The organism is Variovorax glacialis (assembly GCF_051216375.1).
GTDB lineage: Bacteria > Pseudomonadota > Gammaproteobacteria > Burkholderiales > Burkholderiaceae_C > Variovorax.
Map to the genome: position 1 here is coordinate 1 of NZ_JBPJZT010000026.1, position 50,048 is coordinate 50,048.

General features: G+C 61.9%; 43 protein-coding genes and 7 pseudogenes. 22 read left to right on the forward strand and 28 right to left on the reverse strand.

Annotated features, from left to right (window positions below):
* Window positions 1–718: 718 nt before the first annotated feature.
* From ACSFBL_RS32905 to ACSFBL_RS32925, 5 genes are all read right to left on the reverse strand, one after another.
* Window positions 719–2,758 (reverse strand): hypothetical protein, encoded by a 2,040-nt coding sequence (locus ACSFBL_RS32905; RefSeq protein WP_435520020.1) that lies wholly within the window; start codon window positions 2,756–2,758, stop codon window positions 719–721.
* A gap of 323 nt (window positions 2,759–3,081) precedes the next feature.
* A complete protein-coding gene (locus ACSFBL_RS32910; protein ID WP_435520021.1) occupies window positions 3,082–3,423 on the reverse strand; it encodes a transposase in 342 nt (113 codons plus the stop codon).
* Window positions 3,344–3,817: a hypothetical protein gene (locus ACSFBL_RS32915; RefSeq protein ID WP_435520062.1), complete on the reverse strand. Its 474-nt coding sequence runs from the start codon at window positions 3,815–3,817 to the stop codon at window positions 3,344–3,346. The genes ACSFBL_RS32910 and ACSFBL_RS32915 overlap by 80 nt, the downstream gene beginning before the upstream one ends.
* A gap of 44 nt (window positions 3,818–3,861) precedes the next feature.
* A complete protein-coding gene (locus ACSFBL_RS32920; protein WP_435520022.1) occupies window positions 3,862–4,194 on the reverse strand; it encodes a transposase in 333 nt (110 codons plus the stop codon).
* 611 nt (window positions 4,195–4,805) lie between these two features.
* Complete coding sequence (locus ACSFBL_RS32925; RefSeq protein WP_435520023.1) at window positions 4,806–6,764, reverse strand: hypothetical protein; 1,959 nt, start codon at window positions 6,762–6,764, stop codon at window positions 4,806–4,808.
* A gap of 198 nt (window positions 6,765–6,962) precedes the next feature.
* Between ACSFBL_RS32925 and ACSFBL_RS32930 the strand changes: the two genes are divergently transcribed.
* Window positions 6,963–7,292 (forward strand): hypothetical protein, encoded by a 330-nt coding sequence (locus ACSFBL_RS32930; protein ID WP_435520024.1) that lies wholly within the window; start codon window positions 6,963–6,965, stop codon window positions 7,290–7,292.
* A 192-nt stretch (window positions 7,293–7,484) separates the two neighbouring features.
* On the opposite strand, the gene ACSFBL_RS32935 is transcribed toward ACSFBL_RS32930, so the two are convergent.
* The 3 genes from ACSFBL_RS32935 to ACSFBL_RS32945 all read right to left on the reverse strand — a co-directional run bounded on the left by ACSFBL_RS32935 (window position 7,485) and on the right by ACSFBL_RS32945 (window position 9,183).
* On the reverse strand, window positions 7,485–7,928 hold the full coding sequence (locus tag ACSFBL_RS32935) for an alpha/beta fold hydrolase (protein WP_435520025.1): 444 nt from the start codon (window positions 7,926–7,928) through the stop codon (window positions 7,485–7,487).
* 2 nt (window positions 7,929–7,930) lie between these two features.
* Window positions 7,931–8,350: an alpha/beta fold hydrolase gene (locus ACSFBL_RS32940; RefSeq protein WP_435520026.1), complete on the reverse strand. Its 420-nt coding sequence runs from the start codon at window positions 8,348–8,350 to the stop codon at window positions 7,931–7,933.
* Between the two features lie 107 nt (window positions 8,351–8,457).
* Window positions 8,458–9,183: a glycosyltransferase family 2 protein gene (locus ACSFBL_RS32945; RefSeq protein WP_435520027.1), complete on the reverse strand. Its 726-nt coding sequence runs from the start codon at window positions 9,181–9,183 to the stop codon at window positions 8,458–8,460.
* 198 nt (window positions 9,184–9,381) lie between these two features.
* Here ACSFBL_RS32945 and ACSFBL_RS32950 point away from each other — a divergent pair, with 198 nt between their 5' ends.
* Window positions 9,382–10,869 carry an MFS transporter gene (locus ACSFBL_RS32950; RefSeq protein WP_435520028.1) on the forward strand — a complete coding sequence of 496 codons (1,488 nt, stop codon included), beginning with the start codon at window positions 9,382–9,384 and terminating at the stop codon, window positions 10,867–10,869.
* A 245-nt stretch (window positions 10,870–11,114) separates the two neighbouring features.
* Here the strand turns inward: ACSFBL_RS32950 and ACSFBL_RS32955 are convergent.
* A pseudogene (locus tag ACSFBL_RS32955) lies at window positions 11,115–11,735 on the reverse strand (IS6 family transposase).
* A gap of 590 nt (window positions 11,736–12,325) precedes the next feature.
* On the opposite strand from ACSFBL_RS32955, the gene ACSFBL_RS32960 reads away from it, so the two are divergent.
* Window positions 12,326–13,813: a phospholipase D family protein gene (locus tag ACSFBL_RS32960; RefSeq protein ID WP_435520029.1), complete on the forward strand. Its 1,488-nt coding sequence runs from the start codon at window positions 12,326–12,328 to the stop codon at window positions 13,811–13,813.
* Between the two features lie 275 nt (window positions 13,814–14,088).
* Window positions 14,089–14,186, forward strand: a pseudogene (locus ACSFBL_RS32965) (IS6 family transposase); the annotation flags it as partial.
* Window positions 14,187–14,214: 28 nt separating this feature from the next.
* On the opposite strand, the pseudogene ACSFBL_RS32970 reads toward ACSFBL_RS32965, so the two are convergent.
* The 3 genes and pseudogenes from ACSFBL_RS32970 to ACSFBL_RS32980 all read right to left on the reverse strand — a co-directional run.
* Window positions 14,215–14,319, reverse strand: a pseudogene (locus tag ACSFBL_RS32970) (DDE-type integrase/transposase/recombinase); the annotation flags it as partial.
* Window positions 14,271–14,489: a hypothetical protein gene (locus ACSFBL_RS32975; protein ID WP_435520030.1), complete on the reverse strand. Its 219-nt coding sequence runs from the start codon at window positions 14,487–14,489 to the stop codon at window positions 14,271–14,273. The pseudogene ACSFBL_RS32970 and the gene ACSFBL_RS32975, both read right to left, overlap by 49 nt.
* A gap of 146 nt (window positions 14,490–14,635) precedes the next feature.
* The gene (locus ACSFBL_RS32980) at window positions 14,636–14,914 is read right to left on the reverse strand and encodes a hypothetical protein (RefSeq protein WP_435520031.1); all 279 of its coding nucleotides are present in this window, start codon (window positions 14,912–14,914) and stop codon (window positions 14,636–14,638) included.
* Window positions 14,915–15,213: 299 nt separating this feature from the next.
* Here ACSFBL_RS32980 and ACSFBL_RS32985 point away from each other — a divergent pair, with 299 nt between their 5' ends.
* The 4 genes from ACSFBL_RS32985 to ACSFBL_RS33000 all read left to right on the forward strand — a co-directional run bounded on the left by ACSFBL_RS32985 (window position 15,214) and on the right by ACSFBL_RS33000 (window position 18,176).
* Window positions 15,214–15,753 (forward strand): hypothetical protein, encoded by a 540-nt coding sequence (locus tag ACSFBL_RS32985; protein WP_435520032.1) that lies wholly within the window; start codon window positions 15,214–15,216, stop codon window positions 15,751–15,753.
* A 232-nt stretch (window positions 15,754–15,985) separates the two neighbouring features.
* Complete coding sequence (locus ACSFBL_RS32990) at window positions 15,986–16,717, forward strand: epoxide hydrolase N-terminal domain-containing protein (RefSeq protein WP_435520033.1); 732 nt, start codon at window positions 15,986–15,988, stop codon at window positions 16,715–16,717.
* 74 nt (window positions 16,718–16,791) lie between these two features.
* The gene (locus ACSFBL_RS32995) at window positions 16,792–17,166 is read left to right on the forward strand and encodes a hypothetical protein (RefSeq protein WP_435520034.1); all 375 of its coding nucleotides are present in this window, start codon (window positions 16,792–16,794) and stop codon (window positions 17,164–17,166) included.
* A 509-nt stretch (window positions 17,167–17,675) separates the two neighbouring features.
* Window positions 17,676–18,176 (forward strand): YciE/YciF ferroxidase family protein, encoded by a 501-nt coding sequence (locus tag ACSFBL_RS33000; protein WP_435520035.1) that lies wholly within the window; start codon window positions 17,676–17,678, stop codon window positions 18,174–18,176.
* A gap of 213 nt (window positions 18,177–18,389) precedes the next feature.
* Here ACSFBL_RS33000 and ACSFBL_RS33005 read toward each other — a convergent pair whose 3' ends face one another.
* Window positions 18,390–18,659 carry a GlsB/YeaQ/YmgE family stress response membrane protein gene (locus ACSFBL_RS33005; RefSeq protein WP_435520036.1) on the reverse strand — a complete coding sequence of 90 codons (270 nt, stop codon included), beginning with the start codon at window positions 18,657–18,659 and terminating at the stop codon, window positions 18,390–18,392.
* A gap of 337 nt (window positions 18,660–18,996) precedes the next feature.
* Here ACSFBL_RS33005 and ACSFBL_RS33010 point away from each other — a divergent pair.
* The 6 genes and pseudogenes from ACSFBL_RS33010 to ACSFBL_RS33035 all read left to right on the forward strand — a co-directional run bounded on the left by ACSFBL_RS33010 (window position 18,997) and on the right by ACSFBL_RS33035 (window position 26,137).
* Window positions 18,997–20,045: pseudogene (locus tag ACSFBL_RS33010) on the forward strand (IS30 family transposase).
* A gap of 15 nt (window positions 20,046–20,060) precedes the next feature.
* On the forward strand, window positions 20,061–21,452 hold the full coding sequence (locus ACSFBL_RS33015) for a CHASE3 domain-containing protein (RefSeq protein WP_435520037.1): 1,392 nt from the start codon (window positions 20,061–20,063) through the stop codon (window positions 21,450–21,452).
* A gap of 485 nt (window positions 21,453–21,937) precedes the next feature.
* Entirely contained in the window at window positions 21,938–22,330 is a 393-nt protein-coding gene (locus ACSFBL_RS33020; protein WP_435520038.1) for a hypothetical protein, read from the forward strand.
* Window positions 22,331–22,716: 386 nt separating this feature from the next.
* The gene (locus ACSFBL_RS33025; protein WP_435520039.1) at window positions 22,717–23,481 is read left to right on the forward strand and encodes a hypothetical protein; all 765 of its coding nucleotides are present in this window, start codon (window positions 22,717–22,719) and stop codon (window positions 23,479–23,481) included.
* 1,176 nt (window positions 23,482–24,657) lie between these two features.
* The gene (locus ACSFBL_RS33030; RefSeq protein WP_435520040.1) at window positions 24,658–25,620 is read left to right on the forward strand and encodes a hypothetical protein; all 963 of its coding nucleotides are present in this window, start codon (window positions 24,658–24,660) and stop codon (window positions 25,618–25,620) included.
* Window positions 25,621–25,891: 271 nt separating this feature from the next.
* Window positions 25,892–26,137, forward strand: a complete 246-nt coding sequence (locus ACSFBL_RS33035) for a hypothetical protein (RefSeq protein WP_435520041.1) — start codon at window positions 25,892–25,894, stop codon at window positions 26,135–26,137.
* Between the two features lie 63 nt (window positions 26,138–26,200).
* Here ACSFBL_RS33035 and ACSFBL_RS33040 read toward each other — a convergent pair whose 3' ends face one another.
* The 5 genes from ACSFBL_RS33040 to ACSFBL_RS33060 form a co-directional block, all read right to left on the reverse strand.
* Window positions 26,201–27,238 (reverse strand): alpha/beta fold hydrolase, encoded by a 1,038-nt coding sequence (locus tag ACSFBL_RS33040; protein WP_435520042.1) that lies wholly within the window; start codon window positions 27,236–27,238, stop codon window positions 26,201–26,203.
* Between the two features lie 134 nt (window positions 27,239–27,372).
* On the reverse strand, window positions 27,373–27,525 hold the full coding sequence (locus tag ACSFBL_RS33045; RefSeq protein WP_435520043.1) for a hypothetical protein: 153 nt from the start codon (window positions 27,523–27,525) through the stop codon (window positions 27,373–27,375).
* A gap of 169 nt (window positions 27,526–27,694) precedes the next feature.
* Window positions 27,695–27,901 carry a hypothetical protein gene (locus tag ACSFBL_RS33050; RefSeq protein ID WP_435520044.1) on the reverse strand — a complete coding sequence of 69 codons (207 nt, stop codon included), beginning with the start codon at window positions 27,899–27,901 and terminating at the stop codon, window positions 27,695–27,697.
* A gap of 771 nt (window positions 27,902–28,672) precedes the next feature.
* Window positions 28,673–29,287, reverse strand: a complete 615-nt coding sequence (locus tag ACSFBL_RS33055) for a LuxR C-terminal-related transcriptional regulator (protein WP_435520045.1) — start codon at window positions 29,285–29,287, stop codon at window positions 28,673–28,675.
* A gap of 109 nt (window positions 29,288–29,396) precedes the next feature.
* The gene (locus tag ACSFBL_RS33060; RefSeq protein WP_435520046.1) at window positions 29,397–29,741 is read right to left on the reverse strand and encodes a hypothetical protein; all 345 of its coding nucleotides are present in this window, start codon (window positions 29,739–29,741) and stop codon (window positions 29,397–29,399) included.
* A gap of 172 nt (window positions 29,742–29,913) precedes the next feature.
* Here ACSFBL_RS33060 and ACSFBL_RS33065 point away from each other — a divergent pair.
* Window positions 29,914–30,734, forward strand: a pseudogene (locus ACSFBL_RS33065) (IS256 family transposase); the annotation flags it as partial.
* Between the two features lie 7 nt (window positions 30,735–30,741).
* Here ACSFBL_RS33065 and ACSFBL_RS33070 read toward each other — a convergent pair.
* From ACSFBL_RS33070 to ACSFBL_RS33080, 3 genes are all read right to left on the reverse strand, one after another.
* On the reverse strand, window positions 30,742–31,971 hold the full coding sequence (locus ACSFBL_RS33070; RefSeq protein ID WP_435520047.1) for an ATP-binding protein: 1,230 nt from the start codon (window positions 31,969–31,971) through the stop codon (window positions 30,742–30,744).
* A gap of 267 nt (window positions 31,972–32,238) precedes the next feature.
* Window positions 32,239–32,949 carry a PDC sensor domain-containing protein gene (locus tag ACSFBL_RS33075; protein WP_435520048.1) on the reverse strand — a complete coding sequence of 237 codons (711 nt, stop codon included), beginning with the start codon at window positions 32,947–32,949 and terminating at the stop codon, window positions 32,239–32,241.
* Window positions 32,950–33,768: 819 nt separating this feature from the next.
* Window positions 33,769–34,206, reverse strand: a complete 438-nt coding sequence (locus tag ACSFBL_RS33080) for a hypothetical protein (RefSeq protein WP_435520049.1) — start codon at window positions 34,204–34,206, stop codon at window positions 33,769–33,771.
* A 1,526-nt stretch (window positions 34,207–35,732) separates the two neighbouring features.
* Between ACSFBL_RS33080 and ACSFBL_RS33085 the strand changes: the two genes are divergently transcribed.
* From ACSFBL_RS33085 to ACSFBL_RS33095, 3 genes and pseudogenes are all read left to right on the forward strand, one after another.
* On the forward strand, window positions 35,733–36,080 hold the full coding sequence (locus ACSFBL_RS33085) for a YciI family protein (protein ID WP_435520050.1): 348 nt from the start codon (window positions 35,733–35,735) through the stop codon (window positions 36,078–36,080).
* Between the two features lie 84 nt (window positions 36,081–36,164).
* Window positions 36,165–36,539 (forward strand): annotated as a pseudogene (locus ACSFBL_RS33090) (transposase); the annotation flags it as partial.
* A gap of 1,897 nt (window positions 36,540–38,436) precedes the next feature.
* The gene (locus ACSFBL_RS33095; RefSeq protein WP_435520051.1) at window positions 38,437–38,622 is read left to right on the forward strand and encodes a hypothetical protein; all 186 of its coding nucleotides are present in this window, start codon (window positions 38,437–38,439) and stop codon (window positions 38,620–38,622) included.
* A gap of 27 nt (window positions 38,623–38,649) precedes the next feature.
* Here the strand turns inward: ACSFBL_RS33095 and ACSFBL_RS33100 are convergent, their stop codons facing one another.
* Both ACSFBL_RS33100 and ACSFBL_RS33105 read right to left on the reverse strand, forming a co-directional pair.
* The gene (locus tag ACSFBL_RS33100) at window positions 38,650–38,973 is read right to left on the reverse strand and encodes a type II toxin-antitoxin system RelE/ParE family toxin (RefSeq protein ID WP_435520060.1); all 324 of its coding nucleotides are present in this window, start codon (window positions 38,971–38,973) and stop codon (window positions 38,650–38,652) included.
* Window positions 38,973–39,254, reverse strand: coding sequence for a YlcI/YnfO family protein (locus ACSFBL_RS33105; protein ID WP_435520052.1), 282 nt, complete (start codon window positions 39,252–39,254; stop codon window positions 38,973–38,975). The genes ACSFBL_RS33100 and ACSFBL_RS33105 overlap by 1 nt, the downstream gene beginning before the upstream one ends.
* A gap of 689 nt (window positions 39,255–39,943) precedes the next feature.
* Between ACSFBL_RS33105 and istA the strand changes: the two genes are divergently transcribed.
* From istA to ACSFBL_RS33125, 4 genes are all read left to right on the forward strand, one after another.
* Window positions 39,944–41,212, forward strand: a complete 1,269-nt coding sequence (gene istA / locus ACSFBL_RS33110; RefSeq protein WP_435520053.1) for an IS21 family transposase — start codon at window positions 39,944–39,946, stop codon at window positions 41,210–41,212.
* Entirely contained in the window at window positions 41,212–42,030 is an 819-nt protein-coding gene (gene istB, locus ACSFBL_RS33115; protein ID WP_435520054.1) for an IS21-like element helper ATPase IstB, read from the forward strand. Before istA ends, istB begins: the two co-directional genes overlap by 1 nt.
* 382 nt (window positions 42,031–42,412) lie before the next feature.
* Window positions 42,413–43,912 carry an ATPase domain-containing protein gene (locus tag ACSFBL_RS33120; RefSeq protein WP_435520061.1) on the forward strand — a complete coding sequence of 500 codons (1,500 nt, stop codon included), beginning with the start codon at window positions 42,413–42,415 and terminating at the stop codon, window positions 43,910–43,912.
* 4 nt (window positions 43,913–43,916) lie between these two features.
* Window positions 43,917–45,611, forward strand: a complete 1,695-nt coding sequence (locus ACSFBL_RS33125) for a response regulator (RefSeq protein ID WP_435520055.1) — start codon at window positions 43,917–43,919, stop codon at window positions 45,609–45,611.
* A 259-nt stretch (window positions 45,612–45,870) separates the two neighbouring features.
* Here ACSFBL_RS33125 and ACSFBL_RS33130 read toward each other — a convergent pair.
* The 5 genes and pseudogenes from ACSFBL_RS33130 to ACSFBL_RS33150 form a co-directional block, all read right to left on the reverse strand.
* Window positions 45,871–46,458 (reverse strand): annotated as a pseudogene (locus tag ACSFBL_RS33130) (type 1 glutamine amidotransferase domain-containing protein).
* A 382-nt stretch (window positions 46,459–46,840) separates the two neighbouring features.
* On the reverse strand, window positions 46,841–47,665 hold the full coding sequence (locus ACSFBL_RS33135) for a transglutaminase-like domain-containing protein (protein ID WP_435520056.1): 825 nt from the start codon (window positions 47,663–47,665) through the stop codon (window positions 46,841–46,843).
* 75 nt (window positions 47,666–47,740) lie between these two features.
* Window positions 47,741–48,853, reverse strand: a complete 1,113-nt coding sequence (locus tag ACSFBL_RS33140) for a zinc-binding metallopeptidase family protein (protein ID WP_435520057.1) — start codon at window positions 48,851–48,853, stop codon at window positions 47,741–47,743.
* A gap of 105 nt (window positions 48,854–48,958) precedes the next feature.
* The gene (locus tag ACSFBL_RS33145) at window positions 48,959–49,108 is read right to left on the reverse strand and encodes a CsbD family protein (protein WP_435520058.1); all 150 of its coding nucleotides are present in this window, start codon (window positions 49,106–49,108) and stop codon (window positions 48,959–48,961) included.
* A gap of 736 nt (window positions 49,109–49,844) precedes the next feature.
* The coding region (locus ACSFBL_RS33150) for an IS3 family transposase (RefSeq protein WP_435520059.1) at window positions 49,845–50,048 on the reverse strand (204 nt) is incomplete at its 5' end.

The following is a 50,048-nucleotide window of genomic DNA, read 5'->3' on the forward strand; positions in this document are numbered from 1 at the left end:
ATCGGCTCCCTTCTCAGCGAGCTCGGCCAATGCCATAGTTGGGTTGGTCATCGTGATTTCCTTTGAGGACAGGTTTGGTGGGTCGCACCTCAAACTTATCCGGACTTCACGATGACCGCCCCGAAGAGAGCGGCCGCTGCACGGCAAGGCGCTTCGGGCTACGCCCTACGCGCCTTGCCGTGCAGCGAGTGATCGAAGACTTACACCACGTCCCGGGACATCAACCCCGCAAGGGCCAAGCGGCACGTATCCTGACCCTGTCGCTTCAGGTCGGCGACGTAGCAGGCAAGGCCTTCGGTCCGAATATGTATCGTCCATTCGGCGGGAGCGAGCGGGCCGCCTGGATCGGCTTGCCCGTTCGGGTAAAGATTCATTGTTTCCTCTTGCGCCGCAAAAGATCGCTGTGTGGGCGGGCATAGTCGCAGCAAGTTCGCACCGTTTGGGACCGAGGTGGTGCGGGATTAGCAAAGTGCTCTGGCTGAATCAGTGGTCAGCGTCGGCAAACCCGGTCGCAGGGCGCCGATGCTCTATGTGGTTCTAAAAGCTTCGAGCTGCCGGTCGGCCGCTCCTCTTGGCTTGCCTGATAGCAGACCTTCGCGACGTTCCATTGGGCAGGCCAGCTGGAACGCTGAAGCGCTTGCATACCAAGAGTGCGGCCGGTGTCCTCCATAGTTGTCCACCTATGTCACGAGGGCTCGGCGTCTTTGCGGCGCCGCGCTCAGGGCACGTTGGCCGTCGTGATCTGGAACGGCTTGCCGGGCAATGCCAGGCTGCCACCGTATTCGACCTGGACGCCGCCGGTCGACGTCACCGGGCAACCATTCGGTTTCGGGCAGGCGCCGCCTTCGGAGAAGGTCACCGGCCCGTAGCGGAAGTTCTTGATCGACTTGTCCGCATAGTCCGCGACGCTCAGCACATAGCCTGCGTTGGCGAAGTTGTCCGAATCCTCGACCGCGACCGGGTCCTTCAGGCGCTGATCCTGGAAGGTCCGGACGATGCTGCCGCTGTTGCCGTCCCCAGCAAAGCGCACCCAGGAGATCTTCCGGTCGCCGCGCGACGCCACGATGACCTGCTGGTTGATGGACTCGATGCTCGCACCCGGCTCGCCCTTGGACGTGGCGAGCGAGGTCGGGTTGCGGCCGATGCCGCCCACGGTGCCGACTTCCGCAATGGCGCTGGCAGCGGGCAAAGCGACCGCGCCGCCCGGCGCGTACCCGCCGAGGCTGTAGATGTGCAGCGTGCCGTCCTGCGTGGCGATCCACGCGCGCTGCGCGTTGCCCGATACCGTGGTCTTGACCGCCGTCGGCTGCGCAGCGAGGGCAACGGTCTTGATGACCGTGGGTGCCTGCGAAGGCTGCTGCGTGAAGGTGTACGGCCATTGGCCGTCCGCTTGGCCCAGGTTGCCGGTGCTGCTCACGTTCGAGCTGAAGTACGTGCCGTTGAAGTAGCTGAACAGCGGCTTTAGGTCGATGAAGGCGGCCTTCTGTTCCGACTTGGAGGTCACCACGGCGACGCCACCCTTGGCGTAGCGGCCGTAGTTTTCACCACCGCTGGCGAACTTCTGCCAATTGTTGGAAAGCGGGCTGTTGTCCAGGCCCATGAAGTTGCCGCCGACCTGGACGGTCCCGAACTGGTCCATGCCGGTCGTGACGGCGATATCGGTCGGCGCCGTCATGCCGGGCAGGTCGACGTAGCCGAGGATCTTCATGAAGGCGATGTTGCCCATGTTGGGCAGGCCCGGGTAGGTGCCCATCCATTCGTGCCACCAGTCGTAGTACGCGCGCTTGCCGTTGGTGCCGTTGTTGTACGGATCGCAGCCATCGCACAGGCCGGCCAGCGCGATCACCGCGACCTGACCCATCGAAGCGCTGGTGTCCCAGACGGTGACTAGCGCGAATTCGCTGTCGTTGGTCATGGCGATGCCGGTCGGCACCTTGTTGGCGGGGAGCTTGACGGTCGTGTCGTTGCTCGCGGTGTTGCTCCCGACGGTGCCGATCACGCCGTTCTGGAACGCGACCAGCGCCTGCGCACAGAAGCCCGGACGGCCGGCGCAGCGCGCCATCGCGACCGGATCGCTGCTGATCGTGCCCGCGGCCTTGTAGGCCATGGCGTTGAGACTGTCGAGTCCGCCGCCGTTCGCCGCCGTCACCGTCCAGCTCAGCTGGGGCGATTGCGCGAAGACGTTGTACATGTAGCCGGTGACCTGGAAGTCAGTGACACCGATACCGCCCTTGCCGGCGGCTGCGCCCGGGTTGTCCGGTACGAACAGCGCGTTGGCCTGGTTGGTCGAATAGGCGCCCGCGTTGCCCGACGGCGGGCCGCCCACTTGCCAGAAGAACTGGTAGTCAGGCGATGTCAGTCTCGTGTCGGCACGCTTGTACAGCAGTGGCAACCCGGCGTCGGCGACGCCATAGGCCGCGGCGCTGGGACCGAAGCGATAGTCGATGCCCGCCTCCTTACTGAGCTGAGCGGCCATGCTCCCGTTCTGCTGGCTGGGCCCGACGGCCCCGTCGACAACGGCCGCGTCTTCTGTGCCCGTTTCGCAGACGCGCGGGGCCGGTACGCCAGGATCTCCGAAGACGTCCTGATGACACATCGTCGCCATGTTTGGCGGCACCGAGCGGCTGACCCAGTTGGTGCCGCTGCCGAAGCGAACCATCGTGTCAGTCGAGACGGTGAAGACTTCGCCTTCGACGGCCAACTGAGTGACCTTTTGGGTGCCGGCCGCCTTGGTCGCCGCGCTGGGCGCAATGCCCAAACCGCCGCCATTCCCTGAGCCACCGCCCCCGCAGCCAGCCAGCGTGCTTGATGCAATAACAAGCAAAAGCAAATTTTTATCTACGGTTTTCAAACAAAAGGCCTCAAATATTAAAAGATGCTGGATTTAAAGTGCGAGGGGTCCTACGGGGCAAGTTCCCTTGCAATTCCTTTCGCGGTGTTAATTACCGAGCGACCCGCCTTACATTCGTCTTAAACGGTGACCAATTTCCCGCAAATGGCGGAGCGAGAAAAAGCGCGACCTGCCGCGCGCGACTGAAATCGGCTGCGGTCGACGGCGACTTTGATGCGTGCGTTCCTGCGTCAGTTCGGGCGCAAAACTCGCAGCCGTAGCAACTCGATGCTTGCTCGCCCGTACATCTGGCGTTTGAGGTACTTCAAGCGGTTGACATGCCCCTTCGTCTGGCCGTCGCTCCATGGCAGCATGAAGGCCGCCCGCACGGCTGCCAGGTCGTCGCGCAAGCTCTTCGCGAAACTTCGCATCTCGGGCGCGCCGTACTTCGACAAACGCTCGAGCCAACGATCGAACTCCCGAAGACGCCGCCGGTGCATGAGTCCGAGGAACTCACGCGCAAGGCTGCGGACCTCGGCGACCCACCGGTTCGATCTTGCACAGCGCCTGCACGAACCGCTCGTGGTCGACATGCTTGGGCCCGTTGACTGCAAGCTTTTTCCATCCCACCAGCCAGCCGAACGCGCGCCGAGCCGACGGACAGGGCAAGGTGCGCACAGGAGCGTGGGCGGACGTGGGCTTCCCCTGAGGAGACAGTAGCCGCGCGACGCAGCCGTGCACAGTGGCGCGACAGCCGGTATAGCCGCGCTGCCGGACCTCCTGCCAGATCCGGCTCGGACAGTGACAGCCTTGGGCAATCCGCTCCTCGATATAGCGCTGGTGGGCATCCAACGGCGTTGGACCTCGCGCCCTGGGTGCGCGCTCCGGAAAAGCGCTACTGGTGACGAACTTGCGCACTGTTCGATAGTCGATCGACAGCTCGCGCGCGATGCCCTTCACGGTGCCGCCCTGGGCGCGCAGCGCCATCACCTTCTCGTACAACGCCAGGCGTGCGGCACGCCGGTCATCGCTCAGGCGCTGCCATCCGCGAAGTACAGGGCCTCGCGGCAATCCCGGGCGCCCCAGTCCACACCGCCAACGGGGACCTGCTGCGCGCCGTGGCGCAGTCGCGGCCCCAGTCGATGCAGCATTCTTTCGACGTTGTCGCGCAGATTGCTCAGCAGGTGCCAGCGGTCAGAGACATGGGTGGCTGCCGGGAGTGCAATGTCTGCAGCCTCGGAGTAGGCCCCGGCCCGATCCCGGGCGACGACCCGAATTGATGGATTGGCGCGCATCCAGGCCGCCACTGCAGTCGCCTCACGGCCGGCGAATACCTCGATCGGCTCGCGCCGCTCCAGATCCACGACGATGGTCCCGTAGTGATGACCCTTGGCATCGCCCAGTCGTCGATGCCCACGATTCGAGGGAGGTGCTTGCGTCGGGTCACAGCCGATCGGCGCAGCTCCCGCAACACGGTGCCAGCACTGGCGCTCAGGCCCAACTCGGCGGCGAGCCGCGTGGCCGCCTCGCCACCCAGGGCATGACCCAGTACATGCAAGGCCCGAGCATGTGATCGGGTGCGACGTTGATGCCGGCAAGCCAACGCGTGGATATCCTCGGCGAATGTTCGACGCGGACAGTCCGCCTTCAGGCACTTGAAGCGCCGCGTTTCGACAGAGAGCACAACCTGCTCGTCAAGGACGGGGCGCTCCGCGAGCTGGCGACAGTAGCTTTCGTGCAGACGACCGCTCCGCACCGGCAGGTCGGACATGGTGCGGCGCGCACGGTACTGCGCGCCTGCACCACCAGATACCCTCCCCGATTGATGCAGCCGACGACGCGCTTGCCCACCCGAGCGAGAACGCGATCGTTACACCGATACCACTGGCCATGTTGCCCAGAGATGAGGTCGACCGGAGACGCAATCAAGCCCTCCGACTTGGGCGTCACACAAAGTGCGGAAGACCCGCAAAACTCACGGTCTGATCCGACTGATCCGCGTCGCCCAATTCCCCAAGGCGGTGCGCGTGCCGCCGCAACTGCCAAAGGGCGCGGCGACGTAGGCAGCGAGCGAGCAAGTCTGCCCGATGTACTCCGAGGCAAACCAGATTTCGTCTCCATCCACTGCGGCGGCACCGTAGTCGCCCCATCGAGCGCTTCGTGCTCCGGACGGATATGCCTCGTATCCCGAGAAGCCATCTTCGGGTCCGCCACCGCGCGCAGCGAGCCGGATGTGCCCCTCGTGACCGTTCGCGCCCAGGTGGATGTAGGCGGCTGACGGGAAATGGTCTGTCCCCGTCAGCGTGAACGCGATTACCCCGCGACCGCTTGGCAGCGCGGCGATCGCAGGAAAGCTCAAGCTATGCTGCGCCATGCCGATCTGGCCCTCATGCTCAACAATGCCGATCACCGAGCCGTGCTGTGCAAAGGGCCTGATCGCGTAGTACGCAATGCCGGCCCGTTCTTCGCCTTGCACATTGACCGCGGTTCCAAGGGCCCCGTACAGCCTGCCCCCGATATACAAAACCTGTTGCATGCGCGAGTCGCCGCTGTCCATTGATTCCGGCAGCAAAGCCTGGGGCGGTGGTTCCACAGCGTCGGCGAACAAGTTTCGCCAGCATCCAACACCCGTCGGCGTCGCGAGCGTGCGATCGTTGATGCACTCCCCAAGCGGCGCGGGTCCCGCTTTCTGTGTCGACGCTGGTGGCACGCCATAGCTGCGGACCTGGACCGTGCTCTGCACAAGAGTGACATCCGGCGAGGACGTCTCAAGCGATCGGGTGTTGCCCAATGCCCATATGCGCAAGCGATCAGCATTGCCTGTTTCACTGAACACGGCCTCCGAACTGAGGAAGTATGCGGTTCCGCGGTTCGCAATGGCGAAGTCGCCGGCTGGCGAGACGGCGGGCCAAAGGGCGAACCCTGGATGGCCCTCGAGCAGATGATCTTTCGTATCGATGTGCACGAGGGACAAATTCGATGCGCCGTCGGCAAGTTCCCGCTTTGATACTGCGTAGATCTGAGCCGCGTTGAAATCTCCTCGCAACGTAAACTCGTTGGTGGTGAGGTAAATGCCATATCGATCGGCGCCGATGTGGGGGAAGTCGCCGACGCAGGGGCAATTCGCGTTGGCAGGGGTGCTGCCGGTGCCATCGTTCTGGACGGCAATGCGATATATCACCCATACATCTCGCGGGTCGGCGGTCGAACTGACGGCTAGATCGAGGTGATTGGGCCCAGTCGGGACGCCCGTTGCAGGATCGACATCAACAGCGTGCACCAGATGAAAAAAGCGCCTTGTCTGCGGGTCGTAATAGCAGCTCGGGTCCGACAACTGGGGACCGAATCGACCGGTGTTGTGATCGATGGGTGGCGGGTAGCCATGAAAGGTGTTCAGGTCAACTACACCCGTCAGCGGCTGCCCTTCTCGATCAAAGACGCGCGACACGTCATTGACGGACTCGAGCACAAAACCGTTGCCCACGCACAGGCCTTGGTCGGGAGGTTCGAAGGCAATCCGATTGCCATTGTTGGCGAGTTGCTGATCAGAAAAGCTCAGGCCATCGAAGCCAGTCAAGCGTCTCTCTTCACGGGGCCCATCCTCGCCAAATATTGATTCACCGCGCCCGCGTCGTCGCGCGATCGAGCGATTGATCAGACGTTCGCGCGCCCTTTTTGAGAAGGTACCTGGCGCGATGGCATCTTTTGACGCACCAGCAGCGGCAGGCTCATCCCGCAGATCGGGCACGCTGGTGAAGGTCGGCACAAAAGCGACAGACGGCTGCCCTTCCAGCCCCTCTGGCTCGCTCCTCATGTGTGCGTAGCCAGCTATCTGCACGGTCTGCAGCGTCGGCGCTGCATCCGCTCCCGCTATTGTGAAGCCGCAGCACACGCTCAAGACCAGGAACCTTATCCATCGTGATTGCGAAAGCATCAAGGGCCTCCCGGGTGTTGTTCAAAGTCAGCTTGAAGCGCAGGTGACGTCGCGGGCAACAGTCTCGCCGAAGTTTCCTCAGACTGGTTGCAAATCTCGCACGCAAGAACTACTCATACCAGAACTCTTCTCGGTCAACGTGTTCTTTAAGGACAAGATCCTCAACCCGTTATGGTCACGGGCGGGCGTCCGATCGAGATGATCTACACGCGGCAAGGCACGCCCGATTGGGGCCCGCGATGGAAGCATGCGGCCGTAAAGAACTATCTGCGCTCCTTCGCGATCGGCGTGCATGGCTCGTGCATGAGCGCCGCGGCAACTACCTCGGCCTGGATCCGAGCCACCGCGACAACCAGGCCGATGCTGCGCATGATCATCAGGGACAGTTCAACCTTTGTCGGCTGCGCCGTTGTCCAGGCTTTCGCAGAGAGCGTGGTCGCTGAATGCGCGGCACTCGGCGATGGCTACGGCAGCGAAGATGAGACGGCAGGCGACCAGATACGCGCGAACCTTCTGAGCCAAGACTAGCCGGTGAGCGTGCGTTTCAACGACTGTCGACGGGCGTCTTGCGCGAGCACGCTAAGAGCGAATGAAACACTCCCCCGCATTTTATGGTCATCACCAGCTTCCGGCTTTCACTCTCGCCGGATATATGGGTGGGGAGCAGAACCGTCAGTTGCCTTGAATTGGCCTGGGCATCACCTTGGGCGGAGTCGCCCATCAGCGCTGCGCGTGAAACGCCGCCCGCAACTCGGCACTGAAGAGTTCGGGTTGCTCCCACGCCGCGAAGTGGCCACCCTTGTCCACCTGGTGGTAGTAGCTCAGCGTTGGGTAGGCACGCTGTGCCCAACTCTGCGGCGGGCGGTAGACGTCTTCGGGAAACACGGTAATGGCCACCGGCACCTTGATGTCGGTCGTCTTCTGCGCGGCCGAGCCGATCGCGCTGCGCCCGGCGTTCTCCCAATACAGGCGCGACGACGAGACCGCACTGTTGGTGAGCCAGTACAGTGTGATGTCGTCCAGCACCTCGTCTTTCGTGAGCGCCTGCTGCGGGTCGCGCCCGAAGCTCCATTGCGCGAAGCCGGGGTGGCCGAGCAGCCAGGCCGCCAGACCTGCAGGCGAGTCGGTCACGCCATAGCCGAGTGTCTGAGGCCGTGCGCCCATGATCACACCGTAGGCCGCGGCGCCCTTTGTGTAGAAGCCGCGCAGCCATCGAACACCGCGCGTTCTTCGTCCGACAGCCCCGCGGGCGCCGGCGCACCGGTGGCCAGTGCGGCACTCGCTTCGGGCGGCACCACGGCGGGCAAGTTGAGGTGGATGCCGCGCAAACCCTGCGGAGCCTGGCGCGCGAGCGCGCTTGAAATCGGCGCGCCCCAGTCGCCGCCTTGCGCCACGTAGTTTTGGTAACCCAGGCGCTTCATCAGCACGTCCCACGCACGCGCCACGTGCTCCGGATCCCAACCTTTGCCTTGCGGCTTGCCCGAGAAACCATAGCCGGGAATCGACGGGATGACGACGTCGAACGCGTCTTCGGCCTTGCCCGAGTGCGCGCTCGGGTTGGTGAGCGGATCCACGACCTTCGTCATTTCCAGGATCGAGTCGGGCCACAAAAGCTGCATGGCAAAGAAGGTCCGACGGCCTCAAGAATCTTCAAACCGTTGAGCGACAACTCGGGCTTGCGATCATCGATATCTCATGCAGCCTTGCTCAGGATGGAGGCGGCCGGCGATACGCAAAGTTCCGGCACGCCTTGCAGCCGTGCGGCGATCGCACTCAGAAGTGCATCGGCGAAGCCGCCGACGGCGCGCGCTTCGCGACGGGCGCTGGTCACTACGCGCGGCGCAGCGCTCCAGGCGATGCGTGCACCCGTGGCTTGGAGGGCGGCGACGAACGCGACATCCTCGCTGCACGCCAGATGCTTGAAGCCTCCGGCGCGGCGGTAAGCCTCTGCCGAAACGCCAAGGTTGGCCCCGTGGACATGCTGATGCCCATCGCGGTCGGCGTAGGTTTCGAGGAAATGCGCGCGCAGCAGATCGGCATGAACACCGTGCGGCGACCAGTCATTGACACCGACCGATCCACAGACGGCATCGGCTTTCTGCGCCAGCTGCTCGATCAGCCACGAGCTGGAGACCAGCGTATCGGCATCCGTGAAGGCAAGCCATCGCGCACCATGCGCAAGCAGCGCCTCGGCACCCACTGCGCGCGCAGCCCCGACATTGCGCACCTTGACGCTGACGGTGCGCGCGCCGGCCTGCGCGGCCAGGACGCCGGTGGCGTCGGTGCAACTGTCTAAAACGACCAGCACGTCGACCCGCTCTCCCTTCAGATCTGGATGTCTTGCCGCCTCGGTCGCCGCGTGCACCGAGTCCCGGATCAAGCGCTCCTCGTTGTGCGCAGGTATGACGATACCCAACATGTTATTTCTCTTCTTGAACTGAAGAAGAGACGAAACTAGCCGGCCCTTGGGATGCCGACGTGGTCATGCGCGCTTCCTTCTTGTAGGCGGCACGCCAATTCACCTGGGTCGTTCCTCGGTCGTAACAAAGCGGACCAATCGACCAATGGGATGGTGTCGCGCGCTCGGTACGGATACCCTGCAACGAGGGACCAAGGCATGATCAATCTCAGCCCCCAATCAGAAGTTTCGCCGGCAGAACTGGAGGCCGGCAAGCGCTCCCTCGTCTGGGATGCCGCGTGGGGAAGTGTGACCGGTGCGTGGTCCGGCGGGGTGGTACTGGTTGCGTTTGCGCTCAGCATTGGTGCCGGCCCGATCACGATCGGCTTGCTTGCCGCCATCCCCTTCGCGGCTCAGGCGGCGCAGCTGCCCACGATATTTCTGGTGGAGTGGCTGCGGCAACGCAAAAGAATCAGTGTGACGGCGCTCACGAGCGCGCGGCTGATAATCCTCCTGCTAGCGTTTTTGCCTTTCGCTCCGGCGGGTTCCAGGTTGGCAGTGCTGGTCGGCGCGCAACTCTTGATCGGCTTGTTGGGAGCGGTCACCGCTTGCTCAGTCAATTCTTGGTTTCACCAACTTCTGCCTGTGCATAGCCTGGGAAAGTTTTTCGGAAAACGTCTATTCGCTGCGAGCTTGATGGCCTGCCTCAGCACACTGGCTGTAGGCTTCCTGGTGGACCATCCACCTTGGAATGACGCTAACTATGCCTATGCGGTGGCGTTCGCTGGTGCAGGGCTCGCTGGCTTGGTCAGTTCATGCTTTCTAGCGCGCACGCCGGAGCCGGTAATGCCCTTGAGCGCTCCACTGATCCCGCTGAGAACAATGCTTGGCGAGCCCCTGCGGGACCTGAATTTTCGGAGCCTTCTGTTTGTCATTGGTAGCTGGAACCTGGCGAGTAATTTGGTGGCGCCCTTTCTAACCGTCTATCTGCTGCAGCAACTTGGCTACGGCCTGAGCACTGTCACCGCCTTGTGGGTTACGAGCCAGCTCGCCAACGCGGTCGCGCTTTATCTTTGGGGCAAGTTGTCAGATCGGTTGTCGAACAAGGCCATCCTCGCGGTCGCGTTGCCCGCCTTCTTCGTCGGCACGCTGGGCCTAGTGTTCGCCAACCTTGGAAGTTCAGCCCGCTTCGAATTGCTCCTGCTGTACCTATTGCACATTTTGATGGGGCTCGCCTCCGGTGGTATCAGTCTTGCCATCGGGAATCTGGGACTTAAGCTGGCGCCCCAGCACAAAGGCACCTCTTATCTGGCGGTGATAGGCTTGGTGTCCGCTCTAGCCGGAGGCATCGCGCCCATCGCAGGCGGCGCGATCGCACAATTGTTTAGCGCCAGCGAACTCACGGTCGTGCTGCGCTGGATGTCGCCGTCGCGCACCAACGAAGTCGCCCTGCTGGGATTTGCGCATTGGGAGTTTTTGTTCGCAGTGTCCGCCGTGATGGGCCTTTACGTGATGCACGCCCTGTCTCGCGTGCAGGAGGGCCACGAGATCAGCGAGAGGGTGGTTATCCAGGAACTTGCCCTGGAAGCGCTGCGCACAGTCAACCATCTGTCGTCGTTGGGAGGAGTGCTGGGAGGCGTGTTTTCATTCGCCAAGATTTCCCAGTGGCGCCGGGACAGTCGGCTTGCGCGCAGGGATGTGCGTTAGATAAATTAGCCAATGCCCCGTACACCCTCGCCGTTCAGAGCGGGAATAAAAGGGCGCTGGCCGAACGCTGTACTCGTCGGACGGCGCGCCTGATAATTACCTGAGAGCCGGCGCTCTTCATCGACACCACGCCATGTCCCCCACCCGCTGCAACTCCGCTCGCATCTCGGCCGTGGCCTGCTCAGATGTCGCGTAACTTTGCGAGATGCCGAGAGACGCCAGTCTTGCCGTGACTGCGGGAGCGTTCACCGCCTGTTACAGTGCATGATCTTATGAGCGGCAATGAGAATGCGCGTGCGAAAGGACTTGAATCCGAGCATCGGCCGCACGATGCGCTTGATGGCCCGGTGGTCCTGCTCCACGATGTTGCTCAAGTATTTGCTCTGACGCAGCTCAATGTCTGCCCCAGCGTCTTCGAAGATGCTCTGGATTGCAGCCGTGTTGGCGCCGCTCTTGTCAATGGTGATCTTTTCTGGACACCGTGCAGACCAATGGCTCGCTCCAGAAATTGCCGAGCAGCTGCCAGATCTCGCTTGCCACGCAGAAGAAAATCGATGGTGCGACCCTCACGGTCGACCGCACGATACAGAGACTTCCATTGGCCCGCGACCTTGATGTAGGTTTCGTCCATACGCCAGCTCATCCCCGCCGGTCGCTTGCGTCGCCGAAACGCCGCGGCCATCACCGGCAGGATCTTGATCGACCACCGATGAACCGTGGCGTGATCGACGCAGACACCGCGCTCCTGCATCATTTCCATCAATATGCCGCAGGCTCAGGGGGTAGGCTGCCTACCTGCGCACGCAGGTGAGCATCACTTCCAACGGGTAGTGCTTCAGTTTGATCACCTTACGCAGCGCATCGATCGCGTCTTCGTCCCGTCCTCAGTCTCCCATCAGCTTACCAGCACCGGTTTGCTGCGACAGAACCGCGAAAAGTGCCGTCGAGAGCCGCTGCCAGGTCACTGCGCGATCTGCGCGTCGCCGAAGTCTGCAAGTCGACATGAAGATCGAAGGCGGCACGGTCATCCCCTACCGCGACAAGGTTTCCCCGACGTTCAAGTACGAAGCCTAACGTCCGCAAAGCGGCGATGATCCCCTTGGGTGCTCAACGTTTCGTCAGTTTAGGAGCAATCCGTGGTCGCCCCTCGTCGTTGAGCAATTGCCCGGTGACCTGCGCGAGCAGTGAGCGCCATTGTCGTACCAGCGCTTCTGCCGCTTCTTCAGAATGCGACTCCTGATCGGCGAGGCTGAGGCGTTGTGCGAATTCGCGCCTACTGCCCGCATGGGCAGGCTACAACGCGTCCTTGGAGGGCTAGCATCCAAGTAGCGCGGCGCCGCACGCTGCTGTTCCCATGAAGACCTTCCACGCTGATCCGCCTCCAAATCCCCGGGCGAGGCTGTTGCTTGTCGCTGTAGTGTTGTCGCTCGCAGCATGCGCGGACTTGCCTACGCGCATGCCTGAGGAGATGCCGCCCGCGAGCCACGCGATTGCCAACGGAGCTGGTACGCCGCTCGCAAGGATCGCCGCCGAAGCGCTGCCCGATCCTTCGAGCTCGGGGTTCAGGTTGCTGCCCCTGGCCGCAGCGGCGTATGAAACCCGCATCGAGCTTGCGCGACAGGCACAGCGCACGCTGGATGTGCAGAGCTTCGTCTTCAACGGGGATCGAACGGGCGCGTACCTGCTGGGCGCCTTGCGCGACGCGGCCGCACGGGGCGTGCGGGTTCGGCTCTTGATCGACGACCTGCACAGCGACTCGGCCGAGCCAATGTTGAGCGATTTCGCCGCTTTTGATCGGGTTGAGGTGCGCCTAATTAATCCTTTCGTGCGCGCACGCGGCTCGCGTGGCAGCAAGCTGTTCAGCTCGCTCGACCAACTGTCGCGCGTCAACCACCGCATGCACAACAAGCTCTTCGCCGCAGACAACGCCATTGCCGTCTTTGGCGGGCGCAACATCGGCGATGAGTACTTCATGCGGGCGGCCAGCGGCGGCAACTTCGTCGACCTCGATCTGCTCGCGGCCGGCCAGGTGGTGCGCGATCTCTCGGCCTCCTTCGACGACTACTGGAACAGTGAGCATGCTTGGCCTATCGACCTGATCGTGCGGCCCGAGTCGACGCTGGCCGAGCGCCGGCTGCGCTTTGACGCCCGACTGGCAGTGGTTCAAGAACCGCCGCCCGATCTGGGCGTGCCCGCGCGCCTTGCGCAATACGCCACCGTTCCAAAGGAGTTGCGTACCCGCAAATTGAGCCTGCAGGCCGTGCCGGCGAAAGTGCTGGCTGACCCGGTCGACAAGCTTGCCGGAGCGCGCGTCGACGACCGCGCCGGCACGGTTCGAGCCGGTGCTGGTGAGGCTATGGGTAATGCGCGCAGCGAAGTCTTTGTCGTCTCTCCCTATTTCGTTCCGGGTGAAGTCGGCATGCGCGTGACCGAGGAAAACAGTCGGCGCGGCGTCCGTCTGCGGCTCCTCACAAACTCGTTGGCCGCCACCGATGAACCGGCCGTCCACGCCGGCTACATGGCCTATCGCAAGGAGATGGTGACGATCGGCGCCGAGGTTTACGAACTCAGTCCGTCGCTCGCGCGTGAACGAGGGCGACTCGGCCGCTTTGGCGAGAGCACCGGTGTGCTGCATGCCAAGGTGATTGTGATTGACCAGGCCCGTCTGTTCGTCGGCTCGATGAACCTTGACGGGCGCTCGGAGCGCTACAACACCGAACTCGGTGTGCTGATTGACAGCCCGGAGCTGGCCCGCGACTTCTTGTCCATGATGGATTTCGAATCTAGCACCTACCGACTTCGCCTCGGTCCCGACGGCGAACTTCGCTGGGTGCTTGGCGGCGGCGAAGCGGAGATCGTCCTGGACCAGGAGCCGGAGGTCGGCGTCTTGCGCAAGCTGCTTGCGCGCGTTCTCGGTGCGCTGCTGCCGCAAAATTGGCTCTGAGTGAGGTGGGTTCGCACCCGAACTTGGCTCTGGTCTTCCGGGGGCTCTGGTGCAAAATTTCCGCGCGGCCGAGCGGCTTTGTGAGCGTGTTACGCGGTCAAGTTGAAAGCACCGCGTTCCAGATCGCGGGCGCGGCTTGGCCCGCAGTATGCAGCCGACCAAGATTGAACTCGCCTTCGCATGCGATGCAGTTCGACGTCGGCGCTCGTCACGGCCGCGATTGAAGACTTTGAAGCCAAGCATGGGGTTGATGCGCGACTTCACGCCTCTATCGACTCGACGGCTACGCCGCGTCGCATCGCGCGGTGCGGGAGTTGCCAGTGACAATCGGCTGCGATCGCCGCGCTCCTTGAACAACATGGTCGAGCAGGACGCGTGATGCTCACCGGAGGTCGACCTTGAGTCTTTAGCGCCTTGCGAAAGAACGCCTTGGCCGCCTTCCCATTGCGGTTGGCGCTCAGGCGAAAGTCAACTGTTTGGCCTTCTTGACCGACAACACGATAGAGTTACGCGCCAGATCGACCGCCTTGCCGGCGGAGCGATTCCAGCATTTCTTGAACTTGGGCACAAAACGCTGGACCGCGGGCATGATCGTCATTTGGGCCAAGGTCAGGCCACGCTCGGCCGAGGTCGCGAAGGCCCAGCTTGAACCGCAGGTACGAGCGACGCACAGCACGATGACCTACGCTCGAAGTGCCGGCCCTTAAGCTCGTCCATGCTTTGAAGCCTCCGCGCCATTGGTTCGCCTTCAGTTCAAAGGCCACAGCCTACGCGCGACGTGATTCGCACCAGAACCCCCTGAACAGCCAGGGGCAGGGGCGCCTATTTCTTCAGCGGCTCGCCAGCGGTTCCGCTCTTCGTCATGGCGGCACCGTCCTTCTTCAACAAGTCGGAGCACATGGCATCCTTCTTCATCTGAGCGTCGTCCTTTTTCGCGCCGGCCGGAGACATTGCCATGTGCTCCTTGCACTGTTGCATGGTCATGACCATGGTGCTGCCGCTGTCCTTGCTGTCCTTTTTCATCGCGTCTTGAGCGGAGGCGCTGCCTCCTACCGACAGAACCATGCCGATGCCGAAAAGCGTTGTTGTGAAAACTTTCATAGCGCGTCTCCTGAAATTTGAAAAATTCAGGTTGGCGGCGCAAATTCAATCAGCAATCGGGGACAGGCCTGAAACGCCGTAGGCGGGGACCCACTTCGCCGAACGCTTTTGAAACGAATCTCGCGGGTGTCCTCGTCTCAGCAGAGAGCGTCAGCAAGAGCCGTGCGCCTACATCGAGATGGCTCAACCTCCACGGCCCCCCGCCGTTTTAAGCCCAAGAATGTTGGGCGCGTGCACTACGACGCGCTCAACATCAGTGCAGCCCCCCGGTCGCACTGGCCAACCTTGAAGGATTCATCATGAACCCCACGACCTCCACAGATTCCGGCCGGCTCGTTACCGGCCTTTTCCCCGATCGTTCCAGCGCAGAGAGCGCCTATGACGCCACGCAGGCGCGCGGCTACTCGAAAGACGACGTCAATCTGGTGATGTCGGATGAAACCCGAACCCGTCACTTTTCCGATAATGCCGGCGTTGAGACGGAGCTGGGGAACAAAGCTGCCAAAGGGGCTGGCGTTGGCGGCGCGATCGGAGGCACCGTTGGGGCGACGATCGCAGCAATCGCTGCCCTTGGTACGAACCTCGTGCTGCCCGGACTCGGCCTGGTCATCGCTGGGCCCCTGGCAGCGGCGGCTGCCGGTGCCGGTGCCGGCGCCGCGAGCGGTGGCCTGATCGGCGCGCTGATCGGATGGAACATCCCCGAAGAACGTGTGAAGGACTATGAAAGTGGCATCCAAAAGGGCGGCATCCTGATGGGTGTGCGTGCAAAAAATGATGACGACGCTGCCCATTTCGAAGAGCAATGGAAGCAGAACCGCGGCGAGCACATTTACCGCTGATTTTTTCTAGTAGCAGGTCCCCCTTACACCTGCCCCCCAGGTCCTTCTTCGCGCTGGCGTCGAACTGAATCCGACAAGCCAAGATCGAGCTCCACTTCATTAAGCGTGTAAGTGCGGCTGCGTCCAGCTCGAAGCACGATCAAACGCTGCCCTTGCCCCTGGGCACGCGGCCGATCTGCCCTCCGCGGGCCTCATTAATGGGGCGCTGCGCAAACGCTACCAGATCGTAGCTTTGAGGGACGAGCAAGCGCCCGAGGGCATCGCCCTATCCGTCTATTGCCAATGGCAAAACCGAAATGGTGGCCAGGTCCTCGCCTCTGGCTTGAACTCAGACACCGCTGAGTGCTACGCCTTCGCCCTGGCAAAATTGCTGGACGAGGCCGGTTCGGAAGCGGTCTTCCAGAGGTGGGATACCGAGGTCCCCGACGACGTCCTCGTCGAGCTCCGCAGGCGCGTCAACGCAACGCGCTGGCCTTGCAAGGAGACCGTCGTCGACCAGTTGCAGGGCGTGCCCGAAGTTAGGCTGCAGGAGCTGGTGCGCAACTGGGGCACGAGCTACGACTGGCGCAAGGTCGCGGGCAAGCTCAACGCGCTGCCGAAGTTCACCACCGCGATCGACCTTCGATGTGGTGATTTCCTCGATGCCCGGCTACGGGTTCTCGGAGCGGCCGACGGGCACCGGCCGGCCCGATCGCATGGGCCGCGCCTGGGATGTGCTGATGAAGCGACTGGGCTACAAGCACAATGTCGCCCAAGGCGGCGACTGGGGATCGGTGGCTGCGGACGCGATGGGGCGCCAGGCCCTGCGGGGCTGCTGGGCATTCACGTGAACATGCCGACGACCGTGGCCAAGGACTTGGCCAAGGCGCTCAATGCCGGTGGTCCGGCGCCGGCAAACCTCTCCGCCAAGGAGAAGGCGGCGTACGACCAGCTGAACACGTTCTTCAAGACGAACGCGGCCTAAGACAGCATGATGGTGACCCGGCCGCAGACTGTGGGCTACGGCTGTCTGACTCTCCTACTGGACTCGCTGCCTGGATGTTCGACAAGCTCACGCAATGGACCTACAGCGGGGGCAATGCCGAACGCTGCCTGACCAAGGACGAGATTCTCGACGACGTCACCCTGTACTGGCTGACCAACAGCGCGAGCTCGTCGGCGCGCCTGTATTGGGAAAACAACAACAACTTCAGCTCGCCGACTCAACGCACCACCGAGATCAAGGTTCCGGTGGCGGTGACGGTCTTCCCCGGCGCAATCTACCAAGCACCCAGGACCTTGGACGCAACGCGCCTACCTCAAGCTTACCTACTCAATGAGGTCAAAGAAGGGGACAAAAAAAGGTCCTCCGATGAGTTCTCACCGAAGGACCAGGGCCGTCACGTCCACAGCGGGAGACAACGAAGGGCGTGACGACAACTCATTGTGCGCGCGCCGCCGACGCGGCAGAGTCGCGTGGCAATGCTCGAATGCCCAGGACTTTCGGATGCCGGTGAGGACGTAGAAATTCCAGAGGCCTGGTCCATCGATGTCGACCAGTGGCGTTGCCTTGAGGCTGGTCTTGAAGAGCGCGCCGTCGCGGCTTGCGGCGCTGAATGCTTCAATTGGAGGGTGCGATCCATTCGCGACACAGCCTCCCGCGGGCGTTGTCGCGCGGCCGGGTGGCGTCATACCCGCCGCCTACGAACGTGCACGGCGCATGACGCTTCAGGTCATCGTGCAGCGCTAGAAGCGGGGCGACTCTGTGGCGACCCACCGCCCTCGTCTCGGCCAACGAAGGCATTGAGGCGCTCTTTACCGTCCAGCGCAGACGCAGGCACTTCCGCATGGTGCGGGACGGCCGAAGTGCGGCGCCACAGCCTACATCTCTGACAAGCGAGCGCCGCACACTGTATTTCCCAACCCGAACTCAAGGAAAGCCCATGTCCGAAATCTCCAGCCTCGACGAACTCTACGCAGACGAACTCAAAGATCTCTGGTCCGCCAACGACCAGATGGCCAAGGTGCTGAAGAAAATCGCGCCCAGTGCCACCAACGCCAAGCTCAAGACGTTGCTGTCGGACTCGCAGGCGGGCATCGCCAAGCACACCGAAGTGCTCAAAACGTTGATCGAGGGTCTCCACGAGAAGGTGAAGAAGGAGCATTGCAAAGGCATGCAAGGCTTGGTTGCAGAAGCGACCAAGCACACGATTGACGACGCGCCCACAAAGGGTGCTGTGCTTGATGCGGCAATCATCGCGCAGTTTCAGCGGATGACGCATTACGGCATAACGGGTTTCGGCACCGTTTCTGCCTTTGCAAAGGCGCTCAAGCGCAAGAACGACTCGAAAGCTCTTGATTCAGCGGTCAAGGACATGATTCGGGGTGACGAACTCATGAGCGAGCTGGCCGAAGCTGCTATCAACGTTCAAGCGGCGGAATGATTGGTGGGGTTCCCATTAAGCAGCGCACATTCAGATCACGCATGAGCCTCGAGTCCGCCCTTCGCAAGCATGCGCGGCATTGTCGACCGACACCACCCAGATGCCTTAGCATTCCCCCAATCTGGCGAGGGAGGGGATCTGAAGGGACGGCCGGATGCAGAGGCATGCATGAACGCTGTGCCGTTGCACCCGGCCATTTTCCCCGCGCAACTTTTAGCGTACTGCCCCTCGTCGGACCACGTTGACGATCGCAAGAAGGATCACCGCGCCGATCAGGGAGGCCAGCAGACCTAGCACGCTGAAATCGTTCTGGTTGATCGTTCCGGCCCCCAAAAGCGGGCCCACCAGCCATCCACCCAAGATCGATCCGACAATGCCGACTACAACATTCAGGATCATGCCCTGCTGGGCATTGGTTTTCATGATCATGCTGGCCACCCATCCGATGAGACCACCGACCACGAGCCAAACGATGAGATTCATGACGCACTCCGGTTGAAAAAAGCGAGCGTCACGTCTCCCTCTCCTCGGACCTATAGGACATGCCATTGAATTTCCGTAGGCAGTAGCCTGACAAAACGGCTCGGCTCTCGCCCAGCCTCGCACACTGCAACCGCGGTGCTGTCCCTGTGCGCATCCAGACCAACGAAGAACTTGATACTCTCGTCCGTGGCTTGTCTCCATACGGTGTGCACTCTGGAAACCCGCCGCATGTAGCTCGGTACACGGTGCGCAATCCGCGATACCGGAGACGTATCTTCCTTCGCCTATCGAGCGACCATGATGTTTAGAAACTGCGTAGGCAGAAGGAGTGTTATAGATGAAGTATCGAACGCGGAACTACTACACGGACAGCCAGAAGGCCCTGATCTGGGAGCGCCGAAAGCAGGCGACAGCCTTCAGCAGATTGTCAATTGTTAATCGATCGCATTCGTCGGTCGAAGGGATTCTGTCCCGAACAGTCGGAGTACCGCCGCCAGCGCGGTGTCGGTTCTCCTTGGCACTGACCCTTGGCCGAGCGAGAGGAGATTTCACGTGCGGTGGTGGCCGCCTTCTCGCGGCGTGGGACCGTGGGCACCGACCCAAGAGATGCAAACGGGCGAGGAACCGAGCCTTGGCGCGCATCGTGGCCGTCAAGCTCCAGTCGCTGTGGGCGCCCGAGCAGATCGCGGGGTGGCTCAAGCATAGTTATCCTGGCGACGAGGACTTCCAGGTGTCACACGAGACGATCTACCGCAGCCTCTTCATTCAAGCCCGTGGCGCCTTGAAGAAGGAGCTGCTGCAGCATCTGCGGCGCACGCGGGTCATGCGCCGTTCGCGCCATCACACACAGAAGACCGATAACCACGGAAGAATCCTTGACACCGTATCGATCAGCGAGCGCCCGGCCACGGTCGAAGATCGAGCAGTGCCTGGTCATTGGGAAGGCGACCTGCTGTTCGGAGGCACGAGCAGTCAGCTACCCTGGTCGAGCGTCAAACACGCTACGTGATGCTGGTGAAACTGGGGGGCACGGACACCGAGACCGTCGTCAATGCGCTGATCAAGAACGCTCGCAAGCTGCCGCAGGAACTGTACAAGTCGCTGACCTGGGATCGAGGCAAGGAGATGGCGGCTCACAAGCGCTTCACCCTGGCGACCGACATCCAGGTCTACTTTTGCGACCCGCACAACCCTTGGCAGCGCGGAACCAACGAGAACACGAACGGCCTGCTCAGGCAGTACTTCGCCAAAGGGATCGATCTCTCGAACCATTCACAGGCCAGGTTGAATGCCGTTGCAAGACAATTGAACGAGCGACCGAGGAAGACCCTCGACTTCCACACACCGGCTGAGTTGTTCAGCCAAATCGTTGCGTCGATCGGTTGAATCCGCAGGCATCAGATGAGATCCATAAAGACATTCGCCGCCCAGATGCTTCGACAGCGCTACGCGATTCCCGCGGTGGTGGTTGCTGCTCTCTTTTCGCTGTTCGTCGATGAAGTTGCTTCCCGTCGCTCCGCTGCGATCGTCAGCGAAGGGATCGAACTGACGGACGCGCGCATTGGCACGGCGCGAATTCTTCAGGTGCTTACCGACGCAGAAACGGGGCAACGTGGCTTCATCCTGACAAGGCAGGAAGAATTCTTGACGCCATACCGTCGCGCGCTCGAAGCGCTTCCGGCGCTGCGCCACGAACTGCGCAGATACCTGTCTTTTACGCAAACAGATTCGGAAGCACTCGTGCAGCGCGCCGACGGAATTATCGATGCCAAGCTTTCAGAGATGGCAAAGGCGCTCGATATGGAGGCTCGAGGCCAACATGATGAAGCGATTCAATTGGTCGCTTCCGGTATCGGACGTCAGCTGATGGAAAACCTGCGTGCGGTGTTCACGACCGAGCTGGAGCAAGCGCGCGCTGCACAAATCCTGGCACGGCTGTCCATATACGACGCACTCCAGTTTAATCGCGTCGCCGCGGCGGTTTTGACATTGGCCGGCATGATCGGAGCGATCGTGTATTTACATCAATTGCGGAGGCACGACCGTGAGCGGGCTGAGCGTGAAGCTTCGCTCGAAATGCTGGTGGCCGCCCGGACACGGGAATTGAGGCATCTGGCAAGACACCTTCAGACAGTGCGTGAAGACGAACGTGGTTTCCTCGCGCGAGAGATTCATGACGAGCTCGGAGGGCTGCTGACCGCAGCCAAACTGGATCTGGCCCGTATGCGTGTCAGAATCAATAACGAGCCCGTACTGCGGGAGCGGATCGAACACGCCATCGGCCTTCTGAACGACGGCATTGCCTTCAAGCGCAGAGTCATCGAGGATTTGCGCCCGTCGTCGCTGGAAATACTTGGGGTTCGCACAGCGATTCTCAAGCTGTGCGAGGACGCGCAGAATTCATTGGGAATTCCTGTCGATGCTGAACTCGAGGAACTGCGGCTCAAGGCGCCCGACGATCTCGCTGTCTACCGTTTTGTTCAGGAGGCGCTAACCAACGTGGCCAAGTATGCGAGCGCAAGTCGGGTGCGGGTGCGACTTGCCGCGAACGCGGAAACGGTTAGCATTGAAGTCAGCGATGACGGCGTTGGCTTCACTCAGGCGGTGGCTTTGCCTGGTCGCCATGGACTGTCAGGGATGCGTTTTCGGGTGGAGTCTTTGGGTGGATCGATGGTCATCGAATCGAGCCCAGGGAAAGGGACTAACCTTAAGGCGAGTCTTCCGTTGGCGTCGCCCGCCATGACTGTTGAAGGTATGGATGGTCCGGCCACCGTCAACGGATCGTTCGGATAGGGGCACCGCGACGGTTTCCCTGGCCGATTGGCAATCCGAGGGCGGCCGGCCAGACTGCGTAATCAGCGTGCACAGCCGGGCATTTCAGTCGGCGGCCTCAAGTCGGCGCCAGCAGGCCAATCACCGTCGGACAGTGTGAAATAATTTGCGGTCCGAGGCGATCGAACCCTGTCTGGCTTTCCAATATATCTATATTAATGCTTTAGGCCTACACTTGGCCCCACGAGCACTCTAACTGGTGCGCGGGGCGCCCGAACCTTGTCGGGTGAATAGATTCAGAAAAGATGGCACGACGACTTATCGTCTCAGGCGAGAGCGGTGGCCCTGTCCATTGGTCCGGTCCGGTCTACCTTCGGGCTGATTCGCGCGACATTGCCCTTGCGGAAGTCGTCAGGCTTGATCACTCCGGACGGCTCTTACATATTGAGCATTTTCGTCCAATACGGATCAGTGCGGAGCATGCGATCGCGGTACGAAGACTGGCATTGCTCGAGATCATCTCTCATGCGCTCGTGGTGGAAGCTGCCCTCTGTCGCATCAGTGTGTCTCTGCACTACCGGGCCCCAGGGGAAGATGAAGGGATCGCCGAAGCCGCGGGGCGGGCATCCTTTCTACGAAGCTTCGGCGCCACTGAAATCACAGTGGTCCCGGATATCGCTCAGTCCAAAGGCGGACAGGTAATCGTGAACGCGATATGGGAACCCAGTCCAACTGCACTGCAGATGCTAGAGAGATGCATAGCCAAAGAGCGCTCCGGCTATGACCAGTTCACCACGTCGCCGTCTCTGAAACGGCGCGTCAAGCGGTGGCTGCGCTCGATCGCGCAGCGTTTTCGCACGAACGGATTCAAGACTTTCAACCCTCCCACCGCGCTGTAGACGATTGGGTGAGATCCACTCGATCCTTTCCCAGCGCTCGGCTGCAACCCGGCATACGCCTGTCATCAACAGGTACGTATCTACGCCATGCACCCAACGATTCAGCTGTGCGAGGACGCCGCAGCGTTTACGGGCTGGCGCGGTGCGGTTCCAACATCTTTGCTGTTATAACTGGGCTCTGGAACTGCACGCTCACCGAACTCGCCCATAGCAGCCCGCTGGCCAACTGGGCGACCACACCGAATGCTCGGCCGCGCGGTCACGCTCGCGGGTCAGAAGTGGCGCTGCAGCGTGAACTTCCTGGGATCGTATCCAGGATCACGCTTCTTGTCTGGGCGCCTTGAGCGCAGAATGCCCATCGCGCGCCATCGCCGTTGGAGGTTCCCATGAAGTACGACCGTGAGCTGCTCCTTCTCGGGGAGAAGCGAAACGACGTCCTCGATCTGCACGAGGTTCAGCAGTATGGGTTGGACAGCTACGACGATGCCGACTATGTCTCACTCTACGGTTTGGCGCCAGCCGATTGGTTTGCCAAGGGAATTCGTGTGCTCGGACGCACCGCCGTCGAGTGCACGCGCGATCGCCTTGCCGCGGCGATCGCCGCGGATGTCGCCTTCACTGCAGCTGGCGCCCACGCTGGCTCGTATCTTGTGATCGATCCATTCGTCGGTTCAGGCAACACGCTGTACTGGCTGCTGCAGCACCTCCCCGGGGCCGCCGGCGTTGCCTTCGAGAACGACGCATCGGTATCCCGACTCACTTCCAGCAATGTGGCACTGCTGAGCTTGTCCTTGCAGGTGCTCAACATTGACTTCAAGCACGGTCTCCCGCACACCGTCGCCGCGCCAGACCAGTTGGTGGTTGCCTTCATTGCGCCACCCTGGGGTCGCGCATTGGATCCAGAAACGGGTCTGGACCTGAGCCGCACTGAGCCGCCAGTCGAAGCGATCGTGGAGCGCTTTTCCAACCATTTCCAGCGCGCCAAGCTGCTTTGTGCCGTTCAGGTTCATGAACGCGTGAAGCCAGTGCCCTTGGCAAAGCTCGCAACGCAATTCGATTGGACCGGATTGAAAACCTACGGCTTTAACCGGCCGGGGCAAAACCACGGGATCTTTCTAGGAAGCAAAGGCTGGACGCCGACTCACGTGTGACGAGGACGAACGGGTTCACCGGGCGCCGCCGCGGATCCTTCGCTATCTGTGGCGGATCGCCAAACACCGCGGCTTAGGCACTATGAGCGCCATAACGTCGGCCGACATCACCCGCAGGCTGGCAACTTCGATCAGGGCGCAGCGTCATCGCGATGGGCTTGCGGTCCAAGCGTCTACTGGACGCGCTCGAGAACCTCCTCATGCTCCCATCAACGGACAGGCCGATACGCGCTCGTCGTGCACCGGAACTTGATCGGTCTCTTGGGACAAGCGCGGGTCCAGAGACGCGAAGCTCGTTGCCGTTCTTCTCCAACGTGTTGAACCTGTAGATGGGGTGGTCGTACTTTTTCTGCAAATCGTGCGCTTCGTTCCAGAAAGTCTCTTCCCGACAGGCATTTGCGATGCCAGTTCGTGGGTAAGAACTCAAGATGTGCAAACCTTTGATTCGTAGGGCGAAGTTCATGCCCAGCGCACTCTTCTGCAAGATAAGTATGACCACCCCGAAGCGGCGAGTCATGATGCGTACTTCCTTCACGTTCGAATGATGCCCGGTCGCGCTTGATTTCGGTGTTCATTGGTGGCCGGCAAATGCCGTTCACCATTCGAGCCGCGACCTGCAGGCAAGACGGCGACGTTGGTGCTCGTCGACGCACCGTGCCGGCGGGCCCCACCCATATCGCCGTCAGGTGCTACCGTCTGCTCCCCACTTAGGCGCATGCGTTGTCCGATCACCGGGAACCGCCGACCGCCACGCCCGCACCCAGTCCCACGTATTTGGCTGTGGGGTCACGCAGGTTTCAGGGAGTCCGAACACGCGCGACAGGCCGTAGTTGACGTTGATCGCGTTCACGAAAGCGGTTGGTCGGAACGGGTGCGAAGCACCTCAAGGTCGACCACAGCATCGGTTCCTGATGACACGACCTGGCGCGTTCCAACCCGTTCGCGTGACGCAGGCGTTGCTCGCCTCCATGCTCGGCGTGCACCGCCGACTTGGACCGCGGCCGCTGGGACATTCCATCACGACGGTTTGATTGGAGCTCGTAGTCACGAATGCGCGACGTGGGAACCGAAGTCGTCGCGTCGGGCGATGCCTACCTACAGCATCGAACCTTGCGTACACCGATCTCTCCGTTTGGCTAGTTCCATGCGACGTACACAACCTTGAAGGACGACGCCATGGCCACCTACGCTCAAGAATCACCGATGCCAGGCATTGCCCCGCGCCATGATGTGGGGGCGCTCGAAGCTCCCCGATCAGGTGTGTCATGGGGCGCCGTGTTTGCAGGCGCGGCCGTGGCTGCCGCGCTGACCTTGATCATGATGGTGCTGGGCGCCGGCATGGGCCTGGGCCTCGCCTCCCCTTGGGAAGGCGAAGGTGCAGAGGCTAAAACGATCGGCATCGCCGGGATCTTCTGGATCACGTTCACCCAGCTCGCTTCGTCGGGGTTGGGCGGATACCTCGCTGGGCGCCTACGAACGAAGTGGAGCGGTATCCATACGGACGAGGCACGTTTTCGCGACACTGCTCACGGGGTTCTCTCATGGGCCGTGGCTACCCTTGTGACCTTCGCGTTGATCGCTTCTGCCGTTGGATCGGCCGTGAGCGCCGGAGCTAAGGCCGGAATGGGTGTGGCCACAACCGTGGCTGGTGGCGCAGCGACCGCAGCGGCAGGAACTGCAGCGAGCCGCTCCGGCGACGATGGAAGCAACGGCCCCATGGCGTACATCACTGACTCTCTGTTCCGGAAGGATCCGAGCGCGGCGCCACCATCGGGCGGCGCAAGCCAGACAGAAGTAGGGCAAGGCGCGGCCGACCGAGCGACGACCGCGGAGGTGGGCCGGATTTTCGGCAACGCATTGCGCACGGGGACGCTCTCGCCTGAAGACAGCCGTTACGCCAGCCAGGTCGTCGCTCAGCGAACCGGGCTGAGCCAACAAGATGCCGAAAAGCGGGTCACCGACGTCTACTCGCGTGCCAAGGCGGCTCTGGAAGAGACCAAGACCAAGGCAAAGGCGATGGCGGACTCCGCACGAAAGGCAACCGCGTACGGATCGCTTTGGATATTCATTTCGTTGGTAGTGGGTGCGCTCTTCGCCTCCTACTGCGCGACGCTCGGCGGCCGGCAGCGGGACCTATGAATCTGGAATGTCTCCAGCGGCTTAAACGGCTGGAGGCCTCGATGCGGTCGGGTGAGGGCACGCGGTCCTAATGTGCCCTCCGATCCTTCTGGATGGCTCCGAGTCAACGGGGGCGAGTTTTTCATGCTCGCTCTCGCGACCTGGTGCTGAAATGCCCAGTACCGCTCGGCCGCCCGCCAGAAAGAGTGGCGGTCGAGGCGACCCGCGGATCGCGCGCGACCGCGATCTCGAATGACTACCCTCGCTGCGCCCAAACCTGAAGGAGAATGAGATGTCCGACCAGTACCGTCGCTTAGCCGTCTTCGTCGACAACCCCGGCGATGGCAATTTTGTGTGGATCGTGCTCGAGAGCACAGGCGACCCCGCCGTCTGGCTTGATTTGGAAACGGGCAGTGAGTCCTATCCCGAGTGGATCGAGGCCTTCGAAGCTGGCAACGACGCACTACTAGCCTACGTCGAAGACGAAAAGCTGGGACCGATCGCGGAAGCATTGGGGGAAGAGGAAGAGGACACTTAGACGACCTCGTTGCGGAGCCAGCAAGAACATCCTCAGCGCCTGGTTCTAGGACGAAATAACCTGCTAAATGAGTGCCGGCTCCGCGTCGGGCTGCGAGTCGGCGCCAGCCTGATGTGTGAGCGAGGCAAAGGGGGGGCCAACGACCGAGTCTCCGCTCTTGACCGCTGCTACCACGCTTCGGGGGTCTGCGTAGTGCACCATGTGCCCCGCGCCCGGAACTACAACTAGTTTGCTCTGCGACACGTCCCGATGAAGTCGCGTCGAATGTGCGTCGACGTCGACAACTTTATCGTCGGCACCGGCGATGATGGTCACTGGAAGCTCAAGCTCCATGTATCGGGCGCTGCTGGCAGTGGCCGGAATCATGAAAGCCGCGTCTTCGGCGCTTGCACGAATCTGAACCGGCCGCAGCATCATTTCGCGCGAAAGTATTGGGAAGAAACTCGCCGGCACATTGCCGGGCGAGAACATGGCCTCCACCGAGCGAGTCAATAGCGCTCGAGCTGTGACCGCGGTCACCGTGTACCGCATCACGTCACCAAGCACCGGAATGGCCACTGGAGTCGTCAGGAGCGCATCGACGCGCAGAGTCGGATAGTAGTAGCCGCCCAGAAGCACAAGGCTTCCCACGTCCGTCGGGTTGGCCAATGCCATTGCTAGCGCTACGAGTGTTCCCATCGAGTGACCGACAACCACAGGCCGCTCAATCCCAAGCGTCTTGAGTGCCGCATGAAGCAGTGCCGCCTGCGCGGCCGGCGTCCATAGACGGTCGCGCGGGCGGGTGCTGTAGCCGAACCCGGGCCGGTCGATTGCGATTACGTGGTGATCACGTGCCAACATTTCGATCAGCCCGCTGGCTTCAAAATCGTTCAGCGATACCGCATTGCCATGAATTAACAGGACCGGCGGTCCTTCTCCACGCTCGACGAAATGAAGCCGCGCGCCGTCGACGTCAATCAGTTGCCCGGCCGGCGGGTGCCTCCGTTCGGCACGACGCGCTTTTACCTCAACCCAACCGGCCGTGGCCGCGGCAGCGAAGGCGGCACCACCCAGAAGGCCGGCGCGAGAAGTGGCAAGGGTTTTGAGCTGTGACAGATTCATGATGATTCCAGTGTGAGAGATGGGAACGCAGCGATGACTCGCGGTAGCAGCGGCGGGGTTGCATATAGCTTGCCGAGCGAGCGCGCCGCGAAAGAACGCTCCGAATCCGACGCCCCTGATGAATTGAAGAGCTCTCAGTCGCCTCGAAGGCCGGCTTTCGTCTGCCGTATCCGATCCTTCAAGCGCTGCATGCGCGTTGTTGGCGGGCGGGTGGTCAGAACGTCGAAGATCCAAGCGCCTGCGATCAGCAGCGCCAGGGATGCGAGGACCAAGGCTTCGGTGACCATATGACGTCCAGGGTTTGTTAGGCAAGGACCGCACACCTTCGGTGCGGTAGGAACAGTCCGTCCGGTCCCCCGTTTGAACACGCAAAGCATGTGCCACGTTTCCCGGATTGGTAAACGCCGCACCGGAGCCCCTGCCCTCGTCGTGCTCAATGAAGCCGCATGAGCGTCTTCATTGGCCGCCGCGCGTGTTTACCGGCAGTCTGATCCATCCGCCGGTCCAGAAATCGATCACGCGTTTCTCGAAGTCGGCCTGCATCGTCGCAGCTTGGCGCTGCATCATGCTCGCAGCCAAACCGTGCGCCGTGCTCATCATTTGGTTGGCCGCGCTGAGCCACAAACTCATCAAAGGGTTGGATGTCATCCAGGGATTGGTCATCGAAGTCCCTAAGCTGTAAATGAATGCGTTGGAGCCTGATCCAGGCCGCCTTTCTGGCGGTAGGACAACTACTGGACCTTATGTCTCTTCGCTCTACAGCTCCGGCACTCCGGCTCTGAGTAAATCACCTCCCGCTAGTCGCCACACCCGTCGCCAGGCAGTACGCGAAAAATTCCTCCAGCTCTGTGGACTTGTCGAACACACGATCCGCGCCGGCGTCCGTGCAGGCGCTGCGCGTTGCCTCCGTTGGTTAAGCACGACGACGCGCTGGTTGGGCTCCCGCCCGTTGCACCAACGCACGACGCCTAAACCGTTGCCTTGCTTTAGGAAGAAATCGACGATCGCGAGCGAGCACTGCCGAGGCAAGCCAGGAGGTCCTGGTGATGGGCTAGGTCGCGGGCGTCTCTCAGCGCCTATGTGGAGCGAATGCAATGTCCCTGGAGGTCGAACGATTGGCGCTGGTAGTGCTCCACAGGATTTACGAAAGCAGCGAACGCTCGCGCGGTACGATTGACGAGCGATTTCTGACGCGCCTCCTGGGAAACGGCCTTCAGTCCGCAATGCGGTGTCCGCCGGCAAGGTGGACGGCGCGAGGCTGGAGCACGGCGATGGCCCCGCGCTCATGCTGGTGGACCTCTTGCTGGCTAGCCAGTCAGGAAGTCGCCCGGCGTGAGCCGCGAACCAGACTCTGAACGCGAGCGAGCTGCAGAGCCCCCAGCGTTGGTTTGCGGTCCCCGAGTACTCGCGAGAGCCGTCGCTGGCGCCAAATGGTCAGCTCGAGATGAGGCCGTGTTGGCGCGCAAAATGAAGCGCCTGTGTGCGGCTCTTGACGCCCAGTTTGCGAAACAATCGCCAAAGGTGCACCTTGACCGTGTGCTCACTGAGTTCGAGGAGTTTCGATATCTCGCGATTACTCAAGCCCTGCTCGAGCGCGGCGATGAGTTGTACTTGGCGCTTGGATAGCTTCGTCCCTGCGTCGCCGGCATCCACCTCCACGGGAGCGGTGGGCTCGGAGGTCAGGTCCGCCGAAAGCAGCCCGCGAAGGGCCGCCGCAAGCTCCACCGACCCGGTAGCTTTCTCAATGTAGATATCGGCCCCAGCCTCGATGCAAGCCTCTTCATAGTCTGCTGCAGGCGACGCCGAGTACACGGCGAGCGGCACGTGCGGAAACTGTCCTCTCACCAATCGCACGCCCTCAGTTCCGCTTGCATCGGGCAAATTCAAGTCCAGGCAGACCATGTCCGGAGGCTGGCCGGAAGCGACTTCAAGGGCCAACCTACTGACCCGGTCGAGCTCGACGATTGTCGACCCAGAACGCAATCGTCGAAGCACCATTGAAATGGCATCTCGCATCATCGGATGGTCGTCTATGACATAGATATTCATATGGTGGCTCGTGGTCGTTCGTCGTCGTCTTCAGATAAAGCAGAGGAACAACCAGCAACGGCCCAAGACCGAGAGCCGCGCCGACACATCGGAAGTCGTAACGTCAATCTCAGTCGTCGCGGTCGCCCCAATCCCGACGCTCGTGATGCCGATGGCGATGGCCGCCCCTGTATTCTGGTTCGTAGTACACCGGCGGAGGCCCGTAGTAGACGGGTGCAGGACGGTAATACACGGGCGGGGGCGACGGCGGCGGTCGGTAGTACTCGCGAGGGGGCGGTTCGTAGTAGACAGGCGGAGGTGCTGTGTAGACGGGTGCGGGCGGCGCTTCGTAGTACAGCGGCGCGCCGACGCCGATGGACCAATTCACCTCGGCATTCGCCGAAGCAGTAAACAGGGCGCTGGCGACCACGACGGCAGTCGCAGCCCATTTGAATGTAGAACGATTGAGGCTCACAGTTGTTTTCCAAGAGGTGGCGAGTTGCCGTTCCTGCTGACAACGCCTCACCACGGCCGGAGGTGCACCCCGATTGACGCTCTGTAACACCTCGAGTCCAGAGGACCGTCGAAGGCATGGAGCCTGTCCGGAATTTTGTGTGCGAGGCATAGCATGACGACCAGGAGCATGTATGCCAAGCAGGAAGACGACGAAGGCGGCAGCAGCCGCTGCGACGGATCTGCCGTCGATTCCCAAAGAACTGATTGACCAGTTCGTAAGGGCCCCATGAGTGCCGAGGCGGTGCAGGCCGCGTAGATGGCCTTCAAGAAGGCGCTCATCGAGCGCGCCCTCGGCGCGGAGCTGTCGCACCATCTGGCTACCCGCCGGGTGCGACCAAGGCCGAGGACGCGAGCAACCATCGCAACGGCGCCAGCGGCAAGACCGTGCTGACCGAGGACGGGCCGCTGCGTAGCGAGGTGCCGCGCGACCGTGAGGGCTCGTTCGAGCCGGTCTTGATCCCCAAGCACGAGCGCCGCTTCACCGGCTTCGACGACAAAATCGTGGCCATGTACGCGCGCGGCATGACGGTGCGCGAGATCCAGGGTTTCCTCGCCGAGCAATACGGCACCGAGGTCAGCCCTGAGTTCATCAGCTCGGTCACCGATGCGGTGATGGCCGAGGTCGGGGCCTGGCAGTCCCGCCCGCTGGAGCCGATGTACCCGGTGATCTTCTTCGACGCGCTGCGCGTGAAGATCCGCGAAGAGGCGGTGGTGCGCAACAAGGCATCTACCCGGCCTTGGGCGTGTTGCCCGACGGCACGCGCGACATCCTGGGACTGTGGATCGAGAACACCGAGGGCGCCAAGTTCTGGATGAAGGTGTTTAACGACCTGCGCACGCGCGGCGTGAGCGACGTCCGATCGCGGTCACCGACGGCCTCAAGGGCATCGGCGAGGCGCTCGGCGCCGTGTTCCCGGCCACCACGCTGCAGACGTGCGTCGTGGGGCTGGTCGTCGTACCTATTCCGAAGTGGCGTCGTCCGCCGGCGCACTCGCCGCCTCTTGCAATGCGGCCAACAACTCGGACATCGCATAGGGCTTGCGGAGCATTCGAACCGGAAGGTCGCTGCGTTGAGCTGAGTAGCCGGTAGCAACAATTGTCGGCAGTCCTCGTCGATGCGCCCGGCACCACTCGACCAGGTCGAGGCCCGTCATGGAGCCCGGCATAACAACATCGGTGAACAGAATGTCGAACCGCTGCGTTTCCGCTAGAAGCGTAAATGCAGCATCGGCGGATGTGCAAGCGGTCACCCGATGACCGGCCTCCTGCAACGCAGATACAACGACCGATGCCACGAGAGCGTCGTCTTCAACCATGAGCACATGCAGATGCCGCACCCTGCGGTTGCTCGCGGGTACTTCAACCCCGCGCGGTTGCATTGGTGCGACGTCGGAGGTCGGCAGACACATACTCACTGTGGTCCCCACACCCAGCTTGCTTTGGATATCGATTTCGCCCCCTGACTGACGGGCGAAGGCCAGCGCTTGCGCGAGTCCCAAGCCACTTCCCGCCCCCACAGACTTTGTCGTGAAATAGGGCTCGAACACCCTTGCCAATGTGTTCTCATCGATGCCAGGGCCGTTGTCGGCGACGTCGATGCGCACAAATGCCTTTTCGCCGACCTTGTCGCGTCCGCCAAGTATTGCAACGCGCCCAATGATGGCGATGCTCCCGCCGTTCGGCATCGCATCGCGGGCGTTGAAAATGAGATTCAACAGGGCCAGTTCAAGCTGGGTAGGGTCGACGAAAAGTGGCGGAAGTCCCGGCTCGATGTTTGCCGTGAGCAGTATCCGTTCCCCAACCGCCTTGCTGGCAAGTTCCTGGCTTTTCAACACAAAGTCTGCGAGGTCTATGGATTCCGGCTCCAAGTTCTGAGCTCTGCCAAAGGCCAGCATCTGCCGAATCAGGTCAGCGGCCTTGGCTGTTGCACGCATCACGCTCTGCAGCACTCTATGCTGGGGGCCCTCTGAAATGGAACGCTGCAGGAGGTGATGTCCGGTACTGATGGTCTGCAGAAGGTTGTTGAAGTCGTGGGCGACTCCACCGGCGAGTCGACCAATGGCCTCGTGTATACGGGCCTCCAGCAGGGTGGCTTGCGCCTCGCGCGCCTCGGCGACGGCTTCGGCAACACGCGTTTCGAGCATTTGAGTCGCGGCTCGGGAACGCAGCCCGGCCTCGTGCAGCGCCACGCTGACGTCGTCGGCCTCGGCAAGGCCGGTAGAAAGCTTGGAAGGGACCGCGTCTTCGCCGAGCGGCGGGCGGCCTGACGCAGTGCGTCGATGGGGGCGCTTATCTTGCGGGATACGAAGAGTGCGCGAGCCCAAGACCCAGCAAGAGCAGAACGCCTGACGCTGCGGCGGCTTGCAGTGTGACGCGCTGCGCCGAGCGGCTCAGGGCCGCCATCGGCAACGCCATGACGACGGTCCAGTCGTAGTGATTGGGTCGCGCCAAATACGTCAAGGAGGGACGCCATCCAAGGTGGTTGATTCAGCGAACCCTGTTTCTCCGTCGCGAGCTCGCCTGTGCAGTTCTCCGGTCGCCTGTCGGCCAAACCATTTTTGCGGCTCACGGCTTCGGGCCATCACACGAAGGTCTCTGTCGATGACAGCACCAACGCTTCCGTCCGGCAATTCCTGCTGGGCAACAATCGCCTGGATGACCGATGGCCGGAACGCGACGCCAACGTTCAGCTGGACTGGAGAGGCGTTGGCCTCCGGAGCAAACATCCCTAGGACTGGCTTCTCGACGACTTCACCGGACATGTTGAAGTAGACGTTCGGCCGCACGGTTTCCAAAGGAGCGCCGGCCCTTCTGGGCACTGGCGCCGTTTGCTCGGTCGCCAAGGCAGTATTCACAAGCTGAAAATCCTTGTCGAACAGGAATGCCCAGTCGCCGGTGTCCTTGGTCGCAATGATTGCTTCTTCCCGGAACCGCCTGTAGTCTCTTTCCCTGACCGCGCTAGATGCTGCCAGAGTCTTCGCCATGACCGCCCTCTTGTCGAGTTCCCGTTCAACGAGCACGTTGAGACTTTCGGCGGCTTGCCGCACCCTGTCCCTCGACGCCTGCGCCTCCCGGACGTAGGTCGAATAGGCGAGAAGACCGAAGCCGACCACCGCAGGTAGCCAGACAGCGAAAACCAGCAGCAGGAGGCGCGTACGGATGCTCAAGGGCGTATCCAAACTGGGAAGCCCGCGACATTAAATACGAAGGATTCAAACGCAGATGCACCGCCGTGCACCGTGGTCGGGCCGTCGCGCCTGCCAACACCAAGCGCTGCGATGACGCAGCGTCTACGCCCTAAAAAAAGGTCCTCCGATAAATTTCATCAAGGGACCAGGGTCGTCACGTTCAGCTGGGGACCCCAAAAAGGGCGCGACGACGGATTATTCTGCCCGTGCAACGCCTGGGCTTTCGTCCGAAACGCTTCGGCAGTTGGGCTTTACTTTTCAGTTGCGGCGCCTGACTGAAACCCCAGCCGCGGGCAAGACGCTCAAATATCCAAACTATGTCGAAACCGTCGTCTGGCCGTGCTTTGGGAGTCGCAATGGTTCCGCCCATCAACTCATTGCCGATGTCGACAATGGCCAAGTGCTCCCACGCGACAAGAACAGGGCCTGGCAGTTTGGCGATGGCTGAAACCAAAGCTCGCGCCTCGCCTTTGCGAACCGCGTCGACACCGTTTGCCCAAAAGGTCAGCCAAGGGTGTAAGAGTGTGAAGAGAGCGGTTACTCGGCGATTCCGTGCTTGCACCAGCAGCAAAAAGAAACGCCGGCTTCTGAATGCTCGAAGACACCGCGTGCGTTGCAGAGAACACTCTAGTCAACGCGCCGGCGCGTTGTCACCCGCGGACGGTCAAGTCATTGGGGTCAGTTGAACTCGCGACATCGACACCGTTAACGCTCCCGTCAGTGCTCGGCTTTTCACCGTGCCTTATGACCATGATTCGGTGAGCATGCATATGTTGCCTGCTCCCGCGAAAACAGACCTCATGTCGACCTGCGCTTTATACCGTGAAGTATCAGCGTCATGAGCAGCGCGCCGCTGGCGGTCGCCATTAGAGTCGAACGCAACGGATTATCGGCCACGTATTGCTTGCAAGCTTCGGTCGCGTCCTGCGCTCGAGTCTTGATTTGCCGGACCTTCACCCCTGCAGAGTCGACAGCGTGTTCTGCATAGGCACGACCTGTTTGTGTGGCGTCGCTGGCCAACTCTTGCGAGTCATTCGACAAGCCCTTCGCCGTATCCAAGGCCTCCGCACCGGTCTTTCGGGCGTCGTCGGCGGAAGTTCGAATCGCTGTGACCGCCTCCTTGCCAATGCGCCTACCCTCGTCGGCGTACCCCTTTGCCGACTCGACCGCGTCATTGCCTACGTGCTTCGCGTCGTCTGCGAGTTCGGAAGGGCTTTTTGCGTCATTTGGTTCCATGGAAGGCTCCTGATAGTGCCATGCTGCAGCGACGCCAAATCGGCGTGCGAACGTTGCGGCGGTGACGCTCGCCCTGCTTCCGTTCAGATGCTGGAGAAGGGAAACGGCATCTTGTGTAAGAACTTCGGCCGGCAAATGCGGCGGCGATTCCGACAATCGCTCTGTCGAACGGACGTTGAAACAAAGGAGTTCGCATCGTTCCCGAGGGCAAGTTGAATTGGCGCTCTGCGAGAAGCACGACAGGACGAGGAGTGCTTCTTAGGCTGCGTCATATTGCCACGGAACCCGACGCCATCGAGCACATTCGGGCGAAGCGAGCGATGGGCGCGATGTCCCTTGCGCCGATTGCTGGATGATGTGAAAGATCATCACCACGCCACCGGCTCGTGTGTCGCAACGTGCGTTCCAAGCTCTAACAAAGTTGAAAGCACGACTACCCACCGGTCACCAAGGTCTACGATGCGATTCTTCGCTACGTTCGCGAGGTGCGACCGCGCTGGGCATCGCGACGCCGTTCTAGACGCTCAAGGCGCCTTGGTGCCGCTGGCGCCACATGGGCTGCGCTACGCCGCGGTGACACCACTCGATGAGCCGGAGATCAACTGCCCGTCACAGGGACCTCAGGCTTTGCGCCATGCCTGTGCAGCACATCTTGTAGCCACAGGCCTGTTCCCTCAAGCAGATTGGCGATCATTTCGGCCGCCGCACATCCTGCGCCACGCGCACCGACGGCAAGGTAAATCAGTCGCCTTGCATCGCAGCTTCCGCCCGCTTTAACTGATCCGCCAGGCGCCGCGCGCGCGTAGGTGGCGCGCGGTTGGTCAGGGAGTCAAGAATCCAGACTTCTGCGACTAGCAGAGCCAGGGCTGAGAGAATCAAGGCTTCGGTGGTCACACTTCGTCCAAGTTTGTTGGGGCGAGATCTGCACACCTTCGGTGCGGCAGGAACGGGTCAAGCAGATGGCATTGCTTCCACGCAAAGCGTGTGCCAAGTCGCCGACACCTGTCGGTCAACGACCTTGCCGGTGGTCTCTTTGACGCTGTTCCTGGCGCAAGGCTACGACGCGTCGCGGGTCGTTCATCGGACGCTCCAATGGCGCGCTGAGTTAATACAACTCGAGGCTCGTCGCCTCATTGAGCGCCTCGATCAGCTCGCGTTCTGAATCGGCGGCGTGCGGGCATTACTGCCGGCCTCCATTTCGTCGGCAGCAACTCTTCCAGCCGATTCAGCGGCGCCCGGTTCCCCGCGCGGGCGAGAGCGAGACGGGTTTGAGCCCGGCGAAGGCCAGCACATGCGCGCTGGATGCGCGTCTACCGGTCAGCGGCGACCTACAACAGAACCAGTTCATCGCGACAGACCGCTGGCTCCGTGCCTGGACAACCTGGGGCAGCATCTAGGGTGCTAGGCGCAGCATCTAGGGTGCTAGGCGAATTGCCCGCGCGATAGCTCGCCCCCAGGCGGCGCTGCACGTGTGGGCACAGCTCGTTAACCTTTCGCGCCACCTCGGCGCCAACCGGAGGTGAAAAATGAAGTTCATGATTTTCGTCAAAGCCAGTCCCGAACTCGAGGGTTATCTTGAACGAATGAGCGATGCGCAGATGAAGGATCAAATGGCCGCGATGCAGATGTTCAACGACGAACTCAGGAAGGCCGGCGTGATGAAGGATTGCGATGGCCTGCGCCCCAGCAGGGAGGGTAAGCGGGTGCGCTTCGACGGCAGTTCACGTACCGTTGTCAACGGGCCATTTACCGGGGATCTCGTTGCTGGCTATTGGCTCTGGGAGCTGCCATCCATGGAAGAAGCGGTTGCGTGGGTTAAGCGCTGCCCGAACCCGATGCCCGTGGCGTCGGAAATCGAGATCAGGCCGATCTGAGGAGCCGCAATTCGGAGAACGCGAGGTGGGCTTCCGCCGGTTTCCCGGACACATCGAATGACTTGATGTGTTCAGGAGGCAGCTATGCAAAGGACGAGACGGAAATTCACGGACGAGTTCAAGCGTGAGGCGGTGAAACTTGTCCAGCAGCCAGGAGCGAAGGTCACGCACATTGCGAGGGACCTTGTATCGAGCAGAGGCCCAGCAGGCCGCTTCGCAGAGAGGCGGCCTCGGAGGTTCAGCGCCTGAAGCGCGAATTGCGCCGAGTCACGCCGGAGCGCGACATCTTAAAAAAGCGCTCGGCTACTTTGCCAACGACCCGTAGTGAAGTCCGCCTTCGTCGTTCGCCATCGCGGCGTGTGGCCCACTCGGGTCATGTGCCGGGTGATGAGCGTTTCGGCAGCGGGTTCTACGAGGTTCGGTCGAGCGCCGAGCGAGCACAGCCAGGCGGACGCGCGCTCTGTCAATACCGCCCTGGATTTCCCTAGATTGGCCGGAGTGATTTTGCACCCGTGGTCCTCGGCGGACGTTGCCAGCATCAATAAGCCCAGCGTGGAGTTCCGACTCATCCGGATCGAGTTTTACGGCTGGACCAGCGACCGCGGATCTCCTTAATTGCTATGAGTCGCCTTTGGGACCGGAAGCGGGGGCAGTGGCCGCGTCGCGGTAGAACTTGCAGTGACACTGGCTCCAGCAGGAGACGACGGACAGTCCCGATCTAACTTTGCCGACGACCGGCGCCTCGCCGCTCTATCCTCTCAAAGCAGTTCGCCTCATCGCTTCGCGCGTGCGATGCACGGCCCGACGGAACCAATGGCCTTCGACGGTCCGTTGGTGGCTTGGGCGATGGTCGTCGGGGTAATGGAGCCGCAAGTGACGTTCTGGTCCGGTGCGCGCGCCGCGTCGATGGCCTGTTGCTGCACCGCCGCGGAATCGGCAACCGACGTAAACGGTTTGGCCGTTCGCGACCCGTGAGTGCCGTTCTGATTGCGGTCCCAACCTCTCGCCCCAGAGCCCGCGTCGGAGATCCATGACGGGGCACCGGAGTGTGTACATTTTGGCCGGGCACTTCCGCGCAGGTGCGGCCCAGGTGAGCGCGGTGGCCAGGATAATGGATTCGACGACGGGAAAACGAAGGAAGGGGAACCTGACTCGGGTAGCAACTCGTGATCCGCCGCGCCCGGGCGTGGCGACGCGTGGGAAAACCGAATCAGCCAGAATGAGCGCATGACGGACTTCACCGGCCTCTACCCTTCCAACTCGAGAGACGCGGCAAAGCGCCGCGTAGGCGCACTATCGGCCGACGGGCACCCTGCCCCTTCCTCCAACGAAGCGCCTGCGAGTCGGTTTGGTGCCGCCGCCGCCCTCTTCGATCAACTTGATCTCCGTCCGCTGGAACTGCGCATGCGACGCGGGCCATGGTGGAAGTTCTGGAGATAGCAAGCGATTCGAGAGTTTGCTGACGGGTAGATAGCAGGCCTTCAAGATCGCTGGCAACGGATGGGTCCGACCTGTCGAGAAGTTCGCCCTGAGTCGAAGGTGGAATCAGGCTGTCGAGACTTATCTGGTACGAGCCATGGGCTCTTCAAGTCAGACGCCAGGAATCTGAGATGCATCCACCTCAGTTCATCGAGGTACTCCCTTTCATTCGAGCTCCTCGGCCCGCGTCGGCCGTTGCACGGTTTGCCGCTGCCATGCCGCATGACCGCACGTCGTCGCCTTGTAGGCCAATGCCCCCAGACGCGTCCCTGGCGGCAGTCGCGTGGACACCAGCGCCATAGAGAATTGCGCGCGCATTGGGCCGCCGAGCCGGGCGCCACGCCCTCAAGACCTGGAACCCATGCCCATGAAGAGCGAACTCCAAGCGCTCCTGTCGACCTTGCAGGACAACGAAGCCAATGTCAAACCTGGCTCGACGAGCTCGGTGCGAAGGATCCGGAAACGCGTCGGTCCATTCAAGCGGCGCGGCGGAACTGCTGACGCATCTGCGCGAGGCAATTGCGGCGGATGCCGATCCAAATGCCATGGAATCGACGGCATGGGCGGGCACCCGCCAGGTGTGGAGTCCCTGTCGCGCTCAGGGGCAGCACGGGGGCACTCGGCCGGCGACCTGAGTCTCTTCGTGCTCGCGCTGAAGAAGCCGTTGTTCGACGGATTGCAGCGCAAGCTCTCGGCCGACCCCGCGGCCCTGATGCAGGCCCTGTGGTCCGCGACAATCATGGTCGACAAGCTCGCACAGAGAACGGTCGCCACCTTCCACAAGCGCGCGAGGACATCATCAAGCGCCAGCAGGAAGAGTTGCTCGAGCTTTCTACGCCGGTGGTCAAGCTTTGGGACGGCGTACTGACAACTGGGCTTGAGCGATGTCAAGGCCAAGCGGCCGGCGTTGGTCGTGACCGAACTGGGCACCAACCTCGTCCGGCGTGCACGACATGGCCATCTCCCCCACCGGCTTATTGCGGCCACCGTCCAGCTCATGGGGTCGGGGCGCACGGCGGATGCGCCCGGGCAGCACGCGGGCTCGCAAGACCCCGGCGCCTGAAGGACGCCTTTGACGCACGAGTCCAAGTCAGTGATAGTCTTCCTCGCGCTGATGTCGCACGGCCAAGACTATTACGGTCCTTCCGGGAACGATCTCATAGAGGGCGACGTAGCCTGATGCGCCAAGTCCCACGATCAACTCGCGGCGGGTAGTCCGACGGCCATCGCCCGCTTTCCGATAGGCCCAAGGGTTTTCCGAGAGCCTGGTCACGATACTGCTTCGGAGCTCGTCCAGGATCCGCTGGGCGTGTTCGAGTTCTTCCAGTGTCTGCGCCCGATCGATGAGGAAATCGAAGAGACGTCCAAGGTCGTCTTCGGGTGACGGAGTCATGTCGACTCCGAACAGGTCCATCACGAGCGGGGGCCTTGCAAGCTCCTGCGACGTGCGTTGATTCGGTCCTGAAGCCGAGCAAAGACCTCTTTGGCGGGGCGCGCCACCGCGTCGCGCTGATAGTGTTGCCAAGCGGCATCGCCGCGGGCATGAAAGTCTGCTTCGACGCGCCGAAAATCAACGGCGTGTCGGACCGCGTCCGCCACGAAGGTGCTGATCGTTTCGTTTTCCTTGAGCACGGCCTCGAGTTGGGCGCGCAACTCGGGTTCGACTCGGACCACAGGCAAAGTCGAGGATTTCATAGAGTCATTGTATCACAAACGTAATGCATTCCCCAGCCTGACCTGCACCCGCGGGCCTAATGAGGACGCAGGCCTGCGGAGCGAGCGGAAGCCTTCCCCTTCCAGCGTTCGCCGGAACTCTCCGAGCAAGTCCTTGTCGGCGCGCGCTGCACGCAGCGGTTGCCTTTTAGACAGTGCGCCGGAGGCGTCTCCAGCGTTTCCGATCAGCGAAGCAGGAACCGTCCAGCAGTTTTCAAGGGGCATGCCCACGGCACCTGCCCTATAGCGGCACTGATCAGGGATGCCCCAACTCGGCGGACTTGATGAAAATGCGGTCCGCTTGGAGGGCGAGTCGACTGGCCCACACAAACTGGATCGACCTCGCATCTGGTGGCCTCCCCGCCAGCGGAGACAGCCGACGGCAGGCACCGTAGCGGCAATTCGCGACGCAGGGATGGTGGCCCGGCGGCGGGGTCGAGCGCTTTGGGCGAAGCGGGAGAGCCCTGTCTTGCATGGTCACCCTGAAGGGCAGCGTCGATGTGCGCCTCTGCACGAGGGGCCCCGGCACGGTTCAGCGCCTGTCAGGCGACACGACAAACTGCCCCCTTGGCGACATGAGGAATTGACCCCCCTCATGGCGGGAGGCCAAGATGGAAGTCAACGTGTTCGAGCAAGCTCCACGATCCGAACGGATCGATTGGAGACAGGCGATGCAGGCACCGGAGGACGTGGAGGCGATGCTCAAGCTGGCGTCGCTCGGCTGGGGCGCCAAGCGCATTGCCAACGAGTTGGGTTGCAGCCGCAACACCGTCCGCCGCTACCTTCGCCAAGGCGGCTGGCAGCCTTACGAATCGCCGCCAAGAATCGGCCGCTTGAGCGAGCATGCCGAGTGGCTTGCGGGCCAATTCCGCCAGCACCGAGGCAACTGCGATGTCGTGCGCCAGGAGCTATTGCGCGTGCACGGCGTCGCGGTCAGTCTGCGCACGGTCGAGCGCGCCGTGGCGCATCTGCGCCGTGAGCTTCTGGCCCAGAGCGTGGCGACAGTGCGCTACGAGACGCCGCCCGGCCGCCAGCTTCAGATCGACTTCGGCACGGTGCGCGTGCCGGTGGCCGACGAACCGCTGAAGGTGCACCTGTTCGTCGCAACGCTGGGCTACTCCCGGCGCACCTTCGTCGCCATGTTCCTGCACGAGCGCCAGTCGGCGTGGCTGCAGGGCCTGGAAGGCGCCTTCCGGCACTTCGGCGGCACGACGCAGGAGGTACTCGTGGACAACGCGCGGGCCCTCGTGAACGAGCACGACGTGCAGACCCGCGAGGTTCGCTTCAACGACCGCTTCCACGCCTTCTGCCGGTACTGGAAGGTGACGCCGCGGGCTTGTGCGCCGTACCGCGCGCAGACCAAGGGGAAGGACGAACGCGGCGTCGGCTATGTCAAGCGCAGCGCCATCGCCGGGCATCGGTTCGCTTCGATGGAACACCTGCAGGCTCACTTGGCGCGCTGGATGCGGGAGGTGGCTGACGTTCGCGTGCATGGCACGACGGCAGAGCCTCCTGCGCAACGCTTCGAGCGCGATGAGCGACAGGCGCTTGCCCCGCTTGCCGCTCGGGCTCCCTTCCTGCAGGTCCGCGAACTCACTCGGCGAGTGCACAGCGACGCCTGCATCGAACTGGACACCAACCGCTACAGCGTGCCGTGGAAGCTCATCGGCGAGAGCGTGACCATCGTCGTCGCTGAGCGGCAAGTTCGGGTGCTCTATGCCGGCCAGGAGGTCGCCTGCCATGCGCAGAACATCGGCCGGCGCATCACCGTCATCGAGCGTGCCCATCTGGCCGGCATCGTCGGCGCGAACCTCGTCGGTGTGAGCTGGCTGACCAGGCCACTGGCCGACGGCGTGCCCGCGACCTTGCCTCCGGCAATGCCCGCCGAACTGCTGCGCCCGTTGGCCGAATACGAGAGCGCGCTTGGAGGTCGCTGGTGATGGCCGCCGGGAAGAAGGCCAAGGCACCGGCACTGGAAGTGTCGGGCGACCTGGAACCGATGCTCACACGGTTGAAGCTGACAGCCATCCGCGACCAGCTCGATACGCTGCTGGACCAGGCCGGGCGTTCGGAACTGAACCTGCGCGAGGCGCTGTCGATGCTGTGCGCGGCCGAGGTCGCACGCAAGGACGAACGACGCATCCAGATGGGCATGTCGATTGCCAAGTTCCCGTGCGTGCGCACGCTGGAGGGCTTCGAGTACGAAGCGCAGCCGTCGGTGGACCCCAAGCAAATCCGCGAGCTTGCCACCTCGCGCTGGATCGGCAACGGCGACAGCGTGCTGCTGCTCGGGCCGCCGGGTGTGGGCAAGACCCACCTGGCCGTGGCGCTTGGCCGCGAGGCCATCGTGCGCGGCTACTCCACGCTGTTCGTGCCAGCCACGGGACTGGTGACGCAGCTGGCCCGTGCCCACGCCGAGGGCCGGCTCGAGGAGAAGCTAGTGCACTTCACCAAGCCCAAGCTACTGGTCGTCGACGAACTGGGCTACCTGCCGTTCGAGGCAAACGCCGCCCACTTGTTCTTCCAGTTGGTGAGCCGCCGTTATGAACGCGGCTCGATGCTGGTGACCAGCAACCGCTCGGTGGCCGAGTGGGGAGCCGTGTTCGGCGACGCTGTGGTCGCCACCGCGATCCTGGACCGGCTGCTGCACCACAGCCACGTCATCACGATCCGTGGCGACAGCTACCGGCTCAGATCGAAGCGCCGCGCTGGCCTGATTAACCAGGCCAGCGCGAAAGATCAAGTCACAACCGATTGATCAACAACCCCGGGGGGGTCAGTTCTTCATGTCGCCAGGGGGGCAGTTCCTGATGTCGCTTGACAGCGCCGGCTCTGAGGGTGGCGCCCGACGGGCTCGAGGTAGTGAAGAGATCTCAAGGCAGATCATTCTATTCTCCAGGAGCGCAGGCCGAAACGCTTGCCGCGAGGAATCCCCGTAGGGACGCGATGGTGAGCATCAGCAGTGGCATTGCCCCCCCGCGAAGCCCTCACCTCCGCAAAGCGCGCTCACATCCGCGCAGGAAAAGCGCCTACGTGCGCGCGCGCACGGCGCCGCTCAAAGCGTTGCTCGCCGTGACTCTAAATTCGAACCTCGCCCGACGACCTGTGATCTATTTTGCAACCCGAGCGCCGTCGCCATGATGAGTCAACGTACACCTCCGCAACCGCCGATTCTGGAGCCCACGGGTGTCCCAGGCCTTGACGAAGTGCTGGCCGGCGGCTTGCCCGCCAGCCATCTTTATCTCGTTGAAGGAACACCTGGTGCCGGCAAGACGACTCTCGGCCTGCAATTTCTTCTCCAGGGGCGGGCGCTGGGACAGAAGGGCTTGTATGTCACGTTGTCCGAAACTTCCGACGAGTTGGCACAGGGGGCGCTGTCGCACGGCTGGGAGCTCGAAAAAATAGAGATTTTCGATCTTGTAAGCGACGAGGGCCTCAGCGCCGACGCGGAGCAGAGCATTCTCAACCCCTCGGACTTCGAGCTGGGCGAGACCATTCGCAGCGTCATGGCGTTGGTGGAACGTGTGCGGCCGGAGCGTGTCGTCTTCGATAGCCTCTCGGAACTGCGCTTGCTGTCCCAGAACCCGCTGCGCTATCGCCGGCAGATTTTGGCGCTAAAGCGATTCTTCCTGACGCATCGGTGCACCGTGCTGATGCTCGACGACAAATCTGCGGGCGCTGGGGATATGCATCTGCACAGCATTGCGCACGGCGTGATCCACCTCGAGCAGAACACCCATACCTACGGCCCCGACAAGCGTCGGCTGCGGGTGGTGAAGTTGCGCGGCGTGAAATTTCGAGAAGGCGAGCACGACTTCAATCTGGACCGGGGAGGGCTGAAAGTCTTCTCGCGGCTGGTAGCCAAGGAGCACGGTCGCGAGCATGCGAACGAAGCAGTGAGCTCCGGCAACGCAGAACTCGACCGGCTTCTGGGCGGCGGGCTCACGCCCGGCAGCAACCTGCTTTTCGCCGGCCCCGCTGGCGTTGGTAAGACCACAACCGCCGTGTGCTGCGCTCGGGCGGATATACAGCGCGGCGGAAAAGCGGCATTTTTTCTTTTTGACGAAGGCGTCAAGACCCTTCTGACGCGGTCGCGCGCTCTCGGACTCGACGTCGAACAGTACATCTCGGCCGGGCAGTTGTTGCTGCACACGGTCGATCCGGCCGAGATTTCAGCGGGCGAGTTTTCGCACCACGTGCGCGATGCCGTTGAGCAGCAGGGGGTGAGCACTGTGGTGATCGACACACTGAACGCGTACCTGATCGGCATGCCCGGTAGCAACTTCATGCTGCTGCAGATGCACGAGTTGCTGACCTACCTGAATCTTCAGGGCGTGACGACCATTCTTGTGCTCTCCCAACATGGCCTTTCTGGCGACGTTCCAAACGATGTTGACCTGAGCTACTTGAGCGATTCGATGCTGCAGTTCCGTTACTTCGAGGCCCGTGGGCAACTTCTCAAGGCGATGGCGGTGATCAAAAGTCGCGCGAGCGCGCACGCCTCCACGATTCACCAGTTCCGGCTTGGCCCGGGCGGCCTTGAAATCGGTGAAGCGCTCACGGACTTCGAAGGTGTCATGGCAGGGCTCCCGCGCTATCGGGGCCGGACCTCGCTGCTCGGCGACGCGGACGAGGCGTGACGGCGTGGAGAATCGAATACTCGTCCTGGCGCCCTTCGGGCGCGATGCTCGCGTCATCAGCGAAGTTCTTCGCGCGCGGCAGGTCATAGCCCACATTTGCGAAGACGACCACGCGCTGATCGTCGAAATCCAAAAGGAATCGGCCGCAACGATCCTTACAGAAGAAGCGCTCGGAGACGGCATCGTCGTTGCGCTGCGCGAGATGCTCGCGAGCCAGCCGCCATGGTCCGACTACCCGTTTGTCGTCCTGGCGGCGCGGCAGACGGTGCATCGCACCGATCGTGCTCGGTCAGCATTGCGAGAACTCAGCAATGTGGTGTTGCTTGAGCGACCAGTCAACCCTGACACTTTGGCGAGCGCGGCCGATTCCGCGCTGCGCGCTCGACGACGCCAGTACCTCACGCGCAAGCATCTTGCCGAATTGGAGGCGTCCAAGCTGAGCGTGGAGCAGCTCAACAACAAGCTGGAAAGCCGGATCGCCGAGCGAACTGCCGATCTGGCCAGCGCGAACGATCGGCTGATGCGCGAGATCCTGGAGCGCGAACGGGTCGAGAGTGCGCGCGTTCAGAACCAGAAGATGGAAGCGCTGGGGCGTTTGACCGGTGGGATCGCTCACGATTTCAACAACCTCCTGCATGCCGTCAACCTGAACCTGCAGCTGATAGAGCGCTCGACGATCAAAGAGGATCGTGTTCGCCACTACGCGCGCCGGGCCAAGGAAGCGGTAGAGCGAGGCTCGCGCCTGACGGGTCAGCTACTGTCCTTTGCGCGCACGCAGAGCCTGGTGCCGAAGCTGCACAATGTGAACGATCTCATCCGCAATATGGGAGAACTGATCTCGATTTCGGTGGGCGCTCATGTCAAGCTGTCGTTTGTCTTGTGCTCCGAACCCGCTTACGTCGTCGTCGATGCAGCCCAGATGGAAATGGCGATCCTCAACCTCTCGGTGAATTCGCGCGACGCTATGCCCCAGGGCGGCGTCTTGGAAATCCACACGGAAATTGTGCCGCCCGACGTCGATGTCGACGCCGAACACACCGGGTATCCGCTGGGCTCGATCAGCGTCAGCGTGCGCGATACCGGTGAAGGGATTGCAGACAACCTGCTAGGCAAGATTTTCGATCCGTTCTTCACGACGAAGCAGCATGCCGGGACCGGGTTGGGCCTGAGCCAGGTCTACGGGTTCACCAGGCAGTCGGGAGGCGATGTGGAGGTGCAAAGCGAAGTGGGCGCAGGAACGATTGTCAAGCTGCGTTTCCCACTGGCACCTGCGCCCAAGGATGCAGCGGGAACGATGCCGGACGGGCAGACCGCCGCGATGGCATCACAGGCGGAGATCCTTGTCGTGGAAGACGACCCAACCGTCCGCAAGAGCATGGTCGAGTGCCTTCAGGTGCTGGGATTCCAAGTCCGGCAGGCGGCGGATGGCGCCGCGGGCCTTGCCGAGTTGCAAAAGGCGAAACCGGATTTGCTGCTGGTCGACTATCTGATGCCACGAATGAATGGGGCGGAGTTGATAGCCCGTGCGCGCGAGATGTACAGCGATCTCCCAATTCTGATGGCGACCGGCTATGCAGACATGAACGCGGTCGAGCGTCTCATCGGGCCGAACTCGGTGCTGGCCAAGCCGTTCGATCTTGAAACTATGGGTAAGGCGGTTTCGGCTGAGCTCCGGCGAAATCGCCCGCCGCTGCCGTAGCAGCTCAAGGGACGCGTCACGACACTACGACAAGTCAGTCGCAGGCTACCTCTAGATTCAGTGAAGCAAGTCGGGGTTGTCGAGTGGTCCTATCTTCCGCGCAGAGGAGTCGACGGGCTCGGGTTTGCAAGTGCCTGTCGCATAACGACGTTTACAGCCCGACAAAATGACGCAACCAGTGCGTACCCGTCTCCTGCGCGCTAGTTCGCGGAGCCGCTGCATCTTGGTTTGATCCGGTGCAATGCGCATGCTTCTACCTCTATATAGGCAGGATTGACAACTTTACTTGAAGCGCAACGCACCAGCGTCCCGGAACATCCCTCACCATTTCGCGATTGAATGCAGGAAGGTCCGTCGGGCTTTCTGCTAGTCACGAGGCCTCGTTCGACCACCACCTCGCGATCAAACCATTCCGCACCGGCATTTTGCAAGTCGGCGCGAAGTGAAGGCCATGACGTCATCCTGCGTCCCCGAACACCGTTCGCGTCGATCAACGTCCACGGACCACCGCAGATTGCAGCGATGGGCTTTCGTTTTCCACAAAAGCCCGCACAAAGGACACCGCCTGCTCATTGATGCGAAGCGCGTCGGGATTCATGACGCCTCCCGGCAGTACCAAAGCGTCGAAATCGGTGGCCGAAGCTTCGTCAAGCGGCAGATCGACTTCGAAGCTACCTGCCTGCACCTGATGATTCCAGCCGCACACGCTGCCCTCGTGCGGAGAGACGATTCGGGTTGCGGCACCAGCTTCCTCCAGGGCTCTGCGAGGCTCCGTCAGTTCGACCTGCTCGAAGCCATCGGCGACCAGGATGGCAACCTTCATTCCCTTGAGTGTCGAGTCGGACATTAGGACTCCTTTGGAGATTGTGGAAAGCGTTGACGCTACACGGGCAAAACGACCGGGCGCGATCAGCACATCGCGTGCGGCCTTGTCGGACGTGCGCCATAGGGGCGAGACGAGGCGCCAAAGGGCGAATCGATCCCTAGGCCCCGCTTGACCGGACATCCAGAAGTCGCTGGCCACCGTGAGCCCCCAGTAGGCGTCCTGCTCCGTGCGCTGGGAAGCGGAATCAACAAGCGGTTCGACGTGTGGGTCGCGCGCACGACTGGGGCCGCACGCGTACGTCGTCGGCTTCGGGAACGGCTTCCTTGATGTATCAATCACCAGGTTTGCAACTCGGAAGTGCGCCGACGCGAGGCAGCTTTACTGTGGTGTCATGCCGGCAACTTCATCCACCCGACATTTCGTCCGTAGCAACCTCAAAGCGCTCGAGCGTATTTGCGCCGAACACCATCGTGATCGGCACGTCGGCGGCGTCGCGACCGCGCGCAATCACAATGCGACCGATGCGAGGGGTGTTGTGTCGCGCGTCGAAGGTATGCCAACGGTCGCCCAAGTAGACCTCGAACCAGGCGCTGAAATCCATGGGGAGGCGCACCCGTGGAACGCCGATATCGCCGAGATAGCCGGTCACGTAGCGCGCAGGGATGTTCATGCAGCGGCACAGCGTGATCGCCAGGTGAGTGAAATCGCGGCACACCCCGGTGCGTTCGCGATAGCCCTCCAACGCGGTGCGTGTGGCACGCGCCATCTGGTAGTCGAAGCGCAGGTGCTGGTGTACGAAATCGCATATCGCCTGCACCCGCTTCCAGCCCAACGGCACATGGCCGAATCGTTCCCAGGCAACCTGCAGCAATTCGCTGTCGACTTCGCAGTAACGGCTGGGCAGCAGGAATTGCAGCGTCTCCACCGGGAGGTCGGCAGGCGCGTGCTGGTAGGCACCATAAGATGCGGGATCGGGCAGGCCGCTGTCGAATACCACGGCCTCGTTGCGCAGCCGGACCCGGCTCACGCCGAACGGGATCTCGACCCGGGCGACTTGGTTGTCGAAGGCGTCGCGGTAGTGGTCCGTGCGAAGCGGCGGGCTGATCGTGATGGCCTCGCCGCCACCTTGGAGGTCACCCGTGCGCGAGGGGTGCAGCGCCAGCATGTAGATGAGGGCGGTCGGCGCCGCAACCCCGAGTTCGATGTCGAAAGCGATCTTGATGAGCATATGGGGCACCTTTGAGCAGTAAACAGCATGGCTGCTGGCGATCGGTACACGAACAGATGAGTCACCGTTGGCGCGCTATGCCGGCGCCGTCTGCGTGCGGATCTCGGGGATTGATGCAAAGTTCATAGGCGCCTCACCCCGTCGCGCCGCGTGCACGACGCGGTGGATGAACTCCAACTTCGCGACCACCGGCTCGACGATTACGAAGGGGTAGCTGTCGCGAGAGCCCAGGCTGCGGTCCATTGCATTGATGAACTGGGAAACCGGGAGCCACTGTTCGATGACCGCTGGTGAAATGCGCTCGGCCTCCGGATCCAACGGCGTCGCGATCAATGCGGGCGCCCCAGGCACCGCGTTGGCGAGTTGCATGCCCCAGGCCGCAGCCGTTTCGAGGCCGTCCACCATATGCAGGTAGTGCGCCCAGGTTTCTGCCCAGTCCTCCCACGAGTGGGAACTGGCATAGACACTGATGTGGTGGAGTGGCCAATCGGCCTTGGGGCTCGCATAGCGACGCTGGAGCGACTCTGCGTAGTCCACCGATTCGTCACCGAACAGAGACCGATACTCCTCCAACCACGCCGTGTCGCGGATGAGGCGGTCCCAGTAGTAATGTCCGATCTCGTGGCGGAAGTGACCGAGCAGCGTGCGATAGGGCTCGTGCATGGATAGGCGGATCTTTTCGCGTTCTGCATCATCCGCTTCCGCGATGTTGAGGGTGATCACCCCTTCGTCGTGGCCGGTCAGGACGCGTGCTTGGGTAGAAACTTCTTCGAGGAACTCGAAGGACAAGCCGTTCGCGGGATCTTCGATCTTGTTTGGCACTGGCAAGCCGAGTTGGAGCAGGGTAAAGAATAAGCGTCGCTTGGCCAACTCGAGCAAAGCCCAGTAGCCGCGATTCTCGGGCTTGGACAAAGCTGGAATGGTGTGCGTGGTGCGGCACGATGCGCAATGCTCATGCGCGCTGTCGGCAGGCACGAGCCAGTTACATACACCCTCTTTCGCGTTTATGCAGGGGCGATACTGGACGCCGTCCGAACCTGCGCGCGTCCAGACGCCGTCTGTGGAGACCTCGAAAGCCACCATGAGTTGCTCTTCGACCGAGAAGCCCAGGGTCGCCTTACAGTTTTCGCAGCTTAGGTTTTCGAAGAAGACCCGGCCGCCACAACGCGTGCAGTTGAAAAGTTTCATTTGTGAGGGGAGGAGTAGCCAAAGAAAAGGCCGGCATACACCGGCCTGCATTGAGCTTAAAAAGCTTAGGTCAAGGCTTTTTGGTCACCGTCTTCACGGCTTCCTTCACGTCGCCCACTTTTTTCTGCACAGCGCCACTGCTTTATCCGCGACACCTTCGGCCTGCAGACGCTCGTTGCCGACAACCTTGCCCACGGCTTCTTTGACTTTTCCCTTTGACTTATCCAACGTGCCCTTGACTTGATCCTTGTTCATATTTCACTCCTTGGGTTGTAGATTGGAGTTATGCTGACGCCTCTGGGAACAGAGTTTTGCGCGCGCTTGCGCCATCGAAATGTAGGTCACGACTGACCCTTTGTCGCGCCACCGCAGGAGAAGGTTGGCCACGCTCCCGCTTCGAAACCATGGCTTCGGAGTTGGAAAGGCACTCGTTCCTGGTGGGGCGCATCCGCCAGCTGCGGATACGTAGACCGGCGCGCAGCCCTGCCGTGGCTCTCTCTCACGCTGCCGAAACAACCTTCGGCGAAGAGCGCACGGCTCCAGGGCATCGGCGACAGTAGCCCGCAAATCATCCGCGTCGAGTTGCAGCATTTCGTGCAAGCATTGCGCTTGCGCTTCGGTAAAGTGTTCCGGGGACCATGCCCGAAGCAAGCTCTCAGCGAATCTCCTGTCGATCGCGCTGAATTTCGCTACTGTGAGAATCGTCTCTGCCTGCGCCTCGGTGAACGTCGCCGGGATGCCCGCGAACACCGTCAGGGGCGCGTCTGACTCAGAGCCGGAAGTACGTGTGAAGTTTTTCATCTCCAACCCCTTGTTCCCTCCTTCCCGGCAGCACTTGTGGGGGGCACTGACAGAGTTGGGTCCGGCCGGCGGCTGGACTTGACCCTGTTGCGCGGACGGGTTGGGACTTGATTCCCAAGTCAAATGCTTGGCGACGACGAAGACTTGTCCACCGGCGGCGTGGCGCATGCCACGCAGACGCCGACGGTGGTCAAGTCGTGTTCGAGGCGAGGCGGTTGCTTGAACATGCGTTGTAGTTCCTTTCAAGCATTGCCGGCGAGACTTGCCCGAGTGCGCTGTGACGTCGGCGCGGGTTGTACCAGCCCTCGATGTAGGTGAACAGCGCCAGCCGAGCCTCGGTCTTGGTCTGCCAACTGCGCCGGTCGATCAGTTCGCACTCGAGCGTGGCGAAGAA

Bases quoted from the DNA above. Each gene is read 5' to 3' on its own strand.
- ACSFBL_RS32910 (WP_435520021.1), bottom strand. From the start codon at position 3,423: ATGTCGACCACGAGCGGTTCGTGCAGGCGCTGTGCAAGATCGAACCGG.
- ACSFBL_RS32915 (WP_435520062.1), bottom strand. From the start codon at position 3,817: ATGGCGCTGCGCGCCCAGGGCGGCACCGTGAAGGGCATCGCGCGCGAG.
- ACSFBL_RS32925 (WP_435520023.1), bottom strand. From the start codon at position 6,764: ATGCTTTCGCAATCACGATGGATAAGGTTCCTGGTCTTGAGCGTGTGC.
- ACSFBL_RS32930 (WP_435520024.1), top strand. From the start codon at position 6,963: ATGATCTACACGCGGCAAGGCACGCCCGATTGGGGCCCGCGATGGAAG.
- ACSFBL_RS32935 (WP_435520025.1), bottom strand. From the start codon at position 7,928: ATGGGCGCACGGCCTCAGACACTCGGCTATGGCGTGACCGACTCGCCT.
- ACSFBL_RS32940 (WP_435520026.1), bottom strand. From the start codon at position 8,350: ATGACGAAGGTCGTGGATCCGCTCACCAACCCGAGCGCGCACTCGGGC.
- ACSFBL_RS32945 (WP_435520027.1), bottom strand. From the start codon at position 9,183: ATGTTGGGTATCGTCATACCTGCGCACAACGAGGAGCGCTTGATCCGG.
- ACSFBL_RS32950 (WP_435520028.1), top strand. From the start codon at position 9,382: ATGATCAATCTCAGCCCCCAATCAGAAGTTTCGCCGGCAGAACTGGAG.
- ACSFBL_RS32960 (WP_435520029.1), top strand. From the start codon at position 12,326: ATGCCTGAGGAGATGCCGCCCGCGAGCCACGCGATTGCCAACGGAGCT.
- ACSFBL_RS32980 (WP_435520031.1), bottom strand. From the start codon at position 14,914: ATGAAAGTTTTCACAACAACGCTTTTCGGCATCGGCATGGTTCTGTCG.
- ACSFBL_RS32985 (WP_435520032.1), top strand. From the start codon at position 15,214: ATGAACCCCACGACCTCCACAGATTCCGGCCGGCTCGTTACCGGCCTT.
- ACSFBL_RS32995 (WP_435520034.1), top strand. From the start codon at position 16,792: ATGTTCGACAAGCTCACGCAATGGACCTACAGCGGGGGCAATGCCGAA.
- ACSFBL_RS33000 (WP_435520035.1), top strand. From the start codon at position 17,676: ATGTCCGAAATCTCCAGCCTCGACGAACTCTACGCAGACGAACTCAAA.
- ACSFBL_RS33005 (WP_435520036.1), bottom strand. From the start codon at position 18,659: ATGAATCTCATCGTTTGGCTCGTGGTCGGTGGTCTCATCGGATGGGTG.
- ACSFBL_RS33015 (WP_435520037.1), top strand. From the start codon at position 20,061: ATGAGATCCATAAAGACATTCGCCGCCCAGATGCTTCGACAGCGCTAC.
- ACSFBL_RS33025 (WP_435520039.1), top strand. From the start codon at position 22,717: ATGAAGTACGACCGTGAGCTGCTCCTTCTCGGGGAGAAGCGAAACGAC.
- ACSFBL_RS33030 (WP_435520040.1), top strand. From the start codon at position 24,658: ATGGCCACCTACGCTCAAGAATCACCGATGCCAGGCATTGCCCCGCGC.
- ACSFBL_RS33035 (WP_435520041.1), top strand. From the start codon at position 25,892: ATGTCCGACCAGTACCGTCGCTTAGCCGTCTTCGTCGACAACCCCGGC.
- ACSFBL_RS33040 (WP_435520042.1), bottom strand. From the start codon at position 27,238: ATGAATCTGTCACAGCTCAAAACCCTTGCCACTTCTCGCGCCGGCCTT.
- ACSFBL_RS33045 (WP_435520043.1), bottom strand. From the start codon at position 27,525: ATGGTCACCGAAGCCTTGGTCCTCGCATCCCTGGCGCTGCTGATCGCA.
- ACSFBL_RS33050 (WP_435520044.1), bottom strand. From the start codon at position 27,901: ATGACCAATCCCTGGATGACATCCAACCCTTTGATGAGTTTGTGGCTC.
- ACSFBL_RS33055 (WP_435520045.1), bottom strand. From the start codon at position 29,287: ATGAATATCTATGTCATAGACGACCATCCGATGATGCGAGATGCCATT.
- ACSFBL_RS33080 (WP_435520049.1), bottom strand. From the start codon at position 34,206: ATGGAACCAAATGACGCAAAAAGCCCTTCCGAACTCGCAGACGACGCG.
- ACSFBL_RS33085 (WP_435520050.1), top strand. From the start codon at position 35,733: ATGAAGTTCATGATTTTCGTCAAAGCCAGTCCCGAACTCGAGGGTTAT.
- ACSFBL_RS33100 (WP_435520060.1), bottom strand. From the start codon at position 38,973: ATGGACCTGTTCGGAGTCGACATGACTCCGTCACCCGAAGACGACCTT.
- ACSFBL_RS33105 (WP_435520052.1), bottom strand. From the start codon at position 39,254: ATGAAATCCTCGACTTTGCCTGTGGTCCGAGTCGAACCCGAGTTGCGC.
- istA (WP_435520053.1), top strand. From the start codon at position 39,944: ATGCAGGCACCGGAGGACGTGGAGGCGATGCTCAAGCTGGCGTCGCTC.
- istB (WP_435520054.1), top strand. From the start codon at position 41,212: ATGGCCGCCGGGAAGAAGGCCAAGGCACCGGCACTGGAAGTGTCGGGC.
- ACSFBL_RS33120 (WP_435520061.1), top strand. From the start codon at position 42,413: ATGAGTCAACGTACACCTCCGCAACCGCCGATTCTGGAGCCCACGGGT.
- ACSFBL_RS33135 (WP_435520056.1), bottom strand. From the start codon at position 47,665: ATGCTCATCAAGATCGCTTTCGACATCGAACTCGGGGTTGCGGCGCCG.
- ACSFBL_RS33140 (WP_435520057.1), bottom strand. From the start codon at position 48,853: ATGAAACTTTTCAACTGCACGCGTTGTGGCGGCCGGGTCTTCTTCGAA.
- ACSFBL_RS33145 (WP_435520058.1), bottom strand. From the start codon at position 49,108: ATGAACAAGGATCAAGTCAAGGGCACGTTGGATAAGTCAAAGGGAAAA.